This window comes from Bacillus sp. AFS002410 (genome assembly GCF_002556365.1).
GTDB lineage: Bacteria > Bacillota > Bacilli > Bacillales > Bacillaceae_G > Gottfriedia.
The window spans coordinates 1-57,671 of sequence record NZ_NUEU01000029.1 but is presented as its reverse complement, the minus strand read 5'-3'; the positions used below and the strand labels follow the sequence as shown (position 1 = coordinate 57,671).

The following is a 57,671-nucleotide window of genomic DNA, read 5'->3' as shown; positions in this document are numbered from 1 at the left end:
AAACTTGCAGAATTTAATGACGTTTTCTGTGAAAAAGGTGTATTTACACCAGAACAATCAGAGCGAATTTTAGAAGCAGGTAAACAATATGATCTAATTCCAAAAATCCATGCAGATGAAATTGAACCGTATGGCGGAGCGGAATTAGCAGCTAAAGTTGGCGCAATCTCAGCAGAACATTTATTAAAAGCATCTGATGAAGGTATTTCAGCAATGGCTAAATCAGGAACAATTGCCTGCCTTCTTCCAGCAACTGCACTTTATTTACGCGAAGATGCTGCAAAAGGTAGAAAAATGATTGATGAAGGTGTAGCTGTAGCAATTTCAACTGATTGCAATCCAGGTTCTTCACCAACAACTTCAATGCCACTTGTAATGAACTTAGCTTGTATTTCAATGAGACTGACTCCGGCAGAAAGCTTAACAGCAGCTACTTACAATGCTGCATGTGCAATTAATCGTCAAGACCAAATCGGCTCACTTGAAGTTGGAAAACAAGCAGATATCGTATTATGGAATGTTAAAAACTATCAAGAATTACAATACTTATTTGGCGTTAACCATGTCAAATCTGTTTGGAAAAAAGGTATAAAAGTACAATAAGTTCATCAAAAAAGAGGAATTGCTTAGGCAATTTCTCTTTTTTATTTGGTGTCATAAAAAAGAAAATTAGAGATCAATTAACGATTCAAGATTTGAAAGTGACAAGCATTATGGATTAGATGAGTATCAGACTGAATATTTTTCCACATATTGGTATTGGAAATCCAACTAATATAAAGAACTTTATGTTCTAACAATTATTAAAAATTATTAAAATAGTAATACCTTAAAAATAGGGGGGATTATCTTTGAAAAAAAGAAGACGAAATACGCCATATTTTACGTTTTTGGCTTGGGCATCTTTCTCTATTTTTAGTATTTTAACGTTTATTGGACTTTATCATTTAGAAGAACCATTGTATGTAAAAGGTTATTATTTAATGGGAGCTCTCGGTATTATTGTATCTTCATTTATGGTCGCAAAAGTTACGCGTGATAACCAAGAAGATCTAGAAGACGAGCAATTTGATGAACTTAAAAAGGGGAAAAATGATAAATTAGAAAGTTAATAGATAAAACTTTAGTCGCTAATGCGGCTATTTTTTGTTTAGGTAAAGAGTTCTGTTTTTCCACCTCAACTATTTTTCCGATTCTTCATAAGTCTAGAAGGGTTAACCAGACAAATCTAGAATTATTTAAACGAGGTTACGAGTTGGATAGGGGTGATTGAAAATGGATGGAAATACCGAAGTGGGACCCCAAATAGCGACAGAGAAAATAAATAGTATAAGTTGGAAACAAATACTATTCTTCACACTAATATTTGCCTTTGAGATTTTTATTTTTTATGTAGTTCCAAAGCAATCGTCTAATGTCATTATTTATTCTTATCTTAACAGTGCATTATTGCTTTTTTTGTTTTTTAGTATAGTAATCACATTGTTTCCTAAAATTCGAATCTACTGTTTCCAATCAATTAATTTGAAACCATTAAGACAGCTTTCAAGTTACATATCTATTGCAATTCTTTTGATGATTACCGTTTTCTTATCCTATATTTTAAGTAAAATCCAAGTGATAAACTATATTAGTGGAGATATAAAAATTATTCCGCGTAGTATTTCAAATATAATAATATACGGCATAAATATCTCAATATTTGCACCGATTTGGGAAGAACTTTATTTTCGAGGAATCCTATTTCAAAAACTTACACAGAAGTTTCCACTGATTTTTAGTGCTATTCTATCATCTGTAATCTTTTCTTTAGTCCATACTAATACAACAATTGCTCATCATATAACTATTTTCATCATCGGAATATTCTTAGCTTTATTATATAAACGAACGGGTTCACTTGCTGTTCCAATCTTATTGCATAGTCTTATTAACATTGTTTCGATATTTTACTAAAAGTTGAGGAGGAGTAAAACAATGAATAAACCACAATTTGTTTATGTTACATACATTGCAACTACGCCTGGAAAATTATGGGAAGCATTAACCAATACTCAATTTACCGAAAAATACTTTTTTGGAACTGCAATCGAATCTGATTGGCAAGTGGGATCAACTGTTTCATATTTACGAAATGGAGAAGTCACAGATTACGGAACGATTTTAAAATGTGAACCAAATCGTTTACTTTCATTTACATGGAATCATACAAATGATCCGACAAATCGTAAAGAACCTTCAATCGTCACATTTGCGCTGACAGATTTAGAGGAGACAGTCAGATTAACCCTTAAGCATGAAAATATTGAGCCAACTGATTTAGTAGATCGTGAGGATACTTTTGAAGGATTAAACAATGGTTGGCCAGCAATTATAAGCAACTTAAAAAGCTTACTTGAAACAGGAAAAACATTACCACCAATTTCGATTTAGCAAAGATATATTTGATTGAAAAGAGCCATTTTTTATTTGGCTCTTTTTTGTTGTTTTTTTCTAAGTTACCTTAATTATTTATTTGATATTTTACTTATATCGTATTATAAGATATAATCGTATTATACGATATATAAGGAGAATCAAGATGGATAAAGAAATTAAACAATTGAATCAATTATGGACCGATATATACTATCTTTTACGATACAAGCATAAAGAAAACATTACTCACCAAAGCGTTAGGATTTTACAAATTATTGATAAAGAAGATGAAGTTGGGATAAAGGACATAGCTGAAGGGATTCAAGTCTCTCACAATACAGCATCAGAGCATGTTAAACGTTTACTTGAAAAAGAATATGTTTATAAAACTCCAAGTGAGAATGATCAGAGAAAAGTCATTTTAAAGCTTACTGATTTTGGAAAAGAAGTATTGTTACAAAATTCAAGTTTAAACGAAGAAAAACTTCAACAGCTTTTATTTGAACAGATGACTGACCAAGAAAGAGAAACGATTTTAGCAGCTTTTAATTTGATGAAAGAGAGAGCTCAAAATGTACACGATTATTAAAATAATTACTTCAGCCATGATCATTGGAGTTATAACTGAAATAGCACGTCGATTTCCTACACAAGGAGGTCTGATTGCAGCATTGCCTATCGTTAGCCTTTTAAGCTTAATTTGGCTTAATGTTCAAGGTGAACAGGTGCAAACATTAAGTAAATTTACCTATGGAGTCGTTTTGGGGATTCCAGGTACAGTCATTATGTTGCTCATTATTGGTGTAGCGCTTCAGCATTCTATGCATTTGGTTGCTTCAATTGGGCTTGGAATTGCAGGATGGGTAGTCTATATTTTTGCGCAAGATTTAGTGGTGAAGCATTTATTTTGAACTAGTTTAAAATTAAATAAGGTTGATTCCAAAACGACTGTATGAGAACAGTCGTTTTTATTTTTGATTATGCTTTTTGTCACATGCTTGTCTTAGATTAGTTCATAAGTCACCTTGACAGTTTTTCGTTAGAGTTTTCTAATTAATATAATAGTATTTTAAAATTAAGGGAGAAACGATAGATTTTCTAAATAATCTAAAGAAAGTAGGTGTGGAAGCTGAATTTAAAGTTGTGCCATAAAATTATGGATCGTATGCAAGAACAAAGCATGAATCTAACTCAACTCGCGAAAAATTCTAGTATTCATTTGACTGAAATTAGCCGTATTATCAATCATAAACAAGCCCTTTCTTTACGTAATTTAGATGCTATTACTACTGCCCTCGGTCTGAAGGAAGATTGCTTCTATTTAAATTATATTGAAGAATGTTTTAATGAAAATGGGATTTTAGATAAACGAAGAAGTATGGAATTTTTATATAAATGTGCAGTGCTTGGTTGTAATGAAGAACTTAAAATGTTTTTTAATAAAGTCTTAGATGAAAGTGCAAAAGCGATTCTTAAGAAGAATTTAAATATTATTTTTTTAGTTGCTGAAAAGCTTTTTGAAGAGAATAATCAGTGGCAAGCATTACCGCTATATGAGTGTATCATTGAAAGCATGCCTGAACATAAATCTCTACAGTTAGCAAAAAGCTACTATCGTAAATATTACATAGTCAGGTTGACCGAAAAGGGCCACGAAGCCGAGGTTCATGTCTTGAGATATTTACCTAAATTGACTAATGAGTTACAACTGTCTACTTATTTATGGATTATGGCAACAAGCTATATACGCCAGAATTGGAAAAAGGTAATGTATTATGCAAAGAAAATAGAGAAATTAGCAGTTGACGGAGAATTTTATGGAAGGGCACTCCTTTATCAAGGATTTGCATTACTTCGATTAGGTGGAACATTAGAAGAAATATTATGTATCATAGACCGTTATTCAAAAGTAAATGAATTTTATAAGGAGTTAGCTGTTGGAAATAGATATGTCGCTTACTTGGAATTTGAACAATATGAATATGTAGATGGGTACCTCGAATGGTTGGAAGATAGAGATGATAAGTTTGTTGGATTACCAAAAGTTTTAGAAGTATATGCAAAGCTTGGACGGATCAATGATTTTGAGAGTTTGTTAAATCGATATCTTCATATTTTTGAGGAAGTAGCTTTAAGTAAGGAACCATATAGAAATCAAATTCACTTAAAATTCCGATATTCCCATGCTTTATATCAGTGCGCTAGAAATAAAATTACAGAAGGTATACATGAAATTTTAGATGTCGCCATAACAGCAATCGAACTACGAATATCAAAAGAATATGCTAAATGTCTTATGATTTTTTGGAAACATAGACAAAAAATTAACGCTGATCATGAACGAAAATATACGCAAATACTTAGTAGATAATTGGTTAAATCACATAAATTAGGAATAACCACGAGGGTTTATTGTCCTTGTGGTTATTTTTGTGCTTTTTTTCTTGAATTGGTTTCGTATTCTTCTTTTTTGTGGTCGTAATACGGGGGACATCAACGAGGAAAAGTAATATATCAACAATTATTAGCAGTATATCAACAAAAAGTAGTGATATATCAATAAAAATCAGCAATATATCAACAAAGTTCACCGTTTTATCAATAAAGTACACAAAGTGTTCGGCTTTTCCATTAAGCTAGGCTGCAAAACTCAATGCACAGCTACCATGAAAAAGAGGCGACTAGGTTTACGCACAAAAACCCACGCTTTATGAACAAACCCCCCTACTTTACGCACAAATATCACAACTTTACGAACAAAGTTCACTTAGTGTTCGCATTCATAACAGCCCCTCAATAGAACATCAGACACCATAATCCCCCAAAAACATAAACTTCCCAAAAATAACATCTTTATAAATTTGACAGAATTTTCAAAACAATAAAATTCCATAAAGCCTTTTTATAATAAACCCGTAGGACTATCTAATTGAAGGGGAGAGAAAGATGAGAAAAAAGATTACAAAACGTATTACTCCGTTGACGCTAAGTATGGGGCTAGTTTGCAGTACATTTGTACCGATATCTGCTGTTTCATATGTACACGCTCAAACTAGTTCATCAATTGAGCAAGTACTATCGAAGCTTACTCCGGCTCAAAGACAAGCTTTAAAACAACTTCAAACAAGTGATCAAACTGGATTACAAATTTCATCGGATGTCAATCTAGACACCGATAAACAAATCTCTGTCATCGTTGAGTTTAAGACGAAACCATCCAAGATTGCGATGCTTGAGTCACAGCTTCAAGGTGAAAGTTTATCTTCATCAAGTGCAGATCAATTAGTTGAGGTTTCACATGACAATTTTAAACAAGATGCAAGTAAGATGTTAAAGAAATATAAAATTAAACGTTCATACAAAACAGCCTTTAATGGTGTTTCGATGACACTTCCGGCGAATCAAGTTAAATCATTATTAAAATCAGATACCGTTAAAGCAGTTTGGAGCGACAGTGAAGTACATATAGATCCGCCTGTAGAAATGAAATCAAATAGTACAAATGGATCATCCAATACTGATGCAAAATTGCCAAGTAGTATGCCATTTTTAGGAATTGATAAGCTTCACGATGAAGGATACACAGGTAAAGGAGTTAAGGTAGGCATAATTGATACAGGTATTGACTATAATCATCCCGATTTAAAAGATGCCTATAAAGGTGGATACGATTTTGTAGATAATGATTCTGATCCAATGGAGACTTCGTACGATGATTGGGTGAAGGCTGGGAAACCAGCGGCAAATGGTAGTAATACTTATTACACTGAACATGGGACACATGTGTCGGGGACAATTGCGGCAACAGGAAAAAACAATTCTCCAAATGCGCTAGTAGGAGTTGCGCCTGACGCGGACTTATATATGTATCGAGCTTTAGGTCCATATGGCTCAGGAACATTGGATGCAATAATGGCCGGGATTGATAAGGCCGTTCAAGATGGAATGGATGTCATAAATTTATCACTTGGAACAAATTACAATGACCCTCTTTTTGTGACAAGTGTTGCGATTAACAATGCGGTACTTCAAGGTGTGACGGCAGTTGTAGCGGCAGGAAATGCTGGTAGTAATTCATATACTGTTGGTTCACCAGGGGCAGCGGCACTAGCTTTAACAGTCGGGGCAAGCGATGTTCCGACAACTGTATTGCAACCAAAAGGAACACTTCATTCGAATACGGGAGATTTACCTGCTTCAATGATGGAGATTAATGCTGAGGATTTTGATCATCCTATTTCTGATTTTAAAGGACAAACATTACCAATTGTTGATGTAGGTAAAGGTCTTGATGCAGATTTTACAAATAAAAATGTATCTGGAAAGATTGTCCTTACGAATATTTATTATGCAAATGTAAGTACAAAAATTGCAACAGCAAAAAAATATGGTGCAAAAGCTGTTATTCTTTATGATCCTGACCAAACGTATACCGCTTTAGGTTCATTAGGTAAAAATCCTAATTATCTTCCTACCTTCTTCATACCAAAACAGGAAGGGAATGCAATTTATAATCAAGTAAAACAAGGAGAGGCAACATTCACTTTTGATGATGTAAAAGAGGTAGTTTCATCAGACGGTGATCATTTAGCAGCTTTCAGTTCAAGAGGTCCAACAAAAGTAACATATGATATTAAACCGGAAATAACTGCACCAGGTGTACAAATCCTTTCAACAGTACCATCGTATATTAACGGTCCGAATTATATTGGGAACTATAACTATGCATATCAACAGCTTTCAGGAACATCAATGGCGACACCACATGTTGCTGGTATTGCAGCTTTATTACTTCAAAAAAATCCGAACTACACACCAGCTGATATCAAATCAATTTTAATGAATACTGCTGACCCACTAAAAGATGCATACAGTGTTTATGAAGTGGGAGCAGGTCGAGTTGATCCTTATGAGGCGATTCATTCTGATGTTGAAGTTCAAGTTTCAGATGAAACACCTACGATTAAAAACGGTAAGGAAAAGCAAATAAAAGAAAAAACAGGGGCGATTAGCTTCGGTACTATGGCACCTAATGGTCAAAATGTAGGAGATAAACGAACTCTTACAATCTTTAACAATAGCAAACAAGCTAAAACGTTTAATGTAAAGGTAGAGTTTCAAACAAATCGACGAGGATCTTTAGATGCAGATGCAAATGGAGTAGGAATTGTAACGGATAAAACAATCAAAGTAAATTCCGCTTCTAAAAAGCAGTCCGTTGTATCTATTTTTATTCCAAAAACTGCTTCTCTAGGAACTTATGAAGGGTATATTACCTACACGAATCAATCGAATCCAGATGAAACCTATCAAATACCTTTCGCAGTTCGACTAGTTGAAAAAGGAATCAACGGAATGATCGTGTCACCAAATGACTTTACAACAGAGACTGATAGTTTCCATTTGGCACTAAATAATAGTGCGAGCCTTATGTTCGAGTTTAAATCTCATATGAGATATGTTGATCTTATTTTAGAAGATGCAAAAACAAATAAGGAATTAGGATATATAGGTACAGTAGACGGTATACCTTTAATGGATAACGTAACATACTACTTACAAAAGGCATTTAATGGATCATACTACCCGCTTACTGGTGATGATAAAAATCCGATTGCAGATGAATCTGTCATAGCACCACAAGGAGCATATAAAATTAAATTAGTTTCAACTGAAGATGATGGAACTACTTACGTAAAAGAACAACCAGTCTATATTGATAATGAGAAGCCTACTGTCAATATGGATAAGCCAGATGGTGTTTATGAATACGAGCCAGGACAACAGACATTCCAACTAAAAGGATCAATCTTTGATGGCGAGATTGCTGACATGAACGCAAACGGTATGAATTATACTCAGGCTTCTAATAGGCTGATGTACAGCTATAATGGTGGAACTAATAAAGCAATGCCAGTAGCTGAAGATGGATCTTTCACTATCGATGTTCCTATGCTAGAATCTAATCCTTTGTTAATGGTGCAAATGTATGGACTAGATGCAGCAACAAACAAAGATTACCGTAGTGCTAAACAATTCTTCTTTGCGAAAAAAGGAACGCCTTATGCAATATCGATGCCGGATAAAAAAGATGTCAAAATGGGTGAAACATTTAAATTTACATTGTCTATGAATAATGTAAAAAATCTACATCAAGCTGACCTGGCTTTTAAATATTTAAAAACTTATTTTGATTTAGTTGATGTTAAGCCAAATCCAGAAGCAAGTAAATATGGAGATATAAAAATTAATCAAGAAATATCAGATAGCGGTACTTTAAGAAACATGAAAATCTCTGCCACTTTACCAGAACAAACAAATGTGTCGGGCAATATTCCATTAGTGGATATTACGTTAAAGGTTCGAGATGATAAATTCATTAAAGAGCCTACTACACTTGTTTATACAAGTACATCGTATACAGATTCATCTAACAATGTAACTCAATTACAATGTGCAGGTTTCAATGTTTCGATGAGTCCGACTTATTCTGAAACGTTTGGTGATGTGAAGGCAGAAGGTTTAATGAAAAACGGAGCGGTATACTTCGGGATTGATCATACTTTAGTTGGAGGAACAGTTAAAGCAGTTGATGAGAATGGAGTCGCTTATAGCGGTGTAATTTCAAAGGCACCATCGTTTACTCTATCAAAACTACCAATTACAAATAAGCCATTAACATTCATCATGGACATCCCTGGTCACTTTACAGTAAGAAAACCGTTAATAATTAGTGATAACGACAATGGTAGTTTAATAGGACAACGTATGTTAACGACTTATAATACCGCAATTGCAGGCGACGTTAATAAAGACGATGCGATTGATATACTTGATGCACTTTATATTCAAACATATTGGGGATCAACTAAACGCGAAGCTGACATTAACTTTGACGGAAAAGTTGATGCACGAGACATGGCTTTTGTAGAGAAAAATTATTTAATGAAAAATCCAACTTCTACAAATGCACCTACTCCTAAAAAGAACTATAAAGGTCAAAATTTAGAAAGTGTGCTAAAAGCACTTAATATCCAGTAATAAAATAGCAATCTTTGAATGATGGTTCGAATCAAATCTACTTACTTAAAAGGAAAAAAGGAGAAAGAGATGAGAAAAAACATTACGAGATCAATTACTGCACTTGCTATAGGAACTAGTTTAATTGCTGGAGGCTTTGTATCCTCACCTGTGATCAAACCAAGTAATGTACAAGCTGCCATGAATACAGAATCAATCTTAGCTAAGCTTACACCAGAGCAAAGAAAAGCTTTGACTCAATTGAAAATGAGCGATCAATCTGGTCTGCAAATTAGTCCGGATGTTAATTTGCAAAGTGATGAAAAAATCACGGTAATCGTCCAGTTTAAAACATTGCCATCTAAAACTGCGATCATGTCTGCTAAAGCTGAAGGGAAGACTTTAAGTGCGTCACAGGCTAATCAACAAGTTGAAGATTCTCATGCAAATTTCCAAAAAGATTTAACGTCAATTTTTAAAAATGATAAAAATAAAACGCCATACACAATAAAGCAAAAGTACAAGTATGCTTTTAATGGTGTATCAATGCAATTACCAGCTAATAAAGTTGAAGCATTAATGCAATCAAAGGCTGTTAAAACTGTGTGGGAAAGTAAAGAGGTAACAGTAGATCCACCAGTTGAAGAAGAAAGTACTAAAACTGCTTCTGATTTTCCTGAAGGAGATGTGAATCCATTTTTAGGAGTAGACAAGCTGCATGAAGAAGGATTTACGGGGAAAGGAATTAAAGTTGGAGTAATCGATACGGGAGTAGACTACAATCATCCAGACATTAAAGCAGCATATAAAGGTGGCTATGATTTCGTCGATAATGATAATGATCCGATGGAAGCAACTTATGATGATTGGAAAAAATCAAAACAGCTAGAAGTTAATGCAGGGGCAACATATTACACGGTACACGGAACTCACGTTTCTGGAACGATCGTTGGTCAAGGTACTGCTGACTCCGAATATTCAGTTACAGGTATTGCTCCTGGTGCTGATTTATATGTGTATCGTGTACTTGGTCCATATGGAAGAGGATCGTCTGCAGCCATTATCGCGGGAATAGATCGTGCTGTAAGTGATGGAATGGATGTTATCAATCTATCACTTGGATCTGATTACAATGACCCAATGAATCCAATTGCTTTTGCAATTAATAATGCAGTACTGTCAGGTGTTACAGCTGTGTTAGCTGCAGGAAATGCTGGAAACGGTATGTATACTGTTGGTACTCCAGGAAATGCGCCATTAGGATTAGCAGTAGGGGCAAGCAGTGTACCGACAACGATCGCAGAACTTAAAGGTTCAGTTCAAACTAGCGTTGGAAAAACGGCGTCTGATATACGCTTAATGGCTAAGAGCTTTACGGATCAAATTCAAGATTTTATAGGAAAAAACTTACAAGTAGTAGATGCAGGTATTGGAGCTTTTGCGGACTACAATGGTAAAGACGTTAAAGGAAAAATTGCTCTAGTTCAGCGCGGCAGTATTACGCTAAACGATAAAATTAAATTTGCAAAGCTTAAGGGAGCAGCGGCTCTATTTATCTACAATACTGATCCGAAAGAAGGGTATGTACCGAATTATTTAGGTGAAGGAGTTGCAAATATTCCAACTTTCTCTTTAACAAATGCACAAGGGCTAGATTTATTACAAAAAGTAACAGCTGGCGATGCTACTTATTCATTTGAAAAATTAGGTGATGTAAAAACAGAAGGTGACAAGCTAGCTCCGTTTAGTTCACGTGGACCTGCCCGTGTAACTTATGATATTAAGCCTGAAGTTACAGCACCGGGTGTTGATATTCTTTCTACAGTACCAACGCATTTCGCCGGTAGCGCATCTCTTGGTGACTATAAGCACGCATATGCACGATTATCTGGAACATCAATGGCAAGCCCGCATGTAGCCGGTATTGCAGCATTATTATTACAAGCTCATCCGAATTATTCGCCGTTAGATGTAAAGGCTACATTAATGAACACAGCAGACCCACTGAACGATAAATACAGTGTTTTTGAAGTAGGGGCAGGACGAGTTGATGCGTATGAAGCAGTACATGCAGGAGCAAATTTAGAGGTTTTAGATACGACAGATACAATGATCGGCAATAAAATGAAAACAATTAAAGAAACTACAGGAGCAATTAGTTTCGGTACATTTACCTCAACTGGAGTAAATAGGGAAGATTACCGTAATGTAGTGTTAAGAAATGATAGCAAGGAAACGAAAACTTTTGACGTAAAAGTAGTTTACCAATCTTCAAGAATTTCAAAAGATGCTGTGGCCAATAATGTAAAGATAACAGTAGATTCAGAGCTAAAGGTTAAACCAGGTCAACAAAAGAAACATGCGGTATTTATTGATATTCCAGCAAATGCTGAAAAAGGAACATATGAAGGATATATCGTTTACACGAATAAACAAAATCCTGATGAAACATATCAAATTCCGTTCGCTGCGCGTTTCGTAGAGGAAGGTATTGAAGAGGTTGGAGCATTTCCATATGCATTAACAAGTAATACGTATGATAATCATCCATTTACGAGACCGCGTACAGATTTATACTTCCAATTGAAGTCTCATATGCGATATATCGATGTTGTATTGACGGATGCAAAAACAAATGAAGACCTTGGAATTATTGGAACACTTGATGGAATCGCTGCAGATGAGAATATGTTGTACCGTGTTGCGAATGGATTTGGTGGAATCTATATTCCGTTCTCTGCTGATCCTAATAGTCCACTAGTTTACAAGTATGTTCAAGCAAAACCAGGATTATATAAAATTAAATTTATCGGACGAAATGACCAAGGAAAAACGTTCACATCTGAAACTAAAGTCTATATTGAAGACAATAACCCTACTGTTCAACATAGCCTTCCATTTGGCGTTTATGAGTACGAAGACGGTCAACAATCAATACCATTCTCAGGTAAAGTCTTTGATAAAGATATTGAGGATATGAAAACAATGGGATTCGATATCGATCAGTCATATAACTCAGTTGTAGGATATTATGATACATTCATGGGTCCATATGGGTGGGTCGCATCACCTTCAGAAACTTTAAATGTTGACGAAAACGGTAACTATAAAGGTGAAGTTAAACTAAATCCAAATGCTAATTTCACAAGATACTACTCATTTGCAATGGACTCTGCATCAAATGGTGATTTTGGTAGAATGAATGAAACACTTTTTGTGAAAAAAGGTAGTCCATATGTAACAGGTAGTTTGAATAAAGAAACGATTAAAATGGGTGACACAATTACAGCTACTCTATCTGCTAACAACTTAAATAAAACTAATAAAGTATCATTTGAATTTGACTACGCACCATACAATTTTGAAATTGTTGATGTATTGAAAAATTCACAAACGAAAAATCAAATTAGCTCGGTTACAACCGTAGAGACAGCATCTACAAGTGGAAAACATGTAACAGTAACAGTAGAGTTAGCAAAGCCAATTACTGGCGAAGCACCACTTCTTGATATTCAAGTAAAAGCTAAGAGTGATAACTTTAATAAAGGCTGGTATGAGCTACAAGACTTAAAAGCAAGTGTTACAAATAAATCCGGTACAACTGAAAGTGCACCTGGATTTATGAAGTCATTCAGTGTATTACCAACTTTCTCTCAAATGGCTGCAAAATTAATTCCAGAAGGCTACTTTACGCCACAAGGAATGCAGATTGCCCCTTACGATTACACAAAAATTGGAGCTAAAATCAAAGTAATGGATGATCAAAATAATGTTTATACGAATGTAACAGTTCATCCTGATGCGTTCTTTGAAGTCTTCAATCTTCCATTGTCAAATAAACCATTTACATTCGAATTGGCTGTACCTGGTCATTTCACAACTAAAGGTATATTTACAATTGGAAAGACTACAGAAAATGGTGTACTTGGAGAAGCAAAATTAATTGGCGGAGTAAGTCTAATTGCTGGAGATGTCAATAATGACGATGTAATTGATGTAAAGGATGCAATTGCGATGAAATCAAACTGGGGTACAACTAACCGTGCAACTGATATAAACTTCGACGGAACAACGGACGCAAAAGATTTTGCTTTTATTGAGCAAAATTATCTAATGAAAAATCCAACCGTAACCGATGCGCCAAAACCAGTTAAGAAATACCAAGGAATAACAATTGATCTTGTTAAGACTCAATTAGGTATTAACTAGAATCATATTTTTAAAGACAATCAAGCGGGAGAATCCTGATTGATTGTCTTTTTTTCGTTGTTGTTTGGAAGATTCAGCTAGATTCATGAAATCGTGGGTAATTTATTTAATATTTGAATCGATATCAATGAGCTTTATCGATTTATCAGCGAGATTCGGCTGTTTATCAACGAAGTTCACAGCTTTATCAATAAAGTACACAAAGTGTTCGGCTTTTCCATTAAGAGAGAACGTATAACTCAGTGCACAGCTGCCAAGAAAAAGAGGCCGTCAGCTTTACGCACAAAAACCCACGCTTTATGAACAAAACTCACTACTTTACGCACAAATTTCATGACTTTATGCATCAAGTTCACAACTTTATGCACATAGTACACAAAGTGTTCGCCCTTTTTATTAAGAGAGGTTATAAAACACGCTGCACAGCTACCAAAAATAAGAGGCTACCCATTGAATGCAAAAAGTACACAAAATATTCGTATTTTCTGGTTATCACTACTTTGAATAGATGTACACATACTTGAATATAAATTTAATAAAAACTGTATGTGGAGGACTATTTATGGCTTTTGTTGCAATCTATACAGTTGGTAGGCTAAAACACCCATATGACCACTCTGCCTCCCGGGAATTTTTTAGTGTAGGTAATGATGTATTTCGTCAGGCGACGAAATCAGGACATATGATTGATGCGTTTTCATCTGATGGAATATCACTACCTAAGGAAGTGACAACAGGGGACGGTCATCCTATCCTTACACTAACAGTATGGAGGAATCTAGAATCTTTGTATCAATTTACCTACTCAGGTCATCATAAACAAGCTTTGAGAGATCGGAGCAAATGGATGGAGCAATATAAAGAAAAACATCTTTCATACGTATTATGGTGGACTGAGAAGTTAAGTGAGGTTTCTTGGGAAGAGGCATTTAAGAGATATGAAGATTACATTCAAAACGAAGCCTCTCCATTTGCGTTTGACTTTAAAAATGCATTTGATGAGCAAGGTGATTCTTTTGTCATTAAATAAAGGTAGATTTTTACATTAATAGCATTTTAATGATAAATAAGTAGGAATTTTACAAAAAAAATATAATTCCTACTTGATTTATAGGAATACTTGTATTAATATTTTCGTAAATTAAACTATTAAATAAAAGGGGGAGAAAAATGAATACATTTCTTATTTGCGTTAATGTTGTTATTTTATTAGTACTTATTTATGGATTGTATTTTATGCAAAAGAAACATGTATCGTTTTCAAAACGTGTATTCACGGCTTTAGGTTTAGGTCTTATTTTTGGTTATATTATTCATTTAATCTATGGAACTGAACATGAAGTAACAGTTGGAACAATTGATTGGTTTAGCATTGTTGGTAGTGGCTATGTAAAACTATTACAAATGATTGTTATGCCACTAGTATTTGTTTCAATTGTCGGAGCATTTACAAAATTAAAGTTGACTAAAAATATCGGGAAAATTAGTTTCCTAGTTATTGGAATTCTACTAGGTACAACTGCTATTTCAGCAGCAATAGGAATAGGTTCTGCTTTAGGATTTGGACTTGATGGTATAAAGATATCTGCTGGTGCTGCAGAGACTGCTAGAATTACAGAGTTACAGGGGCGTGTTCCTACTGTAGAAGCTATGACAATTCCAAAACAAATTCTTGAGTTAATTCCAAGTAATCCATTTTTAGATTTAACTGGTGCACGTGCAACATCGACAATCGCAGTTGTAATCTTTGCAGCTCTAATCGGTATTGCCTACCTAGGCGTAAAACGTAAAGAACCTGAACATGCAGAGTTTTTTGCAAAAATAATTGATACGCTTTACACAATTACAATGAGAGTTGTATCTTTAATTCTTCGTTTAACACCTTATGGGATTTTAGCAATCATTACAAAAGTTACAGCGACAAGTGATTACGATGCAATCGTAAAATTAGGTAAGTTTGTAATCGCATCATACGTGGCGTTAATCGTAATGTTTATTGTGCATCTACTATTGTTATCATTAGCAAAACTTAGCCCAGTAAGATATGTGAAAAAGGCATTACCAACTCTATCATTTGCCTTTACATCACGTACAAGTGCTGGAACATTGCCAATGACAATCAAAACACAAACAAAAGATTTTGGAGTTTCAGAAGGAATTGCAAACTTCGCTGGTTCCTTTGGCCTATCAATCGGTCAAAATGGATGTGCTGGTATTTATCCAGCAATGTTAGCTGTAATGGTTGCTCCATCAGCTGGAGTTGATCCTACAAGCTTTTCATTCATCATCTCTCTAATTTTAATCGTTGCAATCAGTTCATTCGGTGTAGCTGGTGTCGGCGGAGGAGCAACTTTTGCGGCTCTAATCGTATTATCAGTTATGAATCTTCCAATTGCTATCGTTGGATTACTAATCTCAGTCGAACCTTTAATTGACATGGGACGTACAGCTCTAAACGTTAGTGGAGCAATGACATCAGGTATTCTAACTAGTAAAGCAACAGGAGAATTTGAATCTGAAGTTTACCAACAAACAGATGTTGTAGAAGCATAATTTATTACATTAAAAAATAAAGAGTCCCATGTAAAAATACATTTGGGACTCTTTTTTAGTTTCTTTATAGAATTCAACACATTAATTAAAAAAATTTAGATTGATGAAGTTTTACAAAATATAGATAGGATCAATCCTCGTTAAAATGAAATAGTAGATTTTTTTCATTAGGAGGATGAAAATATGTTTAAAAAATTATCAATTATCACTTTACTAATTTTAGTAGTAATGACTATTTATGGATATTTTACGACTCTGTTTTTGGAATTATTGCCATATTTAAGTTTAATAGTAGGAATTACGATTTTTGTGAATGGATTGAAAGTAAAGGACAAGCCATTAAAGAAAAAACTTTATATCATAACAGCCAGTTTGTCTTTCATTTCATTTATAAGGATCATGCTTAACTAGTGTTTTATTTGCGAAGAATAATTCGGTTGTTCACGAAAATTTATTTTTGAACGTTGAAACCCTTTTACCTTTAATTAGGTAACAGGGTCTTTTTTGTTTTGTTAAATTTTTTAAAGTACTTAATTACTTTTTAAAATTATTTGGTGAAATCTATCGATTAATATTTAGACGGTTGAAAGAATTGATCAAATTAAAATTCGTATCAACTGTCTGTATAATAAAATTGTAATTTTGTGGAAATTCAATGCTTAATGAAAGGAGCTGATCGAGCAGATAATGGTATGTAATGAAAAGCTATATTCGAGTGCTGTAATTTCAAAAATTTTCATATCTAATAGCCCCCGTGCCCCTACAATGAAATTGCAAAATTAAAATAGGAGATAAAAAATACGGAGGGAAGAAATATGAAAAGTGTATGGAAGGTATTAAGTTTAACAGTACTAGCAACATCTTTAATTGCAGCCCCATCAGTAAATGCCGCAACTATAGGGTTAGTTAAGCAGTCTGGTGGAAATACAATACATCAAGTAAAAACTTCAGCAAAGATTAATCAGTTTTTAAATGACTTATCTCCCGAGCAAAGAAAAGCACTCCAAGATTTAACCTCAACTAATAAACAAGTACTAAACATTTCACCAGAAAAGGACTTAAACACTTCAAAAGAAATTTCAGTTATTGTCGAATTCAAACAACAAACAGCAAACACTTCTATTTTATTAGAAAAACTAAAAGGTAAGTCTTTATCAGAAGTAGAAGCGAATAAAAAATTAGAAGCATCACATGATCAATTTAAAAAAGATTTATCGAAACTAAAAATTAAATATAAAGTGAAAGATACTTTTAAGGAAGTATTTAATGGTGTTTCACTAACACTTCCTGCGAACCAAGTAAAAAGTGTACTTCAATCTGGAGTAATAAAAAGTGTTTATGAAAATAAAAAAGTTCAGTTGATTGAACCAATTTCTCCACTTAAAGCAAAAGGAACATCATCTTATAGCGGAAAATCTCCTCTTGAAATTATGGGAGTGGATAAGCTTCATAAAAAAGGGTTAACCGGTAAAAACGTTAAGGTTGGTGTTCTTGATACAGGGATTGATTATAACCATCCTGACTTAAAACATGCCTACAAAGGTGGCTATGATTTTGTTGATAATGATAAAGATCCAATGGAAACGACTGTTGATGATTGGGTAAAAGCTGGGAAGCCAGGAGGGACTTCTTCAGGTTATGTTACATATCATGGAACCCATGTTTCAGGTATAATTGCTGGTCAAGCAAAAGCAAAATCAAAATATGCAATGGAAGGTGTTGCACCTGACGCGAAACTTTACGTCTATCGAGTACTTGGACCGCATAGTACTGGTTCAACTGAGGATATTTTAGCGGGAATTGAACAATCAGTAAAAGATAAAATGGATGTTATTAATCTATCACTAGGTGCAAATTATAATGATCCATATTCGCCTTTAGCTATTGGAATTAATAATGCAGTATTATCCGGCGTTACTTGTGTATTAGCTGCTGGTAATGATGGCGGTGCAATGTACACTCTTGGCACTCCTGCCGCTTCAGCACTTGGGATTACAGTAGGTGCAAGTAATCCAGAAGTTGCTGAGTACAATTATACAGGGACATTTAAAAGTCGTAGTGCAAACATAGATTCCGAGATTCATTATGCTACAAATGGCTTTGAAGAGGATCCTAGAAAATTAGAAGGAAAAAGTTTTGATATCGTTGATGTCGGCTTAGGGCAAGAATCCGATTTTAATAATAAAAACGTAAATGGGAAAATTGCTCTTGTATCAACAGGTATTACTTCATTACAGGATAAGGTAAGATTGGCGAAAAAACACGGAGCAGCTGCTGTATTTATGTATAGTACTTCTAATGGCTCTGTTACTGACAAGCTTCCAGTAGCGATTGAAAATACATATGCATATATTTTGAGCGGGGAACAGGGAAAAGCTTTTAAAGAAATTTTGAAAAATGAAAAAGCAAAATATACATTTACAACTATTCAAAAAAGTGTACTTTACACGGAAGATTCACTTTCATTTTTTAGCTCACGTGGTCCAGCATTAATGACCTATGATATTAAACCAGAAGTGACTGCACCAGGTATGAGTATCATGTCTACTGTTCCTCCAAATGTTTATGGTGATAAATATGAGGGATTGTATCAATATGGATATGCCCCTTTATCTGGAACTTCTATGGCAACGCCGGAAGTAACTGGAGTAGCAGCCCTATTGTTAGAGGAAAATCCAAAAGCATCACCTGCTGATATTAAAACGACTTTAATGAATACGGCTGATCATATGAATGGGAATTATAGTGTTTTTGAAGTTGGTGCCGGACGTGTCAATGCACTTAAGGCGATTAATTCAAAAACATCATTTCAAGTACAAAATACAACAACTAATATTAATAATAATGAAGAAATACAAGTAGCTGATTTAACAGGAGCATTAAGCTTCGGTAGTCTATATACAAATGGAGAGGCTGTACAAGGTAAAAAGACCATCAAGATAAAGAATAAAGATAGCAAGGAAAAAGTTTTTGAAATGAATGTAAGCTATCAAACGGTAAGAGACTCACTTGATGCGACTGCAAACGGTGTGACTGTAAGTACGAATAAATCCTTTGTACTGATTAAAGGAAACAGTAAACAAAATATTGAAGCGACAATCAAACTACCCGCATCTGCCAAATTCGGTTTATACGAAGGGTATATAACGTATACAAATGTTTTAAAACCAAAAGAAACATATCAAATGCCATTTGCTGTTCGTAAAGTAAAAGAAGGTATTGAATATCTTAATACAAGCTCAGGGATCACAACGATTAACAACGGTAATCTTGCTTATAACGGTATGGCTTCAGCTACTTTTAAATTAAACTCTCATATTCGATCCCTTGATATTTTCTTAGCGGATTCAAACGCAAAAGATTTCGGATACTTAGGATATTATGATGGAGTTGGAATACCAGAAAATCAAGATATTAAATTAGCCAATTTCTTCAATGGAGATTATTATCCTATTGGAGTAACAACTGAACAGGCAATCGGAATGGAACCTACACATGTAAAACCAGGTACGTATTATGTGAAATTTGTATTTTCAGAAGAAAGTGGAAAACAAATCATTATTGAAAAGCCGATTTCGGTTGATAATTCGAAGCCAGAAATGAAAACTAATTTAGCAGATGGTGTCATTGAAGTGGATCCTAATAATCCGATTGAAATAAAAGGGAATGTAATGGATCAAGGAGTAAAAGAATTAATAGCAGCTGGTTCTGAAATAACTCAAGGAAATAACATGCTTTATTATAAATACAACACGAACTATCCAACTACACAAGCTCTTGATACAAATGGGAATTTTACATTTGCCAGAAATAATATACCTAGTTCCTTAAGTGTATTACCAATAGAAATGTATGCAATGGATTATATAGGAAATAAAACAAATTCATTACAATACTATTTTGTAAAAAAAGGATCTCCTTATGTGACAAGTATTGCTAATCATAAAGAAGTAACTCAAGGTGACACAATAACTTACGATGTAAATGCCGTGAATCAGGGGGTATTTAAAACTGCAGAATTAGAATTCAAATACGATCCAAATGTTCTTTCTTTTTCAGATATTTCACTAGTTGAAAACATGAAAGATCGCTTTGATGCAACTGTAACAAACGAAAATGGAACGATTAAAGTCAATTTATCGGCGAAAGATACATCTCGGAATGCAGAAAATGCATTATCACTTTTGAAACTGACAGCAACAGTTAAAAATGATAAGTATTTTAATGATTATACAAAAGTAACTTTATCAAAAGCTAATTTTACTAGCCTTACAGATTTGAAAACGGCTAGTGGACGTGTCGATCCAGCAGTTAAAATTAATGCTACGAATTCTCAAATATTAGGCACTATGAATGGAGAAGCAGTCTATAAAGTAGCAGCTACTGGTCCTGTAAAGCTGTTTGATTACTCTAAAATGGGTGCTACTGTAAAGGTAATTGATAAGAACGGTAAGGAGTATGCTGGAAAAGTATTAGATACTCCTAATTTTCAAGTAGATTCATTACCGTCTAGTGACTTACTCAAGTTAGTACTAGATATCCCTGGACATTTTACACTACAAAAATCCTTCTATATAGGGTTAGATGGACAGGTTGGTGAAAAGAAATTTATAAATAAGAAACTAGCAAGCGCTGGAGATGTAAATAAAGACAATGTTATCGATATATTAGATGCAATTTATCTACAAGAGCATTGGGGTACAAATGACCGCAAAGGCGATATTAACTTTGATGGTAAGGTCGATATGACTGACATGAATTATATTAAGCAAAACTTCCTAAAGGAAAATCCGACAGTACCTCATCAAAACCAACCGAAGTCCACTGAAAATGGGAAAACATTACAAAGTATTATTGAAAGTTTAAATTAATAGAATAGTAAGAAAAACTAGTCCTGAAATTTAGGACTAGTTTTTTTATAGAAGAATGAATGAAAACAATTCATAAAAAATAGTAAAAATAGTTGTAATGTATTAATAAGAGATAATGCAAAATAGGTTCATATATACTTTAATAATCGATTGATCAAAAGTTGAATCGTACTTTGGAAATTATTTTGTTGAGAAGTTATTTTCGTTATGTAGTACTTTAGAATCCTATATAAAGTTAGCCGTTTACCGAGACTTTACAAACTATAAATCTCGAATTTATACTGAAATTGTTGGAATTTTATTTCAATTGAATAATAATTAAATTTGAAATTTATTTTCAATTGTATTTCCAACATTTAGACTAGTTTAAGTTTAGGTAAATATATTAATGGGAGGAGAGTTTATTTGACTCGAATAACTCGAAGTATTGTAACATCAACTTTAACACTTGCTTTAGTAGCCTCAACAGGTTCTGCTAGCTTTGCACAAACAATTTCAGAGAATACCTCAATTCAAGCAGAGGTGAATGGAATGAAACAAACCAAAAACAGTGAGAACTTCCCTGTATTAAAGAAAGTTAAACGTCCTGAAGAGGTTGGGTTTTCATCTGAGAAATTAAAACAAGTAGATGAATTAATCCAACAAGACGTAGACAATGGTTTTCCTGGTGCAGTTTTAATGATTATCAAAGATGGGAAAATCGTAAAAAACACAGCCTATGGTTATGCGAAAAAATATGATGGACTAACACCACTGAAACATCCGGAGAAAATGAAGACTTCTACAATGTTTGATTTAGCGTCAAACACAAAAATGTATGCGGTTAACTTCGCCTTACAACATCTTGTTAGTTTAGGGAAAATAGACCTAAATGCAACTGTACAATCATACTTTCCAAATTTTAAAGACAAACCAACTGATGTAATTAAAGGGAAGGATACTTTACGCTTAATTGATATTTTACATCACACTGCAGGCTTCCCTGCTGATCCACAATATCATAATCTATCTGTAGCCGGATCTTTATATACACAAGACCGTAATGAAACATTTGAGAAAATCGCTGAAACACCACTTGAATACGTACCTGGTACGAAAAATATTTATAGTGACGTAGATTATATGATTCTTGGTTTTATTATTGAAAAAGTAACTGGTCAACGACTTGACGATTATGTTGAAAATACGATATATAAACCACTAGGTCTAAAGCACACTATGTTCAATCCATTGCAAAAAGGATTCAAACCGAAAGATTTCGCGGCAACAGAGTTAGAAGGGAATACTCGTGACGGTGTCATCTCCTTCCCAAATATTCGTACATACACTTTACAGGGAGAAGTTCACGATGAAAAAGCTTATTATTCAATGGGCGGTGTCTCTGGTCACGCGGGACTTTTCTCCACGACAAACGATTTAGCTGTCCTATTACAAGTAATGCTAAACGGAGGCGGATATGGCAAAGTAAAACTATTTGATCAAAAGACGGTTGATCAGTTTACAGCACCTTCTGATTTAAATCCAACTTACGGTTTAGGATGGAGAAGAAATGGTTCTTCTAGTATGGCATCTACATTTGGATTGTACGCAAGTCCAAATGCGATTGGTCATACTGGATGGGTTGGTACTCTGACAATCATCGATCCAGATAATGACTTAGGTATTGTTTTATTGACGAACAAAAAACATTCACCAGTCATTGATCCAGCAACAAATCCGAACAAGTTTGAAGGGGATGACTTTGCTACAGGACAATACAAAGCTGTAGCGACTGCCGTATATGAAGCGTTGTTAAAATAATGTGATTTAACAAAAATAGAAAGCTTTGAAAACAATAAGACAGCAAGAGTAATATTCTTGCTGTCTAAAGTATCCTTATAAGTTTTCTGCAACGGCTACTAAATAATATGACAAACCAACCTGTTGATTTTCCAATAAATCTCTATGAAAATTATCATGCAGGAAAAACTTTGTTTGATTAACGAAATCCTCTTTACTAATTACATGTCCATTTTTATTTAAAAATTGTATATGTGTAGAAGCAACTTTCTGAACAATCGGATCGTTAAACTTTACTCCTGTTTTTAGAAAATCTGCCATTTTGACTTGGAAATTTTGTGCTTCGATTGCCATTAAATTCATTCTTTCAACATCAATCGCACTTACATCCAGTGCAACATTATATGTTTCCTCTAAATAACTATTTTGTTCTTCGAGCGCATTTTTCCAATCTTCTTCTCTTTCAAATCCTTTAAACATTAAATTTTTCTCCATTTTTTCTCCCTTAGTAACATGATTTAATGACGTTTTTACCGTTTGTATTAATTGCTCGTATCGGTTAATTTTTTTCTCTAAAAGAGCTAATTGTTTTTCTAGAGTAGTTGACCTATTTGATTCTTCAACTAACAATTTTTTAATTTCTAACAATGGAAAGTCTAATTCTTTATAAAAAAGAATTTCCTGTAAGCGATCTAGATCATTTAAAGAATAGTAACGGTAGCCTGTTTCTCCGATTTCAAAAGGAATTAGTAATCCAATCTTGTGATAATGGTATAGTGTCTTAATGGAAATACCAGCGATACTTGATAAATCTTTAACTGTAAGTCTCATAATTTCCCCCTTTCGACTTTTACTATGGGATATGACCTAAGGTTGGAGTCAATATTTTATATAAAATTAAGTGATATTTTTATTTGAAAAGATCAACTACCGATTAAAACGATTAGAATTTTTCTATAGTAATACACATATAAATAAAGGGTTTTCTAAACAAACAGAAACCATTCGATTAAAAATGAGAAATCTCAATTAGGGATGTGATCGAGGATGTTGATTCTGTTACTTGCAGTTCCAGTCATGATATTAGGATTAATTTGTTTGTGGGTTTCGATATTTAATAAAAAAAAGCATATATTAAGTAGGTTATTTTATTTGTTTTTAGGAATAACATTGGGAATTTTCTCGATATATCTATTAGATTTCTATTTATTTTTCCGACTATAAATGGCATTAACAAAAAGAATGATAAGAACTTATGGTAAAATTAAATTACATAACTTTCCAATTTAGTTTGAAAACATCTTTGAATTAATTTGAACTTACAGCAGTTAGCTAATAAAAAGTTATCAAAATACATAATATAGAATTACGAAAACAGAGGAGAAGATAATGAAAGAATTTTTACTGCTTTTAAAGAAAGGGAATAAATCTGCATTATTAGCAGCTATAGTTAATGCGGTAATCGCCATCATTAAAGGAATTGGTTTTAGTATGACAGGAAATGTGGCACTATTTGCTGAAACGATGCATAGTGCTGCTGATACAGCAAACCAACTTTTTGTATTTAGTGGCTCTGCACTAAGTAAAAAGGCACCAACAGATCGGTTTCCAAATGGATTTGGCCGACTAGTTAATTTAGTTTTGCTTGGAGCCGTATTAATAGTAGGAATTATGGCATATGAAACGATTGTCGAAGGAATTCATCATATCATCCATCCGACACACTCTTCAGGATTAACCATAACTCTTGTTATTTTAGCAGCTTCAACAGTTCTTGAATCATTTGTATTATATAAAGCGATGAAGGAAATTAATCATGAACTAGGAATTCAACCAACGGGTTTTGCAGTAGTTACCCAAGCGATGGCTAATATGGGAAAGGCTAAACCAGCTACAAAATTAGTGTTCTTAGAAGATACTGTTGCAACGCTAGGCGGATTACTAGCAATGGCTGCAGTAATCATTGCTTACTTTACACCATTTCATCAAGCTGAAGGTATTGCTTCCGTGATCATCGGCCTTTTAATGTTCATGGTTGTTGGAAAGGTATTTCTTGATAATGCTGCTGGTGTAATTGGAGAATCCGACGAAGAAATGGAAGATAAAATCGGCGAAATGGTAATGAACGATCCAGATGTTAAAGATATTCAAGCTCTAACAGTTGTAAAAGAAGGCGAAGATTTACATGTTGAATTGGAAATTGAACTTGACCCTAGTTTAACAGTTGCACAAGCCGATGACATAAAAGACAGATTAGAAGAAAAAATTATGCAAGAAAATGGGGTAACCGACGTAATTATTGAATTAGATGAAGACGACGGGATTCAGAAGTGGGCTGAAGATCATAAGAAGTCAGATTTAATTGAGAAATAGAATACGTTAAAAGCGGCAATTTACTTTTTAGCTGGATAGTCAAATATGATTATCCAGTTTTTTATTATAGATCATAAGAAAGCAGAACTTCTTTTAGAAAATATGAAGAATACAGATATGAAGAGAACGAAATCATATTTATAGAGTGTTTAAAGGGGAAAGGACTTGGTTATTTCAAGTCCTTTTTATATGAAACGATATGAAATTAGCCTTCTAGTTGATTAGTTAATTCTGTCACTTCATTATTTATTTTTAATTCTATTTCTTTCATTTCTAAGGTTAAATTATTAGGTATACCTCGTATATATTTGCCCGTGTTATTGTCCTGAGTAAATCTACCCTTATATGCTCCTCTAAATGAATAAAACTTAAATCCTATATCCATGTTGCCCATATCATTTGATAAAAAAGCTACAATATTTTGTCCGACTTTTGAATTTGGAATACCTTCAAATAATATAACAAGTTTTTCCTCTAATTCTTCTTTAGATATATTTTTAAACTTCTGATCTAGGCCGAAGTCTTTTTTTGAGATTTCGCCACCATATTCTAAGATAGTTATTGTTTTACCTATCATTTTTTTGTCACCTGATAGAACATTCCTTATTTTATATGTTAATTTTGTATAGGGTGTACCATGAGTATTCGGATCCTTATAAACGTATGGCTCAGCTGCGATAACTGTACCTTGAACAACTAAATCAGAGTCTTTCGTTAAATCTTCAACAGAATCAAAATGACCAAAAAGTAATCCGCTAGTTTTGATGACTTCTTTTCTGGGGTTATTTGTTTGATTAGAAGTCGAGTTAGTCTTTTTCAATTCTGTATCATTATCTTCTCTTTCAAGTTCTTTGATTGCATTGGAAGAATTATTTTTTGTATTTAGGTTTAAATTTTGTGAATTCATGGAGTAAATTGATAAGCTTATTAAGACTACGATAAAAATTAGTGAACATATAAAAACTTTTTTCATAAGCCCTCACTTTTTACTTTTTTATTTTATACATATATTTTATCAATAGAAAATTTTAACAGTTAATAAGAAAATGAAAGTTTTGTGAAAAAAATCACATATTTAATTTTGAATTCTTTGATTATGCTCTCTATTCATAGAGGATTTCGCTTAAAAAGGAAAGAATTATATAAATTGTATGTATCTTTTGATTGATGTTTTATTACGAAGATAAGAGAGATATTACATTAAGATGTTAAAATACATGATTTAGTTAAAGGTATATTAAGGAAAAATTATCAAAAAGATAACAAGTAGTTTTCTAGTATAGTAGGGTTAGGGGAATTAGGACAATTCTATGTCCAGAAGCGAATTGTTTAATTCTAAACTACTAAAGCATAATACAGTACATAAAAGAAAAATCATAGAATGAAAATAAATGGTTCTTTGAAAAACGTGAAATTATGTAATCGGAATGACGAGGAGGAATGATCATGTTTGAATTTGAAAATATAGAACAGTTTGCAAGGATAAAAGTTATTGGAGTTGGCGGCGGTGGGAACAATGCCGTTAACCGCATGATTGAAGATGGAGTAGAGGGCGTTGAATTTATTGCCTTTAATACAGATGCACAAGCATTGAAGCAGTCAAAAGCGGAAATTACGATGCAAATCGGCGCAGCTTTGACGCGTGGTTTGGGAGCGGGTGCAAATCCTGAAATTGGAAGAAGAGCTGTAGAAGAGAGCAAGTCGCAAATAGAGGATGTATTAAAAGGTGCGGACATGGTTTTCGTTACAGCCGGAATGGGCGGCGGAACAGGTACAGGGGCAGCACCTGAAGTTGCGAAAATTGCTCGTAAGCTTGGCGCATTAACAATTGGAGTAGTAACGCGTCCATTCAAATTTGAAGGGAAAAAGCGTGCAACAAATGCTGAAGGTGGAATTAAAGAGCTTAGGGAAGCAGTTGATACATTAATCATTATTCCGAATGATCGATTATTAGAGCTTGTAGATAAAAAAACACCGATGCTAGAAGCATTCCGAGAAGCGGATAATGTACTTCGACAAGGTGTTCAAGGTATTTCTGACTTAATCGCAGTACCAGGATTAATCAATCTTGACTTTGCCGATGTAAAAACAGTTATGTCTCATAAAGGGACAGCCCTTATGGGAATTGGGATTGCAAAAGGTAAGGACCGTGCTACGATCGCTGCTCAGAAGGCGTTAAATTCTCCTTTACTAGAAACTTCAATTAACGGAGCTCACGGTGTAATCATGAATATCACGGGAGGACGTAATTTAAGTCTATTTGAAGTACAAGAAGCTGCAGATATCGTTGCTTCTGCGTCCCATGAAGAATTAAATATGATTTTCGGTTCGGTAATCGATGAAAGCTTAAAAGATGAAATTATTGTAACTGTTATTGCTACGGGATTTGCGGATAAAGAAGATAAAATGGTAAGAACGCCTTCTAGACCAATAGAAGAAGCACCTAGCTTATACAATAGAGAGCAAAGATTCCAACAGGAACAAAGATATCGAGTAGATCAACCGCAAGAATATGGAAGATACACAGAGCAACAAGACTACGGTAGATACTCAGAACAACAAGATTATGGACGATACAATGAACAAAAAGACTATAATCGTAATAATGAGCAACGAGAATATAACCGTGTGAACGAACAACAAGACTACGGTCGATATACTGAACCGCAAGATTACAACCGTTACTCTGAACGTCAAGACAATAATCGTTACACGGAGCAACAAGACAATAACCGTTACACCGAGCAACAAGACTATAATCGCTATAACGAGCAACAAGAATATGGCCGATACAAAGAGAAGGAAGATTCAACTTCATATATTCCGGCTTTCTTACGCAATCGAAAAAACAGATCTAGATAGATTTATAGATGGAGAAAAAGACATGAGGATAGTGCTCATGTCTTTTTTATTTGAATGTTTTTAAGTTGGAGATCTGCATTTAAAATTGGAAAATCTTCAACTCAACCCCTCCAACAAATAAGTTCCTGGTGATACTTAGGTAGAAAGTAACGCTCAATACAAAGGAGAAGTATGTATAATTACAAGATATGTCGATTTTTTTTAAGAAATTTTAATTTTTATAAAAAAATTAAAACTTTTTTAGCTCTCAGGAGTCTAATGTATAGAACAGCGAGATGGAGGGATTGAAATTGCAGGATTATAGTCTAGTGAAAAGGGCTATCAAAGGCGATGAAGAGGCATTTTTATCAATTATGCATGAGCATAAATTGTCATTATATAAAACTGCGCTTGCTTATTTGAAAAATAAAGATGAGGCGATTGAAGCAATTCAAGAAGTAACGTTCCGCGCCTATCAAAATATTAAAACATTGAGAGAACCAAGTTATGTAAAAACATGGCTTATTCGAATTATGATTAATTATTGTCAGGATTATATAAAGAAGAATAAAAGAGTAACTTTCGACGATGAATATATTTTGCAGCAAGGTACGAACGAAGACTATCAATCTATTGAGATTGAAGAAGCAATGTCCAAGCTCGATGAAACACAGCGACAGCTATTACATTTAAAATATTTTCACGATGTCAAAATCAAAGATATAGCTATTTTGTGGAATCGCCCAGAAGGTACAGTGAAGACCTGGTTAAATAAAGCATTAAGTTCATTACGTGGAATCCTTGAAGAGAAAGGAGAAAATGGCCGTGTTTGAAAAAGAAGAAAATGAACTAAAAAATTGGAAAGAAAAATACGAAAACATTGATCTACCGATTGATGAAATTGATGAAGCTATACAAATTGGTTTTCAAAAAGGAAAAGCTAGTAATAAAATACATAAAAAAAAGCGATTGACTAAGATTTGGTCTATTCTCGCTGCTTCGATATTTTTATTTGGGATTCTCGCTGGTATTCGTGTATCTCCTACTTTTGCTGATTATATTACGAAAGTTCCAGGTATGGAGAAAATCGTTCAAAAGATCCGTCAAAGTAATGATAAGGGACTACTCTCAGCTGTGGAAAATAAATATGCACAAAAGATTGATGTATCCCAAGAAAAGGACGGTATTAAAGTTACAATTGATTCAGTTATTGCTGATGAGCAAGAAATTGTGGTGTTTTATACGATTAAAGGTAAATCAAAAAAGCAAAATTTTGAAATAAATGTAGCGAACCTTAAAGCGGCAGATGGAAAAGAATTACCTGTACACAGTTTATCGTTTGAAGGTGAAAATGAATATAAAGGCTCCCATACTAGCACGGTTGAATGCGATTTTAATGAGCCTTATGAGCAAAAAGATTTTAAATTAGATTTAAAAGTTAAGAGTGGAGAGGATAAAGAACAGTTTTCTATCCCATTTTCAATAAAGAAACATGAAAAAACGAATCAAATATACAATTTAAATAAAACTGTCGTAATTGACGGACAAAAAATTAAAATAAAGAAACTTACAATTTTTCCACTTCGAGTAGCTATGAACGTTGAAATAGATCCATCAAATACTAAAGAAATTTTAGACTTCCCAGACATTCGACTTGTCGATCAAAATGGAGAAGTGTGGTCTAGTAATGGAATGAGTGAAGGCGGAGCTAGTGAATTAGAAAAAACGTACTATCTTCAAAGTAATTATTTTAAAGATCCAAAAGAATTATATTTGGTCATAAATGGGCTTCAGGCTATTGATAAGGAAGATGAATATCTTGAAGTAGATACTGAGAAACAAAAAATACTGAAGCAGCCAAAAGGTGATTATTTAACTGACTTTCAAAAAGAAGGAGAAACTATATGGTTTACTTTAAATACAAAAAATGAATTTAATTACTCCATGTTTGGCGGAAGTTCAATCATTGATGCAAAAGGAAAAGAGATTGAAATTAATGAATCCTATGGAGCAAGTTTTGAGGATAATAAAAAAAGAGTAGGTTTTAAGATTTCTTCTAGTCAAAAGTATACGAATCCGATTAAAATAAAACTTGTATTTTTCCCTTCATACATTGAAGGCGAAACTAAGATAAGAGTTAAATAAATTAACTAAAAATAAGAAAAAATAAAAACGTAATCCTTTCTATGAATATCTAGAAAGGATTACGTTTTTTAGATATTAAAAACTATTCGCTTTATTACAAATGGGCTCAGAAGGATAAACGTGTTTAAACTTTTCAAAATCCCAAGTAGTAAGAAATTTTTTAGCTGCCTGGTAACCGTTTGTGAAAAGTGCTTCTTTTTCTTTTTTAGTTAAATAAAAGTCAGTGCTTGAGATGTCACCTGTAGGGATTTTTATTGTTCGTTCGTTTACTTCTGCTGTTAGATGTCGTAGATCATGTGCTTGTCTCATCGTTATAAAGATAGATTTGTAAAAAGAGATAGGGTTATGGCCTTCTAGCGGTTTACCGATAATTTCATCATCTATTAAACGAAAACCAAATGTTGGCCAATCTTGATGGTCGTCAAAAATCCAAATTGGAAAATTACTTAGTATACCGCCATCGACGAGTAAAATTGGGTAATTAAAGTTAGGAGTTTTTAATTTAATTGGTTGAAAGAAAAAGGGGATTGTACCACTCATTCTAACTGCTTGAGCGATTGTAATATTTTTCGTAGTTAAGCCATATTCAGGTAGATCATCAGGTAAAACTACCATTTTGCCATTACTAATGTCTGAGATAATGATTTTTAGTTTTCCTTCTTCTAGATCATCGAAAAAGCGAATACCTTTTCTAGATAATAAAGAATCCAACCATTCTTCTTCAAAGTCATTTTTATATAATCCATTTTTAAATAAGACATTTAAAGCTAATCCTATTAAGGGTAAATAGTGTAACCATGTTTTTGTAATAAATTTCTTATAATCTAGACTTTCCATAATTACTTTTAATTCTTTTCCAGTATATCCACTTGCTAGAAGAGCAGCTACAATTGCGCCTGCAGAAGTGCCAGCTAAACGTGCCCATTCATATCCTGTTTCTTCTAAAGCACAAATAGCGCCAACATGTCCAATACCTCGAACTCCTCCGCCTTCAAAGATGCCATCTAATTTCATTTTGTTACACCTACCTTTCAGAATTTAAAAAATATCTTAATATAATATATGGAAAGTTTTATTTAATGTGATAACTCATAGATTCAATGACAATTAACAATCATTTTATTTTTTGGGAAATAAAATGACAATCTTTGCAGTGTAATTTAATATCTCAAGTCTTAGATGAATGCTTAATTTAGGTTGAAACATTCAATAAGTTATAGAAATAAGTATTTGATGAATATTTTAAATTCAATATGAAATACTAACAGCAATCTGATAGTTTATATATCAGAAAATATATTAATTAAAGGGGCTACATATCATGGCAAACAGATCTTCAAATCAATACGTTTCATCAAATGCTGAATCTGCAATTGAGCAAATGAAATATGAAATTGCAACAGAATTTGGAGTACATTTAGGTCCAGATTCAACGTCTCGTGCAAATGGTTCAGTAGGTGGAGAGATTACAAAACGTTTAGTTCAAATGGCTGAACAAAGTCTCGGTGGATATTCAAGATAATAGTATTAAATTAAGGAAGAGTTGATTAGGGGTAATTCATTACTCATTGATTAACTCTTTTTTTATGTGATTTAATGAGTTAATTCTTAAGTTTTTTCCATAATTTGTTAATAATAAAAGAGTTTGACAGAATTATTAAAAAATCAATGAAATATTTTCTATTTTGTATTAATATTAAAAAAAATGAGTCGATATAAGTAGAGAGAAAATTAAAATAATTTGGTATTATTATACTAAACTCAATAATTATATTGAGCATATAAAAATAGAGAGAGAAATAAATGGGGAGTTGCAAGTATGAAATCAACTGGAATTATTAGAAAGCTAGATGATCTAGGTAGAATCGTTCTACCAAAAGAACTGAGAATTACAATGAATTTAGGGAATAACGCTCCATTTGAAATTCATTTTGAAGACGGGATGATTATTCTTACGAAGTATGATGAAACTTCAGGGCTAAGTGGTATCGTCAGAAGACTTGACGACTTAGGAAGAATTGTCCTACCAAAAGAATTAAGAAATATGTTAAACCTAAATAAATATGAACCCTTTGAGGTGTTCGTAGATGAAGATAAAATTATCCTTAAACAATTTGTTGCATCTAATGCTTGTATGGTAACTGGTGTTGTTGATGAAAATAATTTTTCGTTTGATAGCGGCAAGATTATAGTTAGTAAAAATGGTGCAGAAATACTTATTAAAGAATTACAAGAATTCATAGCTAAATAAAAAAACGTTAAAAGTGCTCTTTATTCAAAGATGAAGAGCACTTTTTTAATTGATTCTGTTTAGGCAGTAATATTCAAACTTTTTTCCTTTCTTCGTTCTCATCGATTTACTACAAATTTGTTAAAACCTTCTAAAATGCACCAAGATAATAAGACACTACATAAAATGATAATTTCCATTTGTCACATCTCCTTTTGTTCGATTTTTGTTCCACTTTTTATTAGGATTGTATGTTCTGTTTTGTTTGGATGTTTTTATTATACACGAACACTTATTCTATTAAAAGAAGTTTTTTTTGAAAATTTATGAATTTTTTTGGAGAATCTCTGGATGGTAGCTCGTTTGTTCGTATTGGGGATTGTATTTCGAACATAATAGGTTGCAATTCAAGATAAAAAAACCCGCTAGAAAGCTTATCAATCTAGCGAGTTTTTATCTATTTTATATCGTTCAATTTTTAAAATAGTGACCATTTTCAAGATCATCTAGTAAACTTGGATGAATTGGTTGCCAATTTAAAAGTTCTTGAGTTTGTACGCTTGATCTAGGGATGTCGACAGAAGCGATCGTACCTAGAAATCCAAAGTGCTCAATTGCTTTTTCTGGTGAAATGCTGACAACTGGTAGATTTAGTTTATTACCGATGACAGTTGCTATGTCTCGAAATGGCACTGCTTCATCTGCCACTCCATCTAGAAGTATACCGGCAGGAGCTTTTTCTAATGCAAGGCGGTACAGACGTGCGGCATCAAGTCGGTGAATAGCTGTCCAGTGATTTGATCCCTCACCGATATAGGCAGAAAAACCTTTTTCGCGTGCAATATTGATTAAACCAGGAACAAAGCCCTTGTCACCAATACCATGTACGGAAGGAGCAAGTGACACGACTGAAGATCTTACACCTCTATTTCCTAGAGCAATCACTGCATTATCCGATGCAGTTCCGTTGAAGTGAGCAGTGGTCACAAATGGCTTTCCAGTTCCTTCTAATGCTTTTCCGATTGTCTCGATGACGCTTAAATCAGTTTTTAGCGAGTTAGCAAAATCTGTGAAGTCATTATTAAACGCTAGATGGATTACACCGTCAGAAGCAACGGCACCGCTATAAATGCTTTCAAGATCGTTAAGATCACCTCGATGCACTTCAGCCCCAGCTTCTTTTAGCTTCGCCGCACCATTTTCAGATCGAGTTAACCCGACAACTTTATGACCTACACTAATTAGTTCTTGTACAACAGCAGTACCGACATAGCCTGTTGCTCCAGTTACAAATATTTTCATAAGATGATCCTCCTTAAATTGTTGAGTTGTAGTATCGATTGAACAAATGTAGTATAAACTATAGAGTTGACTCTAAGGCAAGACGTTTAGGAGGAAATAAATTGAGGATTAATGAGTTAGCTAATAAAATGGGTTTAACAGTTCACACTATTCGCTTTTATGAAAAGGAAGGATTGTTGGACAGTCGTCACGTACAAAGAGAAGAAAATAACTATCGAAACTATACAGACGAAGCGATCGAACGGCTGAAACTCATAAAAAAGTTTCAGAATGTGGGTTGTTCTTTAATTGAATTAAAGGAAGTATTACAAGATAAGGATGAAAATACTCGCACTAATGAAGAGCGAATTGAATGGATTTCTCAAAAAATAGCAGAGATCGAACGGATGCGAAATGAATATGATCAAATGCTTGTTACACTAAATATAATGCTAGAATATAGAAAGTCATTGGATAAGCCTAAAAAGACATAATATTAATCAGTTAAAATAATAAATTAAATATGATCTATCGGATTAAAAATGAGTTGTATCGCCGTTTTCCACAATAAAAAAATCGACCAAATAGTCGATTATTTATCTAAAGTATGTATTAGCTTATAAAGGATTAAAATAATAGAAAAATAATCCTTTTCTAAGTTTATCGTTTTAAAATAGTAACAGGTTAATTCTAAAATATTATTGAACTTCTACATCATTTTTAAATTTCATTAGTATTCACCTTTCATATCAAATGTCTTTAAATTAAAGTTATCTTTCCAACTAAGTAACTATGCATTTCCTGATGCAAAACTACTGTATACTTTAATGTTAATGGGCCACATCTAAGGAATATTATCTATTAGCTCAACGTCATGGTCAACCGGGTTATTTTGCTCTTATTAAATCAATGATTTCATTGTTCGTAGACTTTAATCGACAAAATAAAACGAAAATCTACATAGTTTTCACGCGTAATTTGGGCGGATTATGTCTTTGGGTTTTTTAACAGAGAATTAAATCGAAAAAGTATGATTCTGTCATAAATATGGTAGGATATGGTTATGCAATGTTAGAAGGAGAAAATGAATGGGCCTAATAGATAATCAAAAACATTTCTTTGAAAAATATAAAATAGATGAACAAGATTTTGAACATTATAGCTTGGATTGGTCTACATATACTGAAATATACAAAGAATACATATCAGAAATACCGAATCTTGAGACTGTGGCTACATTTATTTCAGAAATACTTCGTAAAAATCCTGAAATACATACAGTTAAATCAAGAATTAAATATCCTGACCATTTAATTGAGAAAATTATTCGAAAGACGATAAAAGGTAAGAAATCTGATCCTGCATATGAAATAAATGTTTCGAATTATAAATCTGAAATTACGGATTTGATTGGAATAAGAGCATTACATTTATATAAATATCAAGCAGCGGATATAGATAAAACAATTAGGCAAAATTGGAATTTACATGAAAAAGCGACCATTTACCATCGCTTGGGCGATATGACGAGTGAGCAGCATATTGAAGAAGAAAAGTTTCAGTTTTTAGTTCATGATGCCGGATATCGCTCATGGCATTATGTGATCAAGTCGCAGATGACTAAAGTAAACTATTTAGCTGAAATTCAAGTAAGAACGATTTTTGAAGAAGGCTGGAGCGAAATTGATCATCAATTAAGGTATCCTTATGACTTGGATAATGCAATTTTAAATGAACAGCTATTAATCTTAAATAGGCTTTCGGGTGGAGCAGATGAATTAGTCAATTCAATCCTTCATACTAAAATGACGATATACCAACAAAACGAAGAAAAAGAATATCGTGATGCAAGAATTGAAGAATTATTAGCTGAAATTACTAGTTTGTCTGAAGATGGAAAATTAACCGAATCGGATAAGCTTTCATTAGAAGAGAAAATTAAACAATTAGAAGTTAAGAAGATTAAAGTAAATTATAGTAATCTGTTCAATAATCGTTCGGTTGAATATCATTTCAAACAAAGAATATTTCCTAGTGACTTTTAAAGCCAAAGCTAAAATGCTTTGGTTTTTTTGTATTCATTTACCAAAAAATTTCTGGAATTTATAGGTGCCATTTCTTTTTTTCTAACATTAAATGTAATAACAGGTCTAGTTTAGATTTTAAAAAATATGAGACTAGGTGGAATGATGGTTAAAAGGCCGATTTATAAGCAGGAATTTCTAAATACGTTTAATTATGCTGATAAGAATTTCGATATTGCTTCGCTTAAAAATCTGATTGAACAATCATTTGGCGAAAATAATGCATTAGACTTTAAAGAAACATTCGTTAGAGAGGATCAAATCGCTAAATTAATTATCGCAATGGCGAACTCTGGTGGAGGATCAATCATTTTTGGCGTAAATGACGATAATCATCCAGTAGGAATTCTCAAAGAAGAGATCAAGGACCCAACTGATTTTCAAAGAAAATTAAATGGTTATTTACCTTCTATTTTAACTTATCACCTTCAACAAATTGATTACGACGAAAATGAAATGTACGGATACTTTAGTGGCAAAACCTTCTTCATTATTTACATCCCCGAACAAAATCGTTATATTCCTTTTATCGCTAAAAGAGGTTCAGATAAATTATTTACGGATAAAATCTATATTAGAAAAAACACTTCAAATGAAACTGCCACTAGCGATGACTTAGAAATTATTTTTAGAAAAAGGTTAATTGAGCAGTATGAAGATTTATCAAACATGAGTCTAAATGAACATATGGAACAATTGAAAGTTCTTTACCGAATCGCTGCAATTAGTGGAGAGACAAGAAAAAACGAAAAGAATAATAAAGAGGATTTTAGTGATTTTATTTCTAAAATGATTGAAAAAAAGAAGCGAAAGATTGAGATTGTGTTGGAGGTTAGTAATATTGAGTGATGGAGATTAAGAATAGAATACTAAAATTATAGGAATGAAGATGACAGGGGAGTATTAGTTTATCTTCATTCCTTATTTTGTATTCCATTTCTACTTTTCTAAATCGCAATTATGTTCATATTTTATTATAGTCGAATTATTAGATTTAATTTTTAAGTTTGCTATATTTTTGTGAAAGAATTATGTTATACCGGTACAATTGCGGTTTTAACTATTTTTATTTTTCACATTAAATTCATAGTTTGCTTAACTTCTGGAATATATTTCATTTTATGATTATGTAAAAGAAGTCGCAAATTTGGAGGTAAAGTGTCATTGACTTTATTTTTATTAATGGGTTTAATTGGCGTGGTCATAATTTTATCGAAGAAGGATCAACTATCAGTTATAATTGACGAAAATCATAAACTGGTCATAAAATTGAAAAATTCTAGTTGGTTTCAAAACTATTGGAAGGCAGGATTTTTCTTATTTGTTATGAATGCAGCATTGTTTTTCATTACACTGCTTATTCTCTTCATTTTAGGGTTTCTCATAATTCCTTTTATGCATTTGCTAGTTATGGTTTTGGCTGTCGTCGGAAGTTTTCTTTTGTGGATGATCGTGAATAAAGCATATCAGGGTACAAATGGAAACCGTTTAAAAATGAGTATAAGCGGAAGTAGTTTTTATGCAGTATTGTCATTTTTGTTTATTTATTGGTTAGTAACTCTAAAACCTTCATATGAAGGTGAAGATCTGATTATGAGTTCAATAGGATTATTAATGGGGATAATCGTTTCGGTAGTAGCTTTTATTTCGTGTTTAATAACTACGGGTTTTACTTTTAAGAGAAAGTTGAAATAAGTAGTCTAATTGGAAGGCCAAAAGTCAGGGAGAACCTTGGCTTTTTAATTTGCACTAATAATTGCTAAAAGCATTATATTCTAGATATTTACTCATGAATTCTTATGGTATTTTGGTGATTTCCTATTAATCTTAGTAAAATGGTTGTAGGTATATATTTTCTATTAATAGTATTCTAAGTGATCTATTTGTAGGTGTATTTAACTAAATAAGAATTTGAAAAGTTAATTTCTATCAATTTATTTTGAGAAAAAAATTGGGTTAATTACATTTGAAAATGATTAAAACTGTTAGAGTGTTTTAATAAAACGTTGATAAATCAGGACGCTAATAACCCAATTGACCAATAATTGAATATTCTTTATATTTTGATAATGTAGAGTGCTTTTTTGAGAGTGGTTTAAATATGAACATTAAAATCGTTTTTAATAGATTCATATTAGAAGTCGCTTTTTTTATTTTATCAGAATAGGAGAGTGTAAGATGACAGGAAAGCCTAAGTTAAATAAGTATGTTACTGCGATGATGACGACAGCTCTTATTGCTGTTCCGACTTTTCAAGCGCTTGCTGCTGGGACAAGCAATGTGAGTTTAAATTCAGCAAATGGTAGTTCTGTTGAAACGAATGTTCAAGGGATTAACGCAAAAGCAAGTACGGGGAAACATGTGATTACGCTTATTACTGGAGATGTTGTAACTGTAACTGAGTTTGCGGATGGAAAAAGTGTGATTAGTGTTGAGCCAGCAGATAAAGCTAGTGGTGGTTCGCACATCATGACGATTAACAAGGATACATATGTAATTCCTCAACAAGCAATGCCTTATTTAGCTTCTGGTGCATTGGATCGAAATTTATTCAATATTACTGAATTAATTGCGGAAGGTTTTGACGATGCTTCTCAAAAGACTTTACCTGTTATTGTACAATATTCAGAGTCAAAAGCTCGTTCTGCAGTGAAGCCAACATTAAAAGCTTCAAAGAAAACACATGAACTTGAAAGTATTAATGGAGCAGCACTATCTGCTGATAAGAAGGATTCGAAAGAGTTCTGGCAAGATGTTAAGAAAAATATACCATCTGCAAGCACTACGAAATCTACAAAATCATTAGTTACACCGGGAATTGAAAAAGTTTGGCTAGATGGACGTGTTAAGGCTACTCTTGAACAAAGTGTTCCACAAATTGGAGCACCTACTGCTTGGAATGCTGGATACAATGGAGCAGGTGTAAAAGTAGCAGTTCTTGACACAGGGATCGATGCTCAGCATCCTGATGTAGCAGGTCAAATAAAAGAAACAAAAAGCTTTGTCCCTGGTGAAGATGTACGCGATTTCCATGCACACGGAACTCACGTTGCATCGACTGTACTAGGTACAGGTGCGGCATCAGGCGGAAAATATAAAGGTGTAGCTCCAGGAGCAAGCTTACTAGTAGGAAAAGTGTTAAGTAATGATGGTTATGGTCTTGATTCATGGATTATTGATGGGATGGAATGGGCAGCACATAATGCCAAGGTTGTAAGTATGAGTTTAGGTAGTGATCAGTCGAGTGATGGCACTGATCCGATGTCTCAAGCTGTTAATAATTTAAGTGCTGAGACGGGCTCACTGTTTGTTATTGCGGCAGGTAATACGGGTCGCGAAGGAATAGGGGCACCAGGAGCAGCGGATGCGGCACTTACGGTTGGAGCAGTTGATAAGTCTGATAATCTTGCTTATTTCTCATCACAAGGTCCACGTTTTGGAAGTGACGGGTTAAAGCCTGATTTAACAGCACCGGGTGTAGACATAACTGCTGCACGTTCTCAGTATTCAAGTCAAGGTAGTGGATCTTATCTTTCTATGAGTGGTACTTCGATGGCAACGCCACATGTGGCTGGGGCAGCTGCAATTCTTTCACAACGTCATCCTGATTGGTCGGGATCTCAATTGAAAGATGCATTGATGAGTACAACTAAAAAACTTGATTATATTAAGCCATTTGAAGGTGGTACTGGACGACTTGATGTTGCAGCAGCAACTTTAGGTGATTTACGTGCGACAGGTTCACTTGATTTTGGTTTCTATGCTTGGCCTCATGATAATGATGCATCGAAAGAGAAAACAATTACGTACACAAATGATAGCGATAAGGCAGTAACGTTAGATCTTTCAGCGAAGATTACCGATAATAACGATGCAGATGCTCCTGCTGGTTTGTTTAAACTTTCAACAAATAAGGTTACAGTTCCAGCAAAAGGTAGTGCAAAAGTGACAGTATCACTTGATCCGAATGCAGGTGCTAGTGGTTCTCGTTACCAAGGTCAAATTTCTGCAAATGTTGATGGTAAAACAATTGTGCATACACAAACGGCTATGATTAAAGAAGAGGAAAGATATCCACTTACTTTAAAAGCAATTGGTCGCGATGGTAACCCAACTCTAGCGTATATTACTTTACTTGGCCCAGATGGTGTTCCAGAGGTTGTTGCAATTGACGGTACTACAGAATTACGTCTAAAACCAGGAACTTACTCTGCAATGTCAATGATGGATGTTGATACTGAAACAGATCATGCTGGTGTTGCTCTAGTAGGAAACCCAGAAATTAACTTGAATGGTCCTCAAACTGTTACTTTGGATGCACGTAAAGCGAATGAAATTACAGCAAACGTACCAAATAAAACAGAAGCAAGCTTTAGAAAAATGGAATATTACCGTGAAGTAGATGGTAATAGTGTTGGCGATATTTATGTGATGCCAGTTACAGTTGATAAGATGTATGCTGAGCCAACTAAGAAAGTTAAAAATGGAAAATTTGCATTTAACACTCGCTGGAGATTGATTGAACCTTACATGACAATTAATTTCAAAGGCAATGAATTAGACGAAATTCCACAAGCTGGAAGTACATTACTAGATGGAAAATACAACTTAGACGCTGTTTATGCAGGTAAAGGTGCACCAGCAGACTATAAAGGATTAAATGTTAAAGGGAAAGCAGTTATCGTTGATCGAAGTGATGAAGTAACTGGTTCAGAGCGTGCTGCAGCAGCATACGCAGCAGGAGCAAAATTAGTTATTACAGTAAATGATGGGCCGAAAGAAATTAGTGAATATGTCGGTATTGAAAACGAAGATTACTCACTTTCAGATTCTCCGATTTCAGTTGTAGCAATTAGCCAAACAGAAGGTAAAAAACTGATTGAAGCTGCGAAATCTAAAAAAGCGAAAATAGACGTAAAAGGTACTCCTAATACGAAATACGTTTATGATCTTGTTGATAACCATGACAATGCAATTCCAAATGATTTAACTTATTCACCAAAAGCAAATGAACTTGCAAAAATTAATGCTCAGTATAAATCGGATCGTCCGACAGCAGGCGGGGAATTCCGTTGGGATATCCCATCTTACAGAACAAATGGTGTTGGTTACCAATTTAAATTAGACTTACCATCAGTACGAACTGAATGGGTTTCTACTCAAAAAGGTACATCATGGTACCATCAAGCTAGCGTATTAGATGCTGCTTGGGAAGTACGTCAACCACTAGCAACATACAAACCAGGACAAACACTTGATGAAGATTGGTTCTCGCCAGTTGCTCGTCCTCGTTTAGGTGATGGTTTCTGGAAGCCGTATCGTACAGGAAACAACTTAGTCATCAACATTCCTGCATGGGCTGATTCTGGAGTAGGAACTACAGGTTCAGAAACAAATTATCCAGGTTCACAAACTCTAAAACTATATCAAGGTTCTAAACTGATTAAGGCAGCGGACGGACAAGCAATTTACGCATTTACTGAATTCCCAACTGCAAATACTCAGTATAAAGTAGTAAGTGATGCTTGGCGCGACCCAGCACGTTTCGATAAATCTGTTAAAACACATACAGAGTGGACATTCTGGTCTAAGCAACAAGAAGAATATAAAACAGATCTTCCATTAATCTCACTAGATTATAACGTAGATACTGACATGAATGGAGATGCAAAATCAGGTCGTTGGATCGATTTAGACTTAAAAGCAGTCCCTGTAGCAGGTGCACCAGGAAACGGTAAAATCAAAGGTGCAACGCTAGAAGTTTCATATGACGAAGGCAAGACTTGGGAAATTGTTGATCTAAATCGTGAAAAAGATGGATGGAAAGCAAGAATCGAAAATCGTAAAAAGGCAACATCTGTATCTTTAAGAGCTAGCGCTTGGGATGATGCAGGTAATAGTATTAATCAAGATGTAATTAAGGCTTTTGGATTGAAATAAGTAGAATGTGAGAGGGCACCTTCCTATTTTAGGGGGTGCTTTTCTTTTACGTTGAATAAAAATTACGAACACTATTTGAACAATATTGATAAAGTTGTGAACTTCGTTGATATAACACTAAAACTCGTTGATATAATACTATTCTTCGTTGATATATTGCTAATAGCCGTTGATAAATTACTTTTACGGAGTTTATTAAGGGATAAAACCATAAATAGTATGTAAACATGGCATGAAAAACGGTCGAAGTGGCTTAATTATCAATGAAAGCTGCACAATTAACGAGTGAAACGGCTCAGTTATGATCAAAGTGCCCCATCAAACCACCTAAATAAACGAAGAAACTCGAAATAACACAATATTCCCCACATAAAAAAGGCACCCTCCAAGTAGAAGGTGCCCCGTAATCATTAAATACCTTGGTCAGCTTTTTCAGCATCCAATAATTCTTGCATGAATTTAAGATTGTATGTATGGCTTTCTTTCAGTCTGCTATGTCTTGTTAGTTTAATTAGATTTTGATAGTAAACAATTTCTTCCTCTAGTGATGAAATGACATTTGTACGATATTCCTTTAATTCTGTTTCGTTCATTTTCATTCCTCCTATTATAGGGATTTAATAATTTAAGTATATCCTTTTTGATTGAAACTATAAATAAATTATTTGTTAATTTTTATTAAATAGCGTGCGACTGTATTGAAAAAAAGACAGGTATGTATTTATTGAGACAAAAATTCAGATTTTGTCATGAAAATTAGACAAAATTGCAAATGGATAATACGGAACATCACTATTTTTACCACTCCATTAATTGGCACACTTATTGCTATTAAGTTTAGTATAGCTTGATATTTTTTGTAGGAGGGTTTTCAGAGGGGTTTAGTAAAAAATACAAAAATGGAGTGTGTAAATATGGATTTATTAAATAGTGTTGTTGCGGTTACAGGTGGAGCGTCAGGATTAGGGGAAGCGACAGTAAGAAATACGGTAGCAAATGGAGGTAAAGCGCTAATTCTTGATTTGAACGTTGAAAGAGGAAATAGCTTAGTTGAAGAGCTTGGTTCTGATAATGTCCTTTTTATTAAAACGAATGTTGCTGAGGAAGAGGAAGTAAAATTTGCTTTAAATCAAGCGGTAGAAAAGTTTAAGAAAATTACAGCTGTAGTAAACTGTGCTGGAATTGGACCTGCTCAAAAGACGCTTGGTAAAAATGGGCCATTTGAATTAGCAGTCTTTAAAAAGGTGATCGATGTAAATTTAATCGGAACGTTTAATGTTATTCGTTTAGGAGCAGAAATTATTGCGCAAAACGAACCAAATGAAAATGGAGAAAGAGGCGTGATCGTGAATACTGCTTCTGTTGCTGCATTCGAGGGACAAATTGGACAAGCTGCGTATAGTGCGTCTAAAGGCGGAATTGTTGGGATGACACTTCCAATCGCTCGTGATCTAGCAAGCTATGGGATTCGAGTTTTAACGATTGCACCTGGGTTATTTTTAACGCCATTACTTGATAGCGCTCCTGACCATGTAAAAGAAGCATTAGGTGCAATGGTACCATTCCCTAAACGGTTAGGTCATCCTAGTGAGTATGCTCATCTTGTTCAATCAATTATTGAAAATCCAATGTTAAATGGTGAAGTCATTCGTTTAGACGGTGCGATTCGTATGCAACCTAAGTAATTAGTAACGATTCAATTTTAATAAATTACATTTTATGAGGTGATTAAAAATGACATTAGTTAAAGTAGAAAAGCAAAATCAAATTGCGATTGTAACGATCGATAATCCTCCAATGAACACGTTGAGTCCAGAGGTAATTACCGAATTAGGTACTACATTTTCAGAACTTAATGCTGACGGTAGTATCTTAGCAATCTTGATTACAGGTGCAGGTGAGAAAGCATTTGTGGCAGGTGGGGATATAAAAGATTTCCCACAAAAAATAGGGAATGCCAATTTAATCGCATCGTTTATGGAAACACATGAGGTGTTTAATCGCATCGATTTTTCTCCTAAGCCAACGATTGCCATTTTAAATGGATATACACTTGGGGGCGGTTGCGAATTAGCCATCGCCTGTGATCTTCGAGTAGCTGAAGAACAAGCAATGATCGGAGTTCCGGAGTGTACACTTGGATTATTACCAGGAGCGGGAGGTACTCAAAGGCTACCGCGTTTAATTGGAGAAGGAAGAGCGAAGGAATTACTTTTCACCGGGGAACATCTTACGGCTAATGAAGCGATGAAAATTGGCCTTGTAAACCGAGTAGTACCTAAAGGTCAAGGATTAGAAGCAGGTCTTCAACTTGCGAAGAAAATTTGTAAAAATGGACCTGTCGCTGTTAGAAATATTAAAAAGGCAGTCGATGAAGGATTGGAATTACCATTTCAAAAAGCATTAGAAAGAGAGGCTGAATTATTCCAAGAGCTTTTTCTAACGGAGGATGCTAAAGAAGGTGTTGGAGCATTCATCGAAAAAAGACGACCACAGTATCAAGGAAAATAATTTAGTAAAAAATAATATGCATTTGTAAAGGGTGACATGAAAAATGGAGCTAGGTTGTTTACATTCACGATTACCTATATATGCGAAAAATAAGCCAAATGACATCGCGGTAGTTTACGAGGATACTAGAAGAACATTCAAGGAATTTTATGAAAGAGTAAATGCTTTAGCTAATTCACTTATAGAGGTAGGAGTTAAAAAGGGATCACATGTCGCAGTATATATGAGGAACCGAATAGAGATGATCGAAATTTTTTATGCGCTTTCAACTGCTGGAGCAGTAGCAGTACCAATCAATTATATGATTGAAGGAAATGATTTACGAACATTAGTGAATAGTTCGGATGCTACACATGCGATTGTTGAAGCTGAACGATTAGAAGCATTTGAACATGTTTTGGATGTTTTACATACGGTCACTAGTAGCTCCACAATCATCGTCGGTGGAAGTCGTAGCTATCCATCATACCATAGCTACGAGCTTTTAGTTGAGCACGGTTGGATCGAACCACCTAATGTTGATGTGACTGGTAAAGACGTTGCCGCTATGATTTATTCATCTGGAACTACGTCCTTACCAAAAGGGATTATGATTACACATGAAATTATGATTTATCGCGCCTTAATGTCGGCAACGGAGTGGAATTTCAATTATAAAGATACTTGGCTAATATCCGTACCGTTATATCATAGTGTCGGAAATTTAGCTTCATTTTACTTAGGGGTAACGGGTTGTAAACTAGTATTAACTAGAGAATTTGAACCAAGTAAAATATTAAATATCATACAGAATGAAAAAATTACAGTGGCATTCTTTGTACCGACACAGTATGTCGTGATGTTGCAGGTTCCAGACTTTGATGATTATAATCTATCATCTCTAAAACTATTGTTATCAGCAGCGGCACCATTAGCAGAATCCGTAAAAAAACGTATTTTAGAAAAATTTAAAACAAGTTTAACGGAATACTTTGGCTGCTCGGAAACAAGCTTCTTTCTTCAGCTTCGCCCTCGTGACATTTTACATAAAACGAGCAGTATCGGCCATCAATTAGAGGATTTTGAGGTGCGTCTTGTAAATGATGAGGGGCTAGATGTTGGGATTGGAGAAGAAGGGGAGTTTGTTGTTAAGGGAAAAAGTTTATTTAAAGAGTATTACAAACTACCTGAAGTAATGCAGAATTCATTTTTAGCCGATGGTTGGTTTAAAACTGGCGACATGGGGAAAGTGGATGAAGATGGTTTTTATTATTTGCTTGATCGTAAGAAGGATATGATTATTAGCGGAGGCGTGAATATTTATCCAAAAGATATTGAGGAAATTATTTTTACACATCATTCGGTAATGGACTCGGCAGTAATCGGCGTTGTTGATGAGAAGTGGGGAGAAGCCGTAAAAGCGGTTGTTGTTTTAAAAGAAGGATCACAGATTGATGAAGAACATTTGATGGAATATTGTAATCAGAAACTAGCAAAATTCCAACGGATTAAATATATCGAATTTGTCTCCTCATTACCGAGAAACCCATCTGGAAAAATATTAAAAAGAGAGTTAAGACTTAGAGGTTAATATGAAACATTACGATATAAATAAATGATTTCATGTTATAAGAAAAGAGGAATTGTTGTAGTGAACAATTCCTCATTACTATTTAGTCCTTATATTTCTTATGCTTTACAATATAAATTCATTTTTTTATAAAACTGTGAGCGACTAATTCCTAATAGTTTAGCCGCTTCTGTTCGATTCCCATTTGCTAATTGTAATGCCGATTCAATTGCTTCTTTTTCTGCATCATTAATCTTTTGTTTATATTGAATTGTTGTAGAATTAGTTTTCAGCACTTCTTTTGAGTCCTGGCCAAGATTAGATTGAATTTGTATTTCATTTACTGCATCAATTTCATCAATATTACGTATATGTTCAGGTAGATGCTTTAGCTCTATGACTTTACCGTATAAACAATTCATCGCTCTTTCAATGATATTTTCTAATTCCCTAACATTTCCAGGCCATTTATATGCTTTTAGTTTTTTCATTACTTCTGGAGAAATCGTAATATTGTCGATCCCCATTAAATGACTAAACTTTTTGCAAATTGAATTGGCAAGTAGAGGGATATCTTCAATTCGGTTGATTAAAGATGGAATTTGAATCGCAATGACATTTAATCGATAATAAAGGTCTTCACGGAATTCTCCTAAAGCTACCATTTCTTCAAGGTTTTTATTCGTAGCCGCAACGATCCTAACATTTACATTGATTGTCTCAGTACCACCTACACGCTCGAATTCACGCTCTTGAAGTACTCGAAGTAGTTTGACCTGCATTGATAATGGCATATCACCAATTTCATCTAAGAATAAAGTACCATTATTTGCTTGTTCAAATCTTCCTATTTTTCCTCCGCGCTTTGCACCTGTAAAGGCACCATCTGCATAACCAAAAAATTCAGATTCCCAAAGGTCACTCGGCACAGCAGCACAATTTATTTTTACGAATTTTCCGCGCCTATTCGATGAGTTATGAATTCCGCGAGCGAAAAGTTCCTTTCCAGTACCACTTTCTCCTAGTAAGAGTATATTAGAAAATCCATTTGCTACTTGTCTTGCAAACTGTTTTAGCTCTGACATACTTTTATTTTGAGAAATAATATCTTCAAGATCAAATTCCGTTCCATTAAATTTGGAAAGTTCAGTTCGATAATATGAAACTTCTTTTTCTAAAGAATCAAGACGCTTCATGACATTTTTCCAATTGTTTAAATTTCTATAGCGTATATTCCCGACAGCACCAACAATTTGATCCTTATAAACGAGTGGTATTTTTCCAATAAGGCATTGAGTTTTGCCAATTTTAACTGCTTCAATTTGTTCGCCTGTAAATTCACCAGTTAGTGCGGTCTCCAATCTCATTTCAGGAATTTGTTCCTGAACAGGTTGATTTAGTAAGGCCTTTTGAGTGGTGTTAAAGACCTCACAAGCATGTTTATTTGCTAATCGAATAGTTCCTTTATGATCGATTAAAATGTATCCATCATTAGAGGATTCTGTAATCGTTTGTAATGTTTGTTCTAATCTTTTTGTTATTTCAAGTTCGTCCGCAATTGTTTCGTATTCTGTTAATTCTTGAATTAAAATTAGCCCGGCCCAAGAATAATCATAAGCGGAAAGTATGTTACAAGTAACAAGTAATTTTTTTTCATTAATCGTAACATGACGGAGAACAAACTTCTCAGTAGTAAACTCTAGAGATGATAAAATATCGTGTAAATCAGGGAATATATTTTCGAGCGGCATACCAATAGACGTCTCACATGAACGGCCACACATTGTTTCTGCTGCTGAATTCATTACCGAAATCAATCCTTCATGATCAATTGCCAATGCCCCTGTGTGCATATGTCTGAGCAAAGAATTTATCGTATCTCCAAATGCATCAAAGCCTAACCGAGAGGAACGATTAATGTCCGCTTGGGAAAGGATACCTAATACATCATTTTTTTCTGAAACGACGATTGTATTAGCTATTTGGTGCTCCTTTAAGACTTTTGTACTTTCTATTAATCTTTCATTATCAAAGACTGTAATGACATCTCTTAAGAATAATGACTCAATCTTTTCGTTTAACGGAAAATCTTCTAATAAGGCACGATATAGCAAGGAGCGTGAAAAAGCTCCTAAAAGTTGATTGTTTTCATCTACAACAGGAATAATACCAATTTTAAGATCATGAAATATTTGGATAGCTTCACGAAGGGTGCTTGCTTTTGTAAGCGTTTTTATTTTATGTGTCATTGCCTCTCTAACCAACATATTTATCTCTCTCCTAGTTTTTCATTTGATTACATTATTCAATATTAGACATCAAAATCCTTTGAAATTTTACAAATTTTTAGTTTATTTGTGTTTTTTAGAAAACAACTGTCTTAATTTATAGACAAAATTAGTCAGATTAAATTGGTAATTGGGTGAAAATGACTACTTGGAAAATATAGAAGAAAATCATTAATAAACGACTCATCGATCCCTAAAAAACAACTGTTCATAAAATCGGACACTATTACGAAAAAAATGGACATTAATTAAAGAGGATGTCCTAGATTGTAGACAAAAATATGCGACATGAACGGTTGGAGCAATATTAACTAAGATTTTTAGTTTGGCATACATTTTGCTAATTATCTTTATAGAGGAACTTAACTTAAATTTCTAGGAGGTCATTCTAATGTCAAAAGTAGCATCAGAAGGAAAACAAACAACAAGAAGATTTTTAGGAGAAGAGCATCAAATTTTTAGACAAGCTTTTAAAAAGTTTTTAGAGAAAGAGGCAGTTCCTTATATTGATCAATGGGAAGAAGATCGACTAGTTCCGTTAACTTTTTGGAAAAAACTTGGTGAACAAGGATTTTTATGTCCGTGGGCTGATGAAAGATACGGTGGGTTAAACGCAGATTTTGGATACAGTGTTGTGATGACAGAAGAACTAGTCAATATTGGTATTGGCCAATCAGCGGCTATTGGTCTTCATAATGATATTATTATGCCGTATATTCAAAATTACGGAAATGAAGAACAGAAATCACGCTGGATTCCAGGTGCAGTATCCGGAGAAATTATGTCAGCAGTTGCAATGACAGAACCTGGAACGGGATCTGACCTTGCTGCGATCAAAACGACAGCAGTGAGACAAGGTGATTATTTTGTATTAAATGGAGAGAAAACCTTCATTTCAAATGGTATTTTAGCAAACTTAATTATAGTGGCTGTTAAAACAGATCAAAAAGCAGTACCTGGACATAAAGGAATAAGTTTAATTGTCGTTGAGGAAGGAACTCCAGGCTTTAAAAGAGGTAAAAAGCTAAATAAAATAGGTATGCATGCGCAAGATACGGCAGAACTTATTTTTGAGGATGCTTTAGTGCCAGTTGAAAATTTACTTGGTGAGGAAAATAAAGGTTTCTATTATTTAATGGAAAAACTTCAACAAGAAAGACTCATGATTTCAATTACTGCATTAAATAGTGCAAAAAGAATTCTCGATATAACACTGAACTATGTGAAGGAACGCAAGGTATTTGGTAAACCAGTAGGATCATTCCAAAACACGCAGTTTAAATTAGCTGAGCTTGCAACAGAAATTAAGATTGGTCAAACATTCTTAGACGATTTAATAGTCAAACATATCGCGAAAGAAAATGTAGTAACAGAAGTATCGATGTCTAAATGGTGGATTACTGAACTAGCTAAAAAAGCAGCAAATGAATGCTTACAGTTGCATGGTGGATACGGTTATATGGAGGAATACGAGATTGCAAGATGGTATCGAGACGTAGCTGTCATGTCCATTTATGCAGGAACGAATGAAATCATGAAGAGTATTATTGCAGGGAAGTTGGGAATTTGAAGAAAGCTAGAGTTCAAATAAAGAAGCCTATAAAAAGGGGGATTTAGTAATGAATAATAATGTAAAAGTAATTGGAGTAGATATGGTCAAGTTTACGAAGCCGGGTAAACAAGAGCCTTATGAAATGATGGCTTCAAAGGCAATTAGTGGAGCAATTAAGGATGCAGGAATCGATTTTAAAGAAATTAAACAAGCATTTGCTAGTTATGTATATGGAGATAGCACATCTGGTCAAACAGCCTTATACAAAGTTGGAATGACCGGTATTCCAATTATTAATGTCAATAACAACTGTTCGTCTGGATCAACAGCACTATTTTTAGCAAGACAAGCTGTTGCATCGGGTGTAGTTGATTGTGCTTTAGCGTTTGGATTTGAAGAAATGAAGCCGGGAGCATTAGGAAATGTATGGGGAGATCGCACCAATCCGTTGCAATCTTTCCTAGAAAGACTAGATGAATTAGATCCTGGAGCACCTGAAAACACTGGAGCGGCAAGAATATTTGGTGCAGCGGGAACTGCATATGTTCGAAAATATGGTGCAAACCCAGATATTTTTGCAAAAGTAGCAGTTAAAACACGAAATCATGCAGTGAATAATCCATATGCTATTTTTAATACGCCTTTAACAGTGGAAGAAGTATTGAACTCACCAGTTATTCATCCACCATATTTAACAAGATTTATGGCGTGCCCTCCATCTTGCGGAGCTGCTGCAGTTATTGTTTGTAGCGAAGAATTTGCTCGCAAGCATGGGAAACAAGATGCAGTAGAAATAGTAGCTCAAGCGATGGCAACAGACACATTTAAGTCATATGAAGATGAACTTCAGATTGTTGGAGCAGACATGACGCGTAGAGCAGCTAAAGAAGTATACGAAAAATCAGGTATTGGACCGCAAGATGTTGATGTAGTTGAATTACATGACTGTTTTACACCAAACGAAGTTATTACATATGAAGGCTTAGGACTTTGCGGTGAAGGTGAAGCAGAAACATTTATTAATAATGGTGACAATACGTATGGTGGGAAATATGTAGTAAATCCATCTGGAGGATTAATGTCAAAAGGACATCCACTTGGGGCAACTGGATTGGCACAAAGTACAGAACTAGTATGGCAATTACGCGGTCAAGCAGGTCAAAGACAAGTGAATAACGCAAAAGTAGCATTACAACATAATTTAGGGCTTGGGGGAGCTGTTGTTGTAACGATGTATAAGAAGGCTTAATTGCTTTAAAGGGGATTCTTTTAAAATAGTATAGTCGTAAAGTAAAACTTACTAGACGTATCATTCATATACATATGACCGTGATGATCATCATAAAAGTAAGTAAATCATAGATTTGAAGGGAAATATCATTTTATTGAGGTAAAGGAGATAACTTATGAGTCTACTAAATGGATTAAAAATATTAGATTTTTCAACTTTATTACCTGGTCCATATGCAACGATGATGCTAGCAGATCTTGGCGCAGAAGTATTACGCGTCGAATCACCAACTAGACCAGATTTAGTACGAGACGGATATCCACAAGATGGGAAAGATTCAGTTGCACATGGATACATAAACAGATCGAAACAGTCGATTGCTTTGGATTTAAAAAAGGAAGAATCAATTAATATCGTAAAAAAATTAATTGAAGAATATGATATTGTGATGGAACAATTTCGTCCTGGTGTAATGGAAAGATTAGGTTTAAGCTATGAAGAATTAAAGCTGATTAATCCTAAACTAATCTATTGTTCGATTACAGGATTTGGACAAACGGGTCCTTATCGAAATCGCGCAGGACACGATAATAATTATTTATCGATTTCAGGAGTTGCAAGTTATTCTGGACGTAAAAACACCGGACCATCACCAGCTGGGGTTCAAATTGCAGACGTTGCTGGAGGTTCATTACATGGTGTAATCGGGATATTATCAGCTGTTATTTATCGTAACCGAACTGGCGAAGGACAATGGCTAGATATTAGTATGACAGATTGTAGCTTTGCATTAAACGCATTAGCGGGACCAGATTGCTTAATGGGTGGAATTAACCCAGAACTAGAAAGTACAATGCTAAATGGTGGAACATTTTATGATTACTATGAAACAAAAGATGGACGCTACTTTTCTGTAGGGAGTATTGAACCACAATTTAGAAAATTACTTTGTGTAGGAATCGAAAGAGAGGATCTAATCGAACTTAGCTTTAGTTCAAAATCTGAAGATCAGATGGCGTTTAAAGAAGAAGTAAGAAATGCCTTTCTCACAAAAACATTTAACGAATGGAAAGCAATTTTTGAACTTTTAGATGCTTGTGTTGAACCAGTTCTTACACTTAAAGAAGCAAGTGAGCATCCACAAATTGTTGAGCGAAATATGATCGTTGATGTTCCAAAGCCTAACGGTGGTTATCAAAAACAAATCGCAAGCCCAATTAAGTCGAATGTATTTGTTCCTACCTATAGACATATTGGGGCAGGGCTTGGAGAGAATACGGAAGAGACGATTGGTAAATTAGTTTAATTTTAGTAGATGAAAAAGGAGATTCGTAGATTAATCGAGTTTCCTTTTTCAGTTTCTTGAATGGCTCGTAATAAATTAAAAATTGTTAATTTTACTATATTAATATTTTATTTGAAAAATTATCAGAAAAATTGTTGAATTCTGTGTTTTATGGTGGTAATATAGCTACAATACATTTTTTTAGAGAATGGAGGACTTGGTTTAGGAATCATTTTTTTTACCTTTTTACCTAACGTTTGTTAGGTAAGTGTTGTAAGGTGTCACTTAACTCAATGCTAATAAGTGAGTATTTTTTTTATTCTATTACCTAACATGTGTTAGGTAGATGTTGTTGGAATGACATTTAACACCATGCTGAGAAAGGAATATTTTTTTTACCCAATTACCTAACACTTGTTAGGTAGGTGATGTTAGCCGTGATTTAAAATTATTCTAGCAAAAGAAAAAGAGTTCATATTACTAAAAGGGCATTAGTTAAGTGTTATGAGAATGTTGTAAACTATAGATAATACAAAAATATGAGTGAATGAAAGTATTCTTATTTTTTTAACTCATTACCTAACATACATTAGTTAGGTTTTATAGGGGGACTGTATTAACTATGACTACTAAACCAACAAAATCGACAAAAGAAAATATTAAAGAAGCAGCAACAAAGTTATTTGCTAAAAAAGGATATTCAGGAATGACAATTAGAGAAATTGCTAATGAAGTAGGGATTAAGCCACCTTCTATTTACGCTTTTTTTGAAGGAAAGGATGATATTTTTCTAGCTGTCTATAAGGATGCATTAAACGGGCATTTATCAATTGTTGAATCGCAGCTTAAAAACACCCAATCTAAAAAAGTTCAGCTTTATTCAATTTTAAAATCAGCGATCGATTTTCAATATAAGGAGGATCTTAAAGCTAAAATTATCGTACGACTTATGACATCTCCACCAGAGATTATAAAGGAAGATATTATAAAAAGATTCGGTTCAATGGAATTAAATGAATATAAAATTCTTTCCGAAATTTTTAGACAAGGTATTGAAAATGGCGAAATAAAAGAGTCTGATAGTCATGCGTTAGCATTGTCATTCCAATGCATAATGGACGGGCTGTTTTGGCAAATGCACCGACACAGTGAGGAAGAAATTTATGCAAGATTAGATATTACGTTTAATCAATTTTGGAATGGCATTGAAAAATAAAGATTAGTCTACAAATTGGTTAAAAAAATGGGGAGGTTTAGAGAAATGGCAAGTAAATCAACTATTGGAGATGATTATTCACTATCTAGAGTTCCGAAGTCGGCGCGATTACCGATGTGGGATATTATGCTTGTACGAGTTGGTGCTCTAGCAACATTATCTCAGTTTATGTTAGGTGCTTCATTAGGATTTGGGATGACATTTTGGCAGGCGTTTTGGGCGACTATGTTCGGAAGCGTTTTGTTACAAATTGTTAGTTTCCTATTAGGATACGCTGGAGCACGTGAAGGTCTTTCTACTAGTCTATTATCTCGTTGGACTGGATTCGGAAGATATGGCTCCAGTATTATCGGCTTTGTCGTTTCGATTTGTTGTATCGGCTGGTTTGGAGTACAGAACTCCGTATTTGCGAATGGATTAGTCGAGGCAACCAATGGCAAATTAATTCTTCCCGTTGCTGCTGCACTGACTGGAATAGCCGTAACTGCTTTAGTTATTTTTGGATTTAAATTATTAAGTCTAACAGCAAAAGTTGCAGTTCCAGCTTTTCTAATTGTAGTAGGATTTGGTGTTTATAATGTTCTTAGTGATCATTCGATTTTTAGTTTAATAGGATCTCCTCCTCCAGGTGGTGCATTATCAATTGGAGTTGGTGCAACAATGGTTGCCGGAGGATTTATGATTGGTGCTGTAATTACACCAGACTTTAGTCGATTTGCTCGAAGCGGAAAAGATGTTTTTTGGATGACAACGATTGGTACTATAGTTGGAGAATTAGGTGTTAGTATGATTGCTGTATTAATGTCACACGCAGCAAAAACTAGTGATGTTGTTAGTATTATGCTTCAAACATCAGGTTGGATAGGCGCAGCAGTTGTTGTTTTCTCAACAGTAAAAATCAATAACTTGAACTTATATTCTTCATCTCTAGGATTTACAAATATTATCGATACGATTTTTAAAGTAAAAGTAAATCGTGGAATTGTAACACTTGTAATTGGTTTAATCGGAACTTTATTATCTATTCTTGGTATTCTTGATCGATTCGTTGATTTTCTAGTTTTCCTTGGCGTCATGATTCCACCGATTGCAGGTATTATGGTCATTGATTACTTTGTGTTAAAAACTCATCGAAAAGCATTGGATGAAAGTAGGGAGAAGGGAACTTTACCGGCTGAGCCAGAAAGATTTAATCCAGTGACATTCATTGCATGGGCTGCAGGATTTGCAGCTGGATATTTTGTTAAATTGGGTATTCCATCGATTAACTCACTTGTAGTAAGTGGCATCATTTATTACGTTGGAGTTTTAATTTTGAAAGCAATTAAAAATAAACGAGTTGTGGATGAAAAAATTACAGCTTAAAAATTCTGAATGTTGGGGGTATTCTGAAAATGAGAAAGATAGGTAAACAAGAAATTGAAGATATTGCAGTAGGTGCTGCCTTACTAGGTACAGGAGGAGGGGGCGACCCTTACATAGGAAAGCTAATGGCTCTTCAAGCAATTGAAGAATATGGTGAAATTACTTTATTAGATGTAGATGAAGTGCCAGATGATGCATTAGTCGTACCGTCAGCGATGATGGGTGCGCCAACTGTCATGCTAGAAAAAGCACCAAGTGGAGAAGAAGCAATTGTCGCATTTCAAAATCTCGAATCTTATTTAGGTAAAAAAATATATGCAACGATGCCAATTGAAGCAGGTGGTCTGAACTCCATGCTACCTCTTGCACTAGCTGCAAGACTAGGAATACCTGTCGTTGATGTAGATGGTATGGGAAGAGCATTCCCAGAATTGCAAATGGTTACGTTTTATCTTGATGGCGTTTCAGCAACACCAATGGTTCTTGCTGATGAGAAAGGAAATACTTCGGTACTTTCAACGATCAACAATCTATGGACTGAACGAATTGCCCGTGCAGCAACAATTGAAATGGGTGGATCTGTTATGACTGCCATTTACCCGATGTCAGGAAAAAATTTAAAAGATAGTGGAATTCGAAACATCCTTCAGCTTGAAGAAAACTTAGGAAGAGCAATCAGACTTGCTAAACAAAACAACGCAGATCCAGTATCAGAAGCGTTAAAATGTGCAAACGGCTTTGAATTGTTCCGAGGAAAAGTAACTGACATTAATCGAAAAACTGAAAGTGGATTTGCAAAAGGGATCGCTACATTCGAAGGCATTAATGATTATAAAGGAGAAACACTTGAAGTTCGTTTCCAAAATGAGCACTTACTAGCACAAATAGAACAACGTCTACTTTGTGTAACGCCTGATTTAATTGCAGTGCTTGATGCAGAAACAGGACTCCCAATTACAACTGAAGGCATTCGATACGGTGCAAGATGCGTAGTAGTTGGCATTCCTTGTAATCCAAAATGGAGAACGGAAAAAGGAATTGAAACCGTTGGACCAAAATACTTTGGCTACGATGTTGACTATATTCCAGTAGAAGAACTTGTTAAAAAAGGAGTGACATTATAATGAGTACATACAGAATTGGAATCGACGTTGGTGGAACACACACAGATGCAGTACTTTTAGATGAAAACAATCAAGTAGTGTCCGAAACAAAATCACCTACAACAGAAGATGTAGCAACAGGGATTTATACAGCATTAAAGAAAATTATCGGCGATGCGAATGTACCAAGAGAACAAATTAAATACGCAATGCTAGGAACAACACATTGTACAAACGCAATCGTAGAAAGAAAAAGACTAAATAAAATCGCAGCAATTCGGATCGGTGCTCCTGCAACTTTAGCCGTAAAACCGCTAATCGGTGTACCTGATGAACTACGTGCGGCGTTCGGAAAGCATATCTATTTAGTTCGCGGTGGACATGAATTCGATGGAAGAGAAATTGTCTCTTTAGATGAAGCACATTTGTATCAAATTGCGCATGAAATCGAAGGGAAAGTTGATTCTGTAGCAATTACTTCAGTATTTTCACCTGTATCGAAAGAACACGAAGAAAGAGCAAGTGAAATTATGAAGGAAGTTCTTGGAGAGAATGTAGCTGTTTCTTTATCATCAGAAATCGGTTCAGTAGGATTACTAGAACGTGAAAATGCTACGATTATCAATGCCGCAGTTGTGGATGTTGCAAAAACAGCGGCTGATGGATTCATAAATGCATTAAAAAATGAAGGAATTGAAGCAAAAGTATTTTTCGGCCAAAACGATGGCACATTAATGTCCGTAGAATACGCAGTGAAATATCCAATCTTTACAATCGCATGTGGTCCAACGAACTCATTACGTGGTGCATCTTACCTGACTAAAAGCTCAGATGCAATCGTTGTAGATGTAGGTGGAACAACATCCGATGTTGGTGTGTTAATTCAATCATTCCCACGTGAATCTTCACTAGCAGTAGAAATTGGTGGAGCACGCACTAACTTCCGTATGCCTGACCTAATTTCAATCGGACTTGGCGGCGGTACAATTATTCGCATTAAAGACAACGGAGAATTCACCGTTGGACCTGACAGTGTCGGCTATCGCCTTCCAGAAAAAAGCTTAATTTTCGGTGGGGATACTTTAACTACAACAGACGTGGCCGTAGCACTTGGAAAAGTAGAACTAGGCGACGCATCAAAAGTAGCTCATTTAGATAAAGAGATATTAAATAAAGTTTATGCAAAAATGGTAGAGCTAGTTGAAGAAGCAATCGATAAAATGAAAACTAGCGCTGAAGATGTGCCAGTTATTCTTGTTGGTGGCGGTAGCATACTGCTTCCTGAAGACTTAAAAGGAGCATCAGAAGTGATCCGCCCACAACATTCAGGTGTAGCTAATGCAATTGGAGCGGCCATTTCACAGGTAAGTGGTCAAGTAGAACGAATTTACAAATTAGTAGAATTAACGCGTGAACAAGCATTGGAAATGGCAAAAGATGAAGCAAAACAAGAAGCGATTAAAGCTGGGGCAGATCCTGATAATTTGGTGATCGTTGATATTGAAGATGTGCCACTTGCTTACTTGCCTGGTAATGCGACTCGTGTAAGAGTGAAGGCAGCTGGGGATTTGGCGCAGGTTGAGGTTAATGAATTGGTTTGATATTGATTTTTGGGGCACCTTCTTTTTTGGGGTGCCTTTTTTGTGCGTAAAGGGTAGAAGTCTGCTCATAAAGTACATCGTCTTGCTTTATAAATGGGGTCAAACAAATGAAGTTTATGTTTAGTATTCCGAACACAGTGTGAACTTTATTGATAAAGTAGTGAACTTTGTTGATAAACAGCTGATTTTTATTGATAAAGTAATGTTTTTTTAAGTTAGTCTAAAA

The 57,671-nt window shown here is 34.4% G+C and carries 40 protein-coding genes and 1 pseudogene (1 of these 41 running past the window's edge); 35 read left to right on the top strand and 6 right to left on the bottom strand.

Annotated elements, in window-relative coordinates; genetic code table 11:
• From hutI to pbp4b, 14 genes are all read left to right on the top strand, one after another.
• A protein-coding gene (hutI, locus tag CN692_RS17035) for an imidazolonepropionase (RefSeq protein WP_098120367.1) crosses the window boundary here: on the top strand, window positions 1-603 show its 3' end. It extends 654 nt beyond the left edge of the window; only the last 603 of its 1,257 coding nucleotides appear in the window; its start codon lies beyond the left edge, outside the window; it ends in the stop codon at window positions 601-603.
• Between the two features lie 248 nt (window positions 604-851).
• A complete protein-coding gene (locus tag CN692_RS17030; protein ID WP_098120366.1) occupies window positions 852-1,112 on the top strand; it encodes a YiaA/YiaB family inner membrane protein in 261 nt (86 codons plus the stop codon).
• Window positions 1,113-1,275: 163 nt separating this feature from the next.
• On the top strand, window positions 1,276-1,956 hold the full coding sequence (locus CN692_RS17025) for a CPBP family intramembrane glutamic endopeptidase (RefSeq protein ID WP_098120365.1): 681 nt from the start codon (window positions 1,276-1,278) through the stop codon (window positions 1,954-1,956).
• Between the two features lie 21 nt (window positions 1,957-1,977).
• Window positions 1,978-2,433, top strand: coding sequence for an SRPBCC family protein (locus CN692_RS17020; RefSeq protein WP_098120364.1), 456 nt, complete (start codon window positions 1,978-1,980; stop codon window positions 2,431-2,433).
• 148 nt (window positions 2,434-2,581) lie between these two features.
• Window positions 2,582-3,007 carry a MarR family winged helix-turn-helix transcriptional regulator gene (locus tag CN692_RS17015; RefSeq protein ID WP_098120363.1) on the top strand — a complete coding sequence of 142 codons (426 nt, stop codon included), beginning with the start codon at window positions 2,582-2,584 and terminating at the stop codon, window positions 3,005-3,007.
• Window positions 2,991-3,329, top strand: a complete 339-nt coding sequence (locus CN692_RS17010) for a DUF3147 family protein (RefSeq protein WP_098120362.1) — start codon at window positions 2,991-2,993, stop codon at window positions 3,327-3,329. Before CN692_RS17015 ends, CN692_RS17010 begins: the two co-directional genes overlap by 17 nt.
• Before the next feature lie 245 nt (window positions 3,330-3,574).
• Window positions 3,575-4,789, top strand: a complete 1,215-nt coding sequence (locus CN692_RS17005) for a helix-turn-helix domain-containing protein (RefSeq protein WP_098120361.1) — start codon at window positions 3,575-3,577, stop codon at window positions 4,787-4,789.
• Between the two features lie 575 nt (window positions 4,790-5,364).
• A complete protein-coding gene (locus tag CN692_RS17000) occupies window positions 5,365-9,459 on the top strand; it encodes a S8 family serine peptidase (RefSeq protein WP_098120360.1) in 4,095 nt (1,364 codons plus the stop codon).
• A 69-nt stretch (window positions 9,460-9,528) separates the two neighbouring features.
• Window positions 9,529-13,647, top strand: a complete 4,119-nt coding sequence (locus tag CN692_RS27055; RefSeq protein WP_179874467.1) for a S8 family serine peptidase — start codon at window positions 9,529-9,531, stop codon at window positions 13,645-13,647.
• A 562-nt stretch (window positions 13,648-14,209) separates the two neighbouring features.
• On the top strand, window positions 14,210-14,677 hold the full coding sequence (locus tag CN692_RS16990) for a DUF3291 domain-containing protein (protein ID WP_098120358.1): 468 nt from the start codon (window positions 14,210-14,212) through the stop codon (window positions 14,675-14,677).
• Between the two features lie 140 nt (window positions 14,678-14,817).
• Complete coding sequence (locus CN692_RS16985) at window positions 14,818-16,200, top strand: L-cystine transporter (protein WP_098120357.1); 1,383 nt, start codon at window positions 14,818-14,820, stop codon at window positions 16,198-16,200.
• Window positions 16,201-16,383: 183 nt separating this feature from the next.
• Complete coding sequence (locus CN692_RS16980) at window positions 16,384-16,611, top strand: hypothetical protein (RefSeq protein WP_098120356.1); 228 nt, start codon at window positions 16,384-16,386, stop codon at window positions 16,609-16,611.
• 404 nt (window positions 16,612-17,015) lie between these two features.
• Window positions 17,016-21,071: a S8 family serine peptidase gene (locus CN692_RS16975; protein ID WP_098120355.1), complete on the top strand. Its 4,056-nt coding sequence runs from the start codon at window positions 17,016-17,018 to the stop codon at window positions 21,069-21,071.
• 531 nt (window positions 21,072-21,602) lie between these two features.
• Window positions 21,603-22,871 carry a penicillin binding protein PBP4B gene (pbp4b, locus tag CN692_RS16970; protein ID WP_098120381.1) on the top strand — a complete coding sequence of 423 codons (1,269 nt, stop codon included), beginning with the start codon at window positions 21,603-21,605 and terminating at the stop codon, window positions 22,869-22,871.
• Between the two features lie 75 nt (window positions 22,872-22,946).
• On the opposite strand, the gene CN692_RS16965 is transcribed toward pbp4b, so the two are convergent.
• The gene (locus CN692_RS16965; protein ID WP_098120354.1) at window positions 22,947-23,681 is read right to left on the bottom strand and encodes a MerR family transcriptional regulator; all 735 of its coding nucleotides are present in this window, start codon (window positions 23,679-23,681) and stop codon (window positions 22,947-22,949) included.
• 558 nt (window positions 23,682-24,239) lie between these two features.
• On the opposite strand from CN692_RS16965, the gene CN692_RS16960 reads away from it, so the two are divergent.
• Window positions 24,240-25,223, top strand: a complete 984-nt coding sequence (locus CN692_RS16960; RefSeq protein WP_098120353.1) for a cation diffusion facilitator family transporter — start codon at window positions 24,240-24,242, stop codon at window positions 25,221-25,223.
• A 205-nt stretch (window positions 25,224-25,428) separates the two neighbouring features.
• On the opposite strand, the gene CN692_RS16955 is transcribed toward CN692_RS16960, so the two are convergent.
• Window positions 25,429-26,196 (bottom strand): hypothetical protein, encoded by a 768-nt coding sequence (locus tag CN692_RS16955; RefSeq protein ID WP_098120352.1) that lies wholly within the window; start codon window positions 26,194-26,196, stop codon window positions 25,429-25,431.
• A 473-nt stretch (window positions 26,197-26,669) separates the two neighbouring features.
• Between CN692_RS16955 and ftsZ the strand changes: the two are divergent.
• From ftsZ to CN692_RS16940, 3 genes and pseudogenes are all read left to right on the top strand, one after another.
• Window positions 26,670-27,653: pseudogene (gene ftsZ / locus CN692_RS16950) on the top strand (cell division protein FtsZ); the annotation flags it as partial.
• 722 nt (window positions 27,654-28,375) lie between these two features.
• The gene (locus tag CN692_RS16945; RefSeq protein WP_218923225.1) at window positions 28,376-28,897 is read left to right on the top strand and encodes a sigma-70 family RNA polymerase sigma factor; all 522 of its coding nucleotides are present in this window, start codon (window positions 28,376-28,378) and stop codon (window positions 28,895-28,897) included.
• Window positions 28,890-30,209, top strand: coding sequence for a DUF4179 domain-containing protein (locus tag CN692_RS16940; RefSeq protein WP_179874466.1), 1,320 nt, complete (start codon window positions 28,890-28,892; stop codon window positions 30,207-30,209). The genes CN692_RS16945 and CN692_RS16940 overlap by 8 nt, the downstream gene beginning before the upstream one ends.
• A gap of 75 nt (window positions 30,210-30,284) precedes the next feature.
• Here CN692_RS16940 and CN692_RS16935 read toward each other — a convergent pair whose 3' ends face one another.
• A complete protein-coding gene (locus tag CN692_RS16935) occupies window positions 30,285-31,223 on the bottom strand; it encodes a patatin-like phospholipase family protein (protein ID WP_098120349.1) in 939 nt (312 codons plus the stop codon).
• Window positions 31,224-31,530: 307 nt separating this feature from the next.
• On the opposite strand from CN692_RS16935, the gene CN692_RS16930 reads away from it, so the two are divergent.
• Together CN692_RS16930 and CN692_RS16925 are read left to right on the top strand one after the other, a co-directional pair.
• Complete coding sequence (locus CN692_RS16930; RefSeq protein WP_098120348.1) at window positions 31,531-31,731, top strand: alpha/beta-type small acid-soluble spore protein; 201 nt, start codon at window positions 31,531-31,533, stop codon at window positions 31,729-31,731.
• Window positions 31,732-32,028: 297 nt separating this feature from the next.
• Window positions 32,029-32,460 (top strand): AbrB/MazE/SpoVT family DNA-binding domain-containing protein, encoded by a 432-nt coding sequence (locus CN692_RS16925; protein WP_142317286.1) that lies wholly within the window; start codon window positions 32,029-32,031, stop codon window positions 32,458-32,460.
• 450 nt (window positions 32,461-32,910) lie between these two features.
• Here the strand turns inward: CN692_RS16925 and CN692_RS16920 are convergent, their stop codons facing one another.
• Entirely contained in the window at window positions 32,911-33,741 is an 831-nt protein-coding gene (locus tag CN692_RS16920; RefSeq protein WP_098120347.1) for an SDR family oxidoreductase, read from the bottom strand.
• Between the two features lie 101 nt (window positions 33,742-33,842).
• On the opposite strand from CN692_RS16920, the gene CN692_RS16915 reads away from it, so the two are divergent.
• The 5 genes from CN692_RS16915 (at window position 33,843) to CN692_RS16895 (ending at window position 41,744) form a co-directional block, all read left to right on the top strand.
• Window positions 33,843-34,214, top strand: a complete 372-nt coding sequence (locus CN692_RS16915; protein ID WP_098120346.1) for a MerR family transcriptional regulator — start codon at window positions 33,843-33,845, stop codon at window positions 34,212-34,214.
• Between the two features lie 594 nt (window positions 34,215-34,808).
• Entirely contained in the window at window positions 34,809-35,765 is a 957-nt protein-coding gene (locus CN692_RS16910; RefSeq protein WP_098120345.1) for a hypothetical protein, read from the top strand.
• Window positions 35,766-35,909: 144 nt separating this feature from the next.
• Window positions 35,910-36,653 carry an AlbA family DNA-binding domain-containing protein gene (locus tag CN692_RS16905; RefSeq protein WP_179865387.1) on the top strand — a complete coding sequence of 248 codons (744 nt, stop codon included), beginning with the start codon at window positions 35,910-35,912 and terminating at the stop codon, window positions 36,651-36,653.
• A gap of 309 nt (window positions 36,654-36,962) precedes the next feature.
• Window positions 36,963-37,499: a hypothetical protein gene (locus CN692_RS16900; protein ID WP_098120343.1), complete on the top strand. Its 537-nt coding sequence runs from the start codon at window positions 36,963-36,965 to the stop codon at window positions 37,497-37,499.
• Between the two features lie 483 nt (window positions 37,500-37,982).
• Entirely contained in the window at window positions 37,983-41,744 is a 3,762-nt protein-coding gene (locus tag CN692_RS16895) for a S8 family serine peptidase (protein ID WP_257144053.1), read from the top strand.
• A gap of 410 nt (window positions 41,745-42,154) precedes the next feature.
• Here the strand turns inward: CN692_RS16895 and CN692_RS16890 are convergent, their stop codons facing one another.
• Entirely contained in the window at window positions 42,155-42,337 is a 183-nt protein-coding gene (locus tag CN692_RS16890) for a hypothetical protein (RefSeq protein WP_098120342.1), read from the bottom strand.
• Window positions 42,338-42,658: 321 nt separating this feature from the next.
• Between CN692_RS16890 and CN692_RS16885 the strand changes: the two genes are divergently transcribed.
• From CN692_RS16885 to CN692_RS16875, 3 genes are read left to right on the top strand one after another with little or no spacing between them, the layout of a single operon-like run.
• Entirely contained in the window at window positions 42,659-43,429 is a 771-nt protein-coding gene (locus tag CN692_RS16885; protein WP_098120341.1) for a 3-hydroxyacyl-CoA dehydrogenase, read from the top strand.
• A 49-nt stretch (window positions 43,430-43,478) separates the two neighbouring features.
• Window positions 43,479-44,255 carry an enoyl-CoA hydratase/isomerase family protein gene (locus CN692_RS16880; RefSeq protein ID WP_098120340.1) on the top strand — a complete coding sequence of 259 codons (777 nt, stop codon included), beginning with the start codon at window positions 43,479-43,481 and terminating at the stop codon, window positions 44,253-44,255.
• Between the two features lie 43 nt (window positions 44,256-44,298).
• Window positions 44,299-45,825: a class I adenylate-forming enzyme family protein gene (locus tag CN692_RS16875; protein WP_098120339.1), complete on the top strand. Its 1,527-nt coding sequence runs from the start codon at window positions 44,299-44,301 to the stop codon at window positions 45,823-45,825.
• Window positions 45,826-45,923: 98 nt separating this feature from the next.
• On the opposite strand, the gene CN692_RS16870 is transcribed toward CN692_RS16875, so the two are convergent.
• Window positions 45,924-48,071 (bottom strand): sigma-54-dependent Fis family transcriptional regulator, encoded by a 2,148-nt coding sequence (locus CN692_RS16870; RefSeq protein WP_098120338.1) that lies wholly within the window; start codon window positions 48,069-48,071, stop codon window positions 45,924-45,926.
• Between the two features lie 412 nt (window positions 48,072-48,483).
• Between CN692_RS16870 and CN692_RS16865 the strand changes: the two genes are divergently transcribed.
• The 7 genes from CN692_RS16865 (at window position 48,484) to CN692_RS16835 (ending at window position 57,445) form a co-directional block, all read left to right on the top strand.
• Window positions 48,484-49,662: an acyl-CoA dehydrogenase family protein gene (locus CN692_RS16865; RefSeq protein WP_098120337.1), complete on the top strand. Its 1,179-nt coding sequence runs from the start codon at window positions 48,484-48,486 to the stop codon at window positions 49,660-49,662.
• Between the two features lie 49 nt (window positions 49,663-49,711).
• A complete protein-coding gene (locus CN692_RS16860; RefSeq protein WP_098120336.1) occupies window positions 49,712-50,893 on the top strand; it encodes a lipid-transfer protein in 1,182 nt (393 codons plus the stop codon).
• A gap of 157 nt (window positions 50,894-51,050) precedes the next feature.
• Window positions 51,051-52,181, top strand: coding sequence for a CaiB/BaiF CoA transferase family protein (locus CN692_RS16855; protein ID WP_098120335.1), 1,131 nt, complete (start codon window positions 51,051-51,053; stop codon window positions 52,179-52,181).
• Window positions 52,182-52,782: 601 nt separating this feature from the next.
• The gene (locus tag CN692_RS16850) at window positions 52,783-53,376 is read left to right on the top strand and encodes a TetR/AcrR family transcriptional regulator (RefSeq protein ID WP_098120334.1); all 594 of its coding nucleotides are present in this window, start codon (window positions 52,783-52,785) and stop codon (window positions 53,374-53,376) included.
• Between the two features lie 45 nt (window positions 53,377-53,421).
• Entirely contained in the window at window positions 53,422-54,741 is a 1,320-nt protein-coding gene (locus CN692_RS16845) for a purine-cytosine permease family protein (protein WP_098120333.1), read from the top strand.
• A 29-nt stretch (window positions 54,742-54,770) separates the two neighbouring features.
• The gene (locus CN692_RS16840; RefSeq protein WP_098120332.1) at window positions 54,771-55,865 is read left to right on the top strand and encodes a DUF917 domain-containing protein; all 1,095 of its coding nucleotides are present in this window, start codon (window positions 54,771-54,773) and stop codon (window positions 55,863-55,865) included.
• Window positions 55,865-57,445, top strand: coding sequence for a hydantoinase/oxoprolinase N-terminal domain-containing protein (locus CN692_RS16835; protein WP_098120331.1), 1,581 nt, complete (start codon window positions 55,865-55,867; stop codon window positions 57,443-57,445). The genes CN692_RS16840 and CN692_RS16835 overlap by 1 nt, the downstream gene beginning before the upstream one ends.
• Window positions 57,446-57,671 lie beyond the last annotated feature (226 nt).

Excerpts from the sequence above, each read along its gene's own strand:
- CN692_RS17025 (WP_098120365.1), top strand. The coding sequence starts at position 1,276 with ATGGATGGAAATACCGAAGTGGGACCCCAAATAGCGACAGAGAAAATA.
- CN692_RS17020 (WP_098120364.1), top strand. The coding sequence starts at position 1,978 with ATGAATAAACCACAATTTGTTTATGTTACATACATTGCAACTACGCCT.
- CN692_RS17015 (WP_098120363.1), top strand. The coding sequence starts at position 2,582 with ATGGATAAAGAAATTAAACAATTGAATCAATTATGGACCGATATATAC.
- CN692_RS17010 (WP_098120362.1), top strand. The coding sequence starts at position 2,991 with ATGTACACGATTATTAAAATAATTACTTCAGCCATGATCATTGGAGTT.
- CN692_RS17005 (WP_098120361.1), top strand. The coding sequence starts at position 3,575 with ATGGATCGTATGCAAGAACAAAGCATGAATCTAACTCAACTCGCGAAA.
- CN692_RS17000 (WP_098120360.1), top strand. The coding sequence starts at position 5,365 with ATGAGAAAAAAGATTACAAAACGTATTACTCCGTTGACGCTAAGTATG.
- CN692_RS27055 (WP_179874467.1), top strand. The coding sequence starts at position 9,529 with ATGAGAAAAAACATTACGAGATCAATTACTGCACTTGCTATAGGAACT.
- CN692_RS16990 (WP_098120358.1), top strand. The coding sequence starts at position 14,210 with ATGGCTTTTGTTGCAATCTATACAGTTGGTAGGCTAAAACACCCATAT.
- CN692_RS16985 (WP_098120357.1), top strand. The coding sequence starts at position 14,818 with ATGAATACATTTCTTATTTGCGTTAATGTTGTTATTTTATTAGTACTT.
- CN692_RS16980 (WP_098120356.1), top strand. The coding sequence starts at position 16,384 with ATGTTTAAAAAATTATCAATTATCACTTTACTAATTTTAGTAGTAATG.
- CN692_RS16975 (WP_098120355.1), top strand. The coding sequence starts at position 17,016 with ATGAAAAGTGTATGGAAGGTATTAAGTTTAACAGTACTAGCAACATCT.
- pbp4b (WP_098120381.1), top strand. The coding sequence starts at position 21,603 with ATGAAACAAACCAAAAACAGTGAGAACTTCCCTGTATTAAAGAAAGTT.
- CN692_RS16965 (WP_098120354.1), bottom strand. The coding sequence starts at position 23,681 with ATGAGACTTACAGTTAAAGATTTATCAAGTATCGCTGGTATTTCCATT.
- CN692_RS16960 (WP_098120353.1), top strand. The coding sequence starts at position 24,240 with ATGAAAGAATTTTTACTGCTTTTAAAGAAAGGGAATAAATCTGCATTA.
- CN692_RS16955 (WP_098120352.1), bottom strand. The coding sequence starts at position 26,196 with ATGAAAAAAGTTTTTATATGTTCACTAATTTTTATCGTAGTCTTAATA.
- CN692_RS16935 (WP_098120349.1), bottom strand. The coding sequence starts at position 31,223 with ATGAAATTAGATGGCATCTTTGAAGGCGGAGGAGTTCGAGGTATTGGA.
- CN692_RS16930 (WP_098120348.1), top strand. The coding sequence starts at position 31,531 with ATGGCAAACAGATCTTCAAATCAATACGTTTCATCAAATGCTGAATCT.
- CN692_RS16925 (WP_142317286.1), top strand. The coding sequence starts at position 32,029 with ATGAAATCAACTGGAATTATTAGAAAGCTAGATGATCTAGGTAGAATC.
- CN692_RS16920 (WP_098120347.1), bottom strand. The coding sequence starts at position 33,741 with ATGAAAATATTTGTAACTGGAGCAACAGGCTATGTCGGTACTGCTGTT.
- CN692_RS16910 (WP_098120345.1), top strand. The coding sequence starts at position 34,809 with ATGGGCCTAATAGATAATCAAAAACATTTCTTTGAAAAATATAAAATA.
- CN692_RS16905 (WP_179865387.1), top strand. The coding sequence starts at position 35,910 with ATGGTTAAAAGGCCGATTTATAAGCAGGAATTTCTAAATACGTTTAAT.
- CN692_RS16895 (WP_257144053.1), top strand. The coding sequence starts at position 37,983 with ATGACAGGAAAGCCTAAGTTAAATAAGTATGTTACTGCGATGATGACG.
- CN692_RS16890 (WP_098120342.1), bottom strand. The coding sequence starts at position 42,337 with ATGAACGAAACAGAATTAAAGGAATATCGTACAAATGTCATTTCATCA.
- CN692_RS16885 (WP_098120341.1), top strand. The coding sequence starts at position 42,659 with ATGGATTTATTAAATAGTGTTGTTGCGGTTACAGGTGGAGCGTCAGGA.
- CN692_RS16880 (WP_098120340.1), top strand. The coding sequence starts at position 43,479 with ATGACATTAGTTAAAGTAGAAAAGCAAAATCAAATTGCGATTGTAACG.
- CN692_RS16875 (WP_098120339.1), top strand. The coding sequence starts at position 44,299 with ATGGAGCTAGGTTGTTTACATTCACGATTACCTATATATGCGAAAAAT.
- CN692_RS16870 (WP_098120338.1), bottom strand. The coding sequence starts at position 48,071 with ATGTTGGTTAGAGAGGCAATGACACATAAAATAAAAACGCTTACAAAA.
- CN692_RS16865 (WP_098120337.1), top strand. The coding sequence starts at position 48,484 with ATGTCAAAAGTAGCATCAGAAGGAAAACAAACAACAAGAAGATTTTTA.
- CN692_RS16860 (WP_098120336.1), top strand. The coding sequence starts at position 49,712 with ATGAATAATAATGTAAAAGTAATTGGAGTAGATATGGTCAAGTTTACG.
- CN692_RS16855 (WP_098120335.1), top strand. The coding sequence starts at position 51,051 with ATGAGTCTACTAAATGGATTAAAAATATTAGATTTTTCAACTTTATTA.
- CN692_RS16850 (WP_098120334.1), top strand. The coding sequence starts at position 52,783 with ATGACTACTAAACCAACAAAATCGACAAAAGAAAATATTAAAGAAGCA.
- CN692_RS16845 (WP_098120333.1), top strand. The coding sequence starts at position 53,422 with ATGGCAAGTAAATCAACTATTGGAGATGATTATTCACTATCTAGAGTT.
- CN692_RS16840 (WP_098120332.1), top strand. The coding sequence starts at position 54,771 with ATGAGAAAGATAGGTAAACAAGAAATTGAAGATATTGCAGTAGGTGCT.
- CN692_RS16835 (WP_098120331.1), top strand. The coding sequence starts at position 55,865 with ATGAGTACATACAGAATTGGAATCGACGTTGGTGGAACACACACAGAT.